Source organism: Bordetella pseudohinzii, from assembly GCF_000657795.2.
Classification (GTDB): domain Bacteria; phylum Pseudomonadota; class Gammaproteobacteria; order Burkholderiales; family Burkholderiaceae_B; genus Bordetella; species Bordetella pseudohinzii.
The window spans coordinates 55,661-110,509 of record NZ_JHEP02000015.1 but is presented as its reverse complement, the minus strand read 5'-3'; the positions used below and the strand labels follow the sequence as shown (position 1 = coordinate 110,509).

The following is a 54,849-nucleotide window of genomic DNA, read 5'->3' as shown; positions in this document are numbered from 1 at the left end:
GAACCACTTGCGCCATTCGGCGGTCTTCTCGGCGCGCAGCTTGTCGTCGATGACGATGGCCTGGGTGTCCCATTGCTGCTTGGTGGTGAACACGCCGGGCAAGGCGGCATCCTCGGGCGAGACCTGGGCGTTATCGACCACCGGGCTGGCCTTCTTGGCCGCCACGATCTTGGCCTGCACCTGGGGCGAGAGCGCGATGTCGATGAACTTATAGGCCAGGTCGGCCTTGGCGCTGCCCTTCATGATGGCCATGGTGTCCACGCCCAGCACCGCGCCCTCCTTGGGCATCGCCACCTTGATGGGCACGCCCTGCCCGATCATGTAATAGGCGTTCATGGACAGCAAGACCTGGGCGGGCGTCTCGCCGGCGGCGATCAGCTGCTGGCTATTGGCGTCATTGGTGTAGAAGGCCTTGAAATTGGGCTTGAGCGCCTTGAGCTTTTCTTCGCCCTTCTGCCAGGTGGCCGCGTCGCCGCCGGACAGCATGGCCGACACCGCGATGATATGGCTGGGATCGAAGTCCGGCGCCGACAGTTTGCCCTTGAGCGCGGGATTCCACAAATCGTTCCAGCTATCGAACTTGATGCCGGCCGGCACGAGGTCGGGGCGATAGCCGATGGTGTAGACATAAGCCCAGCTGCCGATATGGTAGGGGCTGATCTTGGCGCGGTCGACCAGGTGCGAATAGTTCGGGATCTTGCTCAGGTCCAGCTTCTCGTAGAGACCGGCGTTGACGTAGAGCCAGCCGATGTGCGAGGTGGTGAAGGTGATGTCGCTTTCCGGCTTGCCGGCAAGCTTGGCCTTGTTCAGGCGGTCGATGGTGCCGCCGGTGATGTATTTCACCGGCACCCCGGTCTGGCGCGTGAACTCCTTGCCGATGTTTTCGTCGATGAGATCCCGGAAGCTTCCGCCCCAGGTGCTCACGACCAGGGCGTCCTGGGCCTGCGCCGCGCCCGCCACGACCGCGCCGGCCAGCAGACCGGCCGAAATCAGTTCTTTAATCATCACAACCCCTTGTCAATTTGTTTGCGATCGAAGTACTACTGTGAAATGCCGGGATCGGCATGCAAAGGCTTCATCCGACCCGACGGCCGGCGCCCGCCCTACAACACCTGGTCGAGAAAACTCCTCAAGCGTTCGCTCCTGGGAGCATCGAAAAACTGCTGGGCATGGCCGGTTTCGAGAATCTCGCCGCGCTCCATGAAGACACAGCGATCGGCCACCTTGCGGGCGAAACCCATTTCATGGGTGACGCAGATCATGGTGATGCCAGTCTGGGCCAGGTCTTCCATGATGCGCAGCACCGAACCGACCGACTCCGGGTCCAGCGCCGAGGTCGGCTCGTCGAACAGCATGATGCGCGGACGCAGGCACAGCGCCCGCGCAATGGCGACCCGCTGCTGCTGCCCTCCCGAAAGCTGTATCGGGTACTTGTCGGCCTGCTCGATGACGTTGACCTTGCGCAAGTACTCGCGCGCGGTCTGTTCGGCCTCCCCGGCCGGCACATGCATCGCCAGCTTGAGCGCGAACGTGCAGTTGGCCAGCACCGTCATGTGCGGAAACAGATTGAAGCCCTGGAACACCATGCCCAGCTGGCGCCGGACTTTCTCCACGTCCTCGGGGCGCCGGGTCAAGGGCAGGCCGTTGACATGAATATGGCCGGAATCATGCTGTTCCAGATGATTGATGCAGCGTATGAGCGAGGACTTTCCGGAACCGGAAGGTCCGCAAAGCACGACGATCTCGCCGTTGGACACGTCGAGATGGATGTCGCGCAGCGCGTGGAACTTGCCGTAGTACTTGTTCAGCCCCGCGATGGATACCGCGGGCGTCGTGTCCGAGGCGGCGGAGGCGGGCGGTTGTGTGACGCGGGTGAGAATGGCAGTCATGGTGTTGGACGCTCTGCGCTCAGGTCTTGACGAGATAGCGGTTCAGCTTTCGATCCGCCGCCGAAAAACCGAGCCTTATGCTGTTGGTGATGCACCAGTAGATGGCCGCCGCCGTGATCAAGGGGGTGAAGGGATCGTAGGTGTAGTCAAAGACGGTGTTGGCCGCGGCGGTCAGGTCCACCAGCGTGATGGCGCTGACGGCGGCCGTGCTTTTGACCATGATGAGCAGTTCGTTCTGGTACGCCCGGATGATGTATCTGGCCACCAGGGGCAGGCGCAGGCGGAACAGGATCTGCCTGGGCTTGAGTCCCAGCGTTTCGGCCGCCTCCAGCGTGCCCTTGGGGACGGCGGCCAGGCCGCCGCGGATGATCTCCGCCAAATAGCCCGAGTGCGTCAAGGCCAGGCCCAGCCAGGCGCAAACATAGGCATTGGAGAAGACCTTCCACAGAAAGGTCTCGCGCACGATGGGAAACTGCGGCAAGCCGCTATAGATAAGGTAGAGCAGCACCAGGCTGGGCACGCCGCGAAAGAAGCCGATATAGGCGCCGGCGAAGACCGAACGGGCGCCCGGCCTGAAGCAGGCCAGCGCCACGGGGATGGCCAGCAAAAGCCCGATTACCAGCACGGGCAGCAGGACGGCGAACGTCGTGGCCGTTCCGGCCAGCAGCTTGGGCAGGCTCTCCCAGGCCACCTGGAAGTCAAAGTGCATGGGTGGCCCTCCGTCCTTCAACCGCGGGATGGAAACCCCGGCCGGCCCAGACCTCGATATGGCGCGCCACGTAATAGGTCAGCCAGGTCATCGCCAGGAAGAAGGCCGCCGCCAGCATGTAGTAGACAAAGGGCTCCTTGGTCACGCCCGAGGCCAGCTTGGCATAAGCCATGATTTCCTTCAGGCCGATGAGCGAGATGAGCGCGGTGTCCTTCAGGACGACGATCCACATATTGGTCATGCCTGGCAGGGCCAGGCGCAGCATCTGGGGCAATATCACGCGCAGCCAGATGGTATGCCGCGGGATCAGCAATACCCGGGCCGCCTCGAACTGTCCCTGCGGCACGTTCTGAATGGCGCTGCGTATGAGATCGGCCAGGTAGGCGCCATAGACCATGCCCAGCGCGGCCACCGCCGCCATGAAGGGCGTGATTTCCACGCGCTTGTCCAGGCCGAAGGGCGCCAGCAGGCCGGCGACGATTTCCGATCCGCCGTAATAGAACAGAAAACCGACCAACAGCGAGGGCACGCCGGTGAAGATCGAGGCATAGGGCAGCCAGACCAGCTTGGCCGGCAAGGTCGGCTTGAGCGTGATCAGGGCAAAAAAACATCCGATGGCCAGCGCCAGCAGATAGGCGCAGACGGCGACCTGTATGGTCGTCATGCCGCCGATCGCCAGTTGCTGCACGAAACCCATAGAAGGCATGTCGTCATCCTTGCTAGCGCGTGGAAAATACAGCCCGCGCCGCCGGCGCGGGCCCTGGCTTGCCTTACCTGCAGGCCGACTCTTCCGGCAGGAGTTCGACATCCATATACGGCTTGCGCAGCTTGGTGAAGGTGCAATCCTTGATGATGGTGTCCAGCGCGGCGTTCATGCGATTGAGCAGTTCGCCGCTGTCCTTTCTGGCCAGCCAGCTTGATCCGGCCTCCCCGCCTCCCGTCCACAGATCGCCGCCGGCGAACTTCCAGCCCTTGCCCTGGGGCTTGGACAGGAACTCATTGGTCCAGCTGATCTTGGGTCCCAGGCTCATGTCCAGCCGCCCGTTGGCCAGGTCCAGGCGGATCTGGTCCGGGTTGTCATAGAAGACTATCTGGACGGCGTTGCCATACTTCTCGCCCACGTACTTGGCCTGGGCCGATCCCCGCTGCAGGCCGATGCGCACGCCCTTCAGGCCCTCGGGCGTGAAGGTATAGTTCTTGGACTCGGGCACCACATAGGAATCCGGGTTGAACAGCACGGGGCGGCCGAAGAGCACTTTTTCCTTGCGCTCGGGCAGGGGCTTGGTCTGGCTGGCCACGGCATCGAGTTTTTTCTGCAGCAAGGCTGGGATCAGCGCCTTGAAGTCCATCACCACGAATTCGCACTCGGCATTCATGCGTTTGCACATCTCGCGGGCAAGGTCTGGCTCGAAGCCGGTCAGGCGGCCGGAAGGATCGACCATGCTGAAGGGCGGGTAACTGCCCTCGTTGCCCAGCACCAGTTTTTCGGCCTGGGCGGGCGCATGGCCCAGAAGCGCCGCGCCAGCGATGGCGAGCGTCGTGATGCTGTGTCGAAAGTGCATTTGTTATTCCCCTTGTATCGACTGTTCGGGCCGTTTGTGAGGTCCGGGCCCGGCGGACTTGCGCTGTGTTCAGTCCCGGGCGACGTTCCCCGCGAAGAGTTGGCCGTAGCCGGGCTTGGCGCCCGCCGCCCCCGTCAGTTCCAGGCAATGCCAGAACGAAGCCTGGATGGCCGAGATGACGGGTTTGCCGAGTTTGTTTTCCAGGGCCTCGATGGCGCCGACCGTGCGAAAGTTGGTGCAGGAAACAAAAACCGCGGTCGCATCGGGATGATCGACCGAGAGCACATGGTCATAGACTTTTTCGAGGGGTACCTCGGCCAGCGCATGATCATCGGAAATGCCCAGGCAGGCACTCTTGACGACCTCATGCCCGTTTTCTTCCAGAAAGCGGATGGCGCGCTCGTGGATCTCCGGCAGATATGGCGTGGCCAGGGCCACCTTGCCGGCCTTGACCTTCTTCAGCGCGGCCAGCGTGGCGGTCGAGGCGGTCGTGATCCGGGGGCCCGGCACCCATTGCTGGAGCTTCTTGATGAGGGCATGGTCATAGGCCGTGCCGTGCAGGAAGGAGGCGCTGGTGCCGCCAAAGAGCAGCACATCGATGGGAGCCGCGCCCGCCAGGCGCGCGGCCTGTTCGAGTTCCGGCGCATTCATCATCTCTTCGATGCCCTGGACAGTTACTTTCGGCAACTTGATGCGGGCAGTATGCGTGGAGACTCCCGGCGCTGACATCGCCCACATTTCCTCTTCCATCACCACACTGGAGGCGATGTAGATCAGGCCGATGCGGGCGAGATCGCCCGAGCCGTCATAGCGGAAAGCGGGATAGGCATTTGCAGCCTGTTTTGAAGCGGTGTTCAACGCGGAACCTCCATGTGGCGGGCCCTCGCTCCAGGCATCACGGCGTGCGCCATCGAATGGCGCCGGTCAACCAGCCATGCATTTCCCCGAAGCATCTGGTACCCCTGTCTGTGATAGTGCGCGCCGGTGGCGCCATCGCCGAAGGCCGGTTCGCGCCGGGGACATCGCCCTTCGCCCGACCGGCCGCCCCAGCGAAAGCCAATGATGAGAGAGAGCCCCCAAAGGCTCCAAGTCGCCTTTTCCTTAGACCGGGATAGGTTTTCCTGATGGCTCGCCGCGGCCGCGGCGGGCGCGTCAGGATTTCCGAGACAGGACACCAGAAAAAACAAATAGGCGCGGCCTAACGTTGGACCGACCATCGGTGTGCGGCACAAGCCGGTCGACGCGCCACGCAGGCGCCGCTTCCCCGGATAAACCCTAATACTCCGAGAGCCATGAAACACAAGCGCATACGCACCTTCAACACCAAAGTCACCTATCCCGAGCAGAACCTGGACAACGACCTGTGCCAGGCCGTGGTCGCGCGCGGCAGCACTGTGTTCCTGCGTGGGCAGATCGGCCAGAACCTGGACACCTCGGAGAGCGTCTGCATCGGCGACGTGGCCGGACAGACGGAGCAGGCCATGAAGAACATCGCCATGCTGCTCAAAGAGGCCGGCGGCGAGCTCGAGCACATCTGCAAGATCACCATCTACATCATCGACCCGCGCTATCGCGAGCCGGTCTACCGCGTCGTCGGCAAATGGCTCAAGGGTGTTTTCCCGGTCTCTACCGGCATCGTGGTCTCGGCCCTGGCGCGCCCCGAATGGCTGGTGGAGGTCGACGCGACTGCCGTTATTCCCGATTGACTGAGCAAAGGCCAAGGTCATGACTTTCTCGATCATCGCGCGCTGCCCGGCCTCGGGCCAATTCGGCGCGGCTGTTTCCTCCTCGTCGCCGGCGGTCGCTGCCCGCTGCATCCGCGCCCGCGCGGGCGTGGGCGCCGCCGTCAGCCAGAACATCACCGATCCCGCCCTGGGTCCGCTCATGCTCGAGGCCATGGCCGCCGGGCAGACGCCGGAACAGGCGCTGCGGTCGCTGCAGGACCGCCCCTTCATCTCCTACCGGCAGTTGATGGCCATCGATGCGCGGCATGCGCCGGTTGTCTTCACGGGGGACAATGCCTTGGGCCGCCTGGCCAGCGCGCAAGGCGAGCACGCGGCCTGCGCCGGCAACATGCTCGCGACACTGGATGTGCCGGCCGCCATGCTCGCCGCCTTCGAGCAGACCCAGGGCAGCCTGGCCGAACGCCTCATGCAGGCCATGCTCGCCGGCCAGGCCGCCGGCGGCGAGGAAGGGCCGGTGCATTCGGCCGGCCTGCTGGTCTATGGCGGACTCGATTGGCCCATGGTCGATCTGCGCATGGATTGGGTGGACGACGGCCCGGTGCAGGCGCTTTATGCCGCCTGGAAAGTGTATGAACCGCAGATCCAGGATTACATCACCCGCGCCAGAGATCCCCGAGCCGCGCCCAGTTTCGGCGTGCCTGGCAATCTGTAGGCGCCGCCCTGGCGTGCGAGAAAACCCGAGGAGCGCCGTGCCCCGCAATGCGGGCATAGTGGCTAAACTTTTGCACCGTGGCGCCGGCCGAGGCCGGCGCCCGGCTTCGGTGGATGCTCCCGCAAGGGATCGCCATCCGCCCTCCGGCGCCCCGCCTGCCCTTGTTTTCTCTCCCCGGACCATGCTCAATCGCATTTCTCTGCGCCAGATGGAGTACTTCGTCGCCACGGCCAAGCATGGCAGCATCGCTGCCGCCTCCGCCCAGATCCATATATCGGCGCCCTCGATTTCCGCCGCCATCGCGCACGTCGAGACCGAGCTGGACGTACAGCTGTTCGTGCGTCATCCCTCCAAGGGGCTGGCCCTGACCGTGCTGGGGCAGCAAGTGATGCGCGAATGCGAAGAACTGCTGGAGCGCGCCTCGCGGCTTTACGAAATCGCCTCGCTGTCGAGCAACGCCATCCAGGGCACCCTGCGGGTGGGTTGCTTCCAGTCCCTGGCCGCCATGATCGCGCCCGAGGTGATCTTCGGCTTTTCGCGCGCCTTCGAGAAGGTCGACCTGCATATGATCGAGGGCGACCAGCAGCTGCTGATCGACAAGCTGCATACGCTGGATATCGACGTGGCGCTCACCTATGACCTGCGCCTGGGCGACGAGATCCACTTCGAGACGCTGGCGCGCCTGCCGCCCCATGTCATCGTCAGCGAGCTCCATCCCCTGTCGGAGCAGATCGCCGTCACGCTGGAAGACCTCGCCAAGCTGCCGATGGTATTGCTGGACCTGCCCCTGAGCCGCGACTACTTCATGTCGCTGTTCGCCAAGTTCGGCCTGGAACCGAATATCGTCGCCCGCTCCCGCTCGGAAGACGTGGTCCGGTCCATGGTGGCCAACGGCATCGGCTATGCCCTCTTTAACGTGCGCCCCAAATCCACGCAGTCGCTCGACGGCAAGCGCCTGGTGAGACTGCGGCTGGCGGGCGAGCACCGCCCCATGCTGCTCGGCCTGAGCACCTACAAACCCATGAAACCCTCGCGGCTGACGGACGTCTTCATGCAGCGCTGCCGCGCCTATATTTCGGATCAATACATACCGGGCATGAGCGAAGGCAGCTTCTTCGACCCTTATGTCCCGGATCTTCCCGAGTCCAAATCGCCATGACCCTGCCCGCTCCCCGCAACAGCATCGAACTCCTGCGCGAACTGCTGGCCTTTCCGTCCGTCACGCTGACGCCCAACGCCGGCCTCATCACCCGCGTGAAGGACTTGCTGGCCGAAGCGGGGATAGCCTGCATGGTGGTCGCCGACCCGCGGGACGGCAGCCGCTGCAATCTGTTTGCCTCGGTCGGTCCCCGCGATGTGCCCGGCATCCTGCTTTCGGGCCATACCGATGTCGTGCCCGTGGCGGGACAGCCCTGGACCGTGGAGCCTTTCGCGGCCACCGAGCGCGACGGCCTGATCTACGGCCGGGGCAGCTCGGACATGAAAGGCTTTGTCGCCTGTGCCGTCATGGCCATGCTGGCCGCCGCCGGCCGCCCCCTGCGGCGGCCGCTGCATCTGGCCCTGTCCTTCGATGAAGAGATCGGCTGCGTGGGCGTGCGCCACCTCATCCGGGCGCTGGAGCATTTCGAACCCGCGCCCATGCTCTGCGTGGTGGGCGAGCCCACGCTGATGAAGATAGGCACCGGGCACAAGGGCAAGGCCGCCTACCGCGCGCTGTGCTGCGGCCAGGCCGGCCACTCGGGACTGGCGCCGCGCTTTGTCAATGCGATCCACACGGCGGCCGACCTGATCGGCGCGCTGCGCGACGTGCAGCGCGACCTCGCCGAGCACGGCGCGCGCGAAGATGGCTACGCCGTCCCCTACACCACCGTGCACGCCGGCACCATCAAGGGCGGCGCGGCGCTGAACATCGTGCCGGCCGAATGCGAGGTCAATTTCGAGATCCGCAATGTCTCGCAAGACGACCCCAACGAGATTCTCCAGCGGGTGCTGGAACTGACCCAGGCGCGCATGCGCCAGGCACATACACTGCCCGAGGCCGAGCCGCCCAAGGTGGAGCTGGTCAACACCTATCCGGGCCTGGCCACCGCAGCCGACTCGCGCGCCGTCGCGCTGCTCTCCTCCTGGCTGCCGGCCGGCACGCCCTTGACCAAGGTCGCTTTCGGCACCGAAGGCGGCCTGTTCCAGCAATGCTGGAAAGAGACGGCCGTCCTGGTCTGCGGACCCGGCAGCATCGAGGTGGCCCACAAGGCCGACGAATATGTCGCCGTCTCGCAGATCGAGGCTTGCGACGCCATGCTGGCCAAGCTGACCGCCTTTCTTGAGCTGCGCTGAGGCGCCGCCAAAAGAGGTAACGAAACTTTCTGGGAATCTTTGGCGGAATTCCGATATAAATAAGGCGTCTTCCCCCGTCTGTGGCAGGCCACCGCCTGTCCCGCGCGCCCCTCCAAGGATTCCGCTATGACCCAACTTCACATCAACGGCCAGGCGAAGGATGTCGACGTGCCCGGCGAAACGCCCTTGCTCTGGACCCTGAGGGACGAGCTCGGCATGACCGGCACCAAGTTCGGATGCGGCATGGCATTGTGCGGCGCCTGTACGGTGCACATGGATGGGACGCCCATCCGCGCCTGTGTCACGCCCATCTCTGCCGTGGCCGGCCGCGCGGTCACCACGATAGAGGGCATAGCGGCGGACCCTGTCGGCCAGGCGGTGCAGCAGGCCTGGATAGACCAGAATGTTGCGCAGTGCGGCTATTGCCAGGCTGGCCAGATCATGACGGCGGTCGGCCTGCTCAAAACCACCGCCCAGCCGACGGATCAAGACATCGAGGACGCCATGAGCGGCAATCTCTGCCGCTGCGGCACCTATCCCCGCATCCGCGCCGCCATTCACCAGGCCGCCAAGCGCCTGGCCCAGGGAGGAAAGCAATGATGGACACCGCGAATTTTTCCCGGCGCAGCTTTCTCCAGGGCGGCCTGGGCGCGCTTACCCTGGCCGTCACCGCCAAGGGCTTGATCACCACCGTCTGGGCCGCGGAGACCGCCCCCCGGAAGTACGGCGCCGACAGCATGCCCGGCGGCACCGTCGATGATCCGCTGGTTTTTATCAGCATCGCCGCCGACGGCACGGTCACCATCGTCGCGCACCGCGCGGAAATGGGCACCGGCGTGCGCACCAGCCTGCCCATGGTCGTGGCCGACGAGATGGAAGCGCGCTGGGATCGCGTCAAGGTGGAGCAGGCGCCCGCCGACGAGGCGCGCTATGGCAATCAGAACGTGGATGGCTCGCGCAGCGTCCGCCACTTCCTGATGCCCATGCGGCGCGCCGGCGCGGCGGCCCGCCAGATGCTGGAAGCCGCGGCGGCGGCGCGATGGGCCGTTCCTGTCGCGGAGGTCAAGGCCGTGCAGCATGAGGTCGTGCATCAGCCATCGGGACGCCGCCTGGCCTATGGCGAGCTGGCGGCCGAAGCGGCCAAGCAGCCGGTGCCCAAGGGCGAGGCGCTCAAGCTCAAGGAGCGGGCCGAGTTCCGTTATATCGGCAAGGACCAGGTCCGCCTCGTGGATCTGGAGGCGATCGGCAAGGGGCAGGCGACCTACGGCATGGACGTGCGCCTGCCTGGCATGGTGTATGCCGTGGTGGCGCGCCCCCCCGTCGTCGGCGGCAAGCTGCGTCGCCTGGACAGCAGCAAGGCCCTGGCGCTACCGGGTGTGCTGAAGGTCGTGGAAATCCCGCCCATGCAAGGCGCGCCGGCCTTCCAGCCCCTGGGCGGCGTCGCCATCGTCGCGCGCAACACCTGGGCGGCCCGCCAGGGCCGCGATGCGCTGGAGATCGAATGGGACGATGGCCCTAACGCCGGCTACGACTCCACCGCCTACCGCCAGACGCTGGAGGCGGCGGCGCGCAAACCCGGCAAGACCATACGCAAGCAAGGCGATACGGCGCAAACCTGGGGCAAAGCGCCCGAGGCCGAGCGCCTGGCCTCGGAGTACTACGTCCCTCATCTGGCCCATGCGTCGATGGAGCCGCCCGTGGCCACCGTCCAGATCAAGGCAGGCAAGGCCGAAGTCTGGACCTCTGTGCAGAACCCCGCCGCGGCGCGGGATGCCGTGGCGGCCCGGCTGAAGCTCGAACCCGCCAACGTCACGGTCAATGTCTTGCTGCTGGGCGGCGGCTTCGGCCGCAAGTCCAAGCCCGACTTTGTGGACGAGGCCGCGATCGTCGCCCGCGCCATGCCCGAGGGCACGCCGGTCAAGCTGGTCTGGACGCGCGAGGACGACATCCATCACGACTACCTGCATACCGTGTCGGTCGAGCGCCTGGAGGCGGTCATCGACAAGAGCGGGCAGGTTCAGTCCTGGCTGCACCGCAGCGCCGCGCCCACCATCGCCTCGCTCTTCTCCGAAGGCGCCAAAGGCCAGCAGATGTTTGAATCGGCCATGTCCGCCATCAACATGCCCTACCAGATTCCCAACGTCCAGGTGGAAACCGCCGAAGTGGAAGCCCATGCCCGCATCGGGTGGTTCCGCTCGGTCGCCAACATCCCCCATGCCTTCGCGGCCCAGTGCTTCATCGACGAACTGGCCCATAAGGCTGGCAAGGACTCCAGGGATTTCGCGCTCGACCTTATTGGTCCGGCGCGCCGCATCGACCCGGGCTCGCTGGCCGACACCTGGAACTATTCGGAATCCCCCGAGCGCTACCCTTACGATACGGGCCGCCTGCGCGGCGTGATCGAGGCCGCCTGCAAAGGCGCCCAATGGGGCAGGAAGCTGCCCAAGGGCCATGGCCTCGGCCTGGCCTTCTGCTACAGCTTCGTGAGCTACACCGCCACCGTGATCGAAGTGGCCGTGGACGAGAAGGGCGAGCTGCAGATCATTGCCGTGGACATGGCGATGGATTGCGGCCCGCAGATCAACCCCGAGCGCATCCGCGCGCAAATGGAGGGCGGCGCCATCATGGGCCTGAGCCTGGCGCTCACCAGCGAGATCAGTTTTGAGAAGGGGCGTGTCAAGCAAAGCAACTTCCATGATTATGAAGTGCTGCGCCACAATGCGTCGCCGCGGGTGATCCGTACGCATCTGGTCAATGATGACCATGCCCTGCCGCCCGGCGGCGTGGGAGAACCGCCCGTTCCGCCCGTGGCGCCCGCCCTATGCAACGCGATATTCGCCGCGACCGGCAAACGGATACGCAAGCTGCCCGTGCGCCGGATCGCCTGAGGCCAGGGCCATGCAGGCGCCTACCGTCATCGTCTTGGCCGCCGGCCGGGGGGAGCGCTTCAAGCGGTCTGGCGGCGCGATGCACAAACTCGATGCCATGCTGGCGGGGTTGCCCGTGCTGGAGCGCGTGCTTGGCGCCGTCGCCGCCTCCGGCCTGCCCTGGCACGTGGTCCGGCGAGAAGGCGCCTGCCCGGAGGGCGGCATGGGCGACTCCATTGCCAGAGGCGTCGGTGCGACCCAGGACGCCGCCGGCTGGCTGATCCTGCCCGGCGATCTGCCGCTTATCGACCCGGGCAGCCTGCGCAGGGTGGCGCAAGCCCTGGCTTCCAAACCCGTGGTGGTCCCGTCCTGGAAGGGACAGCAGGGACATCCTGTTGGCTTCCGCGCCGAATGCGCCCAGGCGCTGATGGCGCTGGGCGGGGACAGGGGCGCGGCCGCCATCGTGCGGGCCTATCGGGATAGAGACGCGGTGCACGCGCTGGATCTGGACGATCCGGGGATCGCCATGGACATCGACACGCAGGACGATCTGGCGCAGGCCGAAGCCATGTTAGCGCTGGCCCGGCTTCGGGACTGGAAAATGCGCGACGGACAGGAATCGAACCTGTGACCCACAGCTTAGAAGGCTGTTGCTCTATCCAACTGAGCTACCGTCGCATCGCGATGAAACACTGCCAGCCACGCAATTCTATCAATCGTAATATCAGCGCGTGACCACTGGCCCGGAAGACAGGGCGCTATCCCGCCGGGCCAAGGGCAGCGCGCGGCATTGTAACCCGTTGCGCGCGACGGTTCGGCGAGCAGTCGCGGCCCCGCGAACACGGCGGGCGGGTGACAGGTCCATTACATGCGGTTGCGCGCGGCACGCAGCGGTTGAACATTGCGCCGGGACAAAATGCTAAATTGCCCCGTCTTTATTGCCATCTCTAAGCCATGTCCCACGCGACTGCCTCGGGTGCCCTGCGCGCCCTAGCACTGGCCGGCCTGCTGGCCGCCGGCCTGCCCGCCGCCGCAGGCGTTTCCTATCGACTGGACCGCCCCTCCGCGGCCCCCGGCGACACCGTACGCATCGAGGCCGTCTACTTCAATGACGGCAACGACCTGGCGCGCTGGGAGCCGCCCGCGCGGCTGGTCCTGCAGTGGCGCGATCCCCAAGGCCAGGTGGTGCGCACCTTTGCGCGGCTGGAGGGAGATCCCTCGGCCCTGAGCGTGCCGGTCAATAATTTTGCGCGGCTGTCCTGGGCGGCCGTGGTGCCCGTCTCGGCCCGCGGCCTGCAGGCCGTCAGCATCGAAGGCGAGCCGGCCCTCATGGCCCTGGATGCCACCGGACGCGAAGCTGGCACGCTGGCCAGCCAATCGGCCGATGTCCCCGTGACGGATGCGCGCAGCGGCCAGCCGGTTCCCGAAGCGGCCGTGGTGGCCGCCGGAGCCTCGCCGCAAGGCGGCCCCGCGCCCGACAGCGTGGCGCGCGAACAGGCCGTCACGCAGAACTCGGGCTTTGACCGCTTCCGCAGCGCCATATCGGCTTATGAACCCATGTATTTCGACATCGGCTGGCGAGGGCGCACGACCGCGCGCTTCCAGCTGAGCGCCAAATACCGGCTCTTCAGCCCGGCCGACGGCCGCGATCCGCGCTGGTTCGAGAACTTTTATCTGGGATACACCCAGACCTCGCTGTGGGATCTGCAAGGCGATTCGATGCCCTTCATCGACACCACCTTCAATCCCAGCTTGTTCTGGAAATCCGATCGCCTGTGGTCCTCCGCGGATGCGACATGGCGCGCGGGCGTCAATACCGGGGTCGAGCACCGCTCCAACGGCAAGGACGGCGAGGACTCGCGGTCGCTCAACGACGCCTATGTGGAACCGGCGCTCTATTACCGCCTGAGCGGCGGCAGCACCCTGTCCTTCGCGCCGCGCGTGCGCGCCTATTTCGGCGTGGCCGACGAAAACCGCGACTATGCGGACTACGCCGGACATGTGGACTGGAAGCTGCGCTGGGAGCAGGACGGCGGCGCGGTCGTGTCGGCCATGTACCGCCAGGGCGACAGCCGGCGGCGCACCACCCAGCTGGATTTCAGCTGGCCGCTCAAGCGCACTTTCCTGGATATGAACGGCTATCTGCACCTGCAGTACTTCAACGGCTACGGCGAAACCCTGCTGGGCTATAACCAGCGCAACGAATCGCAGTTCCGTATCGGCCTGTCCATCGTGCCTTAAGATCCGTCCCCGAGACAGATCTTGTCACGGCCCGGAAGCGCCGCGCCGTGTAGCATGTTGGCCTGCCCGACGATTCGGAGACCGCCATGTACCGCCGTCTGTTCACCAGCCTGGCCTTGATGCTGTGCGCGCTGGGCGTCCAGGCCCAGGAGGCCGCGCCCGCGCCGCCGCAGGCGGTCAGCCTGCTGCAAGGCAAGCTCAAGTTCAACCTGCCCGCCGGTTTCACCGCCAGCGATCTGCCGCCCGGCCGCGCCGAAGATGGCACCGCCGGCGCCAGCGGGCGGCTCTTTGTCAACGCCGATGCGCGGCAAGTCGTCGTGGTGAGCGAAGCGCCCACGCCCGGCGGAGTGGCCGCCGCCGACGATGACAAGGTGTTCCTGAGCGGCGCGGCCCAGGGTTTCGTCAGCCAGCAGAAGCAGGCCTCGGCGGACTACCGGCCCTTGGGCGAAGACGCGCTGCGCGCCGGCGTCCTGGGCCTGCGCCGCATCGATGCCAAAGGCAGTTTCGCAGGCACTCCCACGCTGAACACCAGCCTGCTGGCAGGCTCCGGCCCGCGTCTGGTGGTGGTGCAGATCGTCTCGCGCGAGGATGATCCCCAGGGCCATGCCGGCCTGGTGCAGCGCGTGCTCGATTCCATGCCGGCCAAGGTCGCCGCCCTCGCCCCGCGCTGACCGCGCTCAGGAGCGGGATGCGTCGCCATGATGGCCATGCAGCCGCGGACGGCGTATGCCCTTCTTCCAGGCCTGGTCGATCTCGCGCATCACCCAGTCGTAGACCTCCTTGGAGATCGAATGCTCGGCCATCATGCGCTCCATCTGCTCCCGGCCGTCGCGCAGCGCATACAGCACCAGTAGCCGCCGCTCCAGCACGGCCGTGTATTGGCCGTAATGGGTGCGCAATTCGGTCAGCGCCTCGTTGGCCGAATCGATGCGCGTCTGCAGCACGTTCTGCAGCACATCGCCCATGCGCGAGCCCAACAGCGGCACCATGCTCTGGCGCACATAGTCGCGCAGCTGTTCGAGCACCGCGCGCCGGCACACCAGCAGCTCGAAGCGGTTGCTCAGCCGGTAGATGAGCGGGTAGTCGATATGCAGTTTCTCGTGCAGCCAATGCACCAGGCGGTCGACCCAGGTGGTGGCCAGGATGCGGCGCGCGGCGCGGTTGTAGCCCAGGCGGCCTTCACTGCGCGCCGCATCGCGCATCAGGCCGGCATTGCGCATCATGGCGTCCAGGTTGGCGACGGTCAGCACGCCCTCGCCATACTGCGGGATCAGGTCGTGCTCCTTGGCGGCCAGGGCGACCAGGCCAATGGACAGGCGGTCGCGCTCCGAGATGGCGCTGTCCAGGTCCAGCGCCGCGGCGCTCAAGTCCATGTCGCGCCGGTACTCGGCGCTGACCTCGTCGGCCACTTTGGCGTCGATGCGAAACGCCGCCGCGGCGGCCTGCACGGCGCGGCCCACCTCTTCGGCCGACAGGCGCAAAGCCTGCTGCTGCAAGGCCTCGTCCTGCGGCGACAGGCGGCTCAGCCCCAGCATCTGGATCACTTTGCTGAGCGTCGATCCATTGACGAAGAGGCTGAACAGCACGAAGCCGGTCGCCAGGATGGCAATGAAATGCCGCGTCTCGGTGGGCAGTTGCGACGACTCGGCGATGCCCAACGCCAGCACCAGGGTGACGGCGCCGCGCAGCCCGCCCCAGGTGATCGCCAGCTTGTAGGCCGAGCTGATGGGTTCGGCCAGCTTATAGCGGCTAAGCAGCGGAAACAGACCGAAGAGCACCATCATGCGCGCGCCCAGGGCGGCCAGCACCACGATGGGCAGGACGAGCAGGTCGCGCAGCGTGGCTCCCTCCAGCAGATAGGGGATGCGCAGCGCGGCCAGCAGATACACCGCCGCGCCGGCGATGGCGGCCACCTGGTCCCACACGATGCGCATATGGCCCCAGAGCACGGGCGGCAGCCGCGTGGGCGCCATGCCGCTGACCACCAGGCCGGCCGCCACCACGGCCACCACGCCGGACAGGCCCAGGTAGTGGTCGGCCACGAGATAAATGGGGTAAGGCAGGGCCAGGCTCAGGGCGATTTCGGCCTTGCCGCGCGCGCCCATGAAAGGAAAGCAGGCCACGCCCAGCCGGCCCGCCAGGCCGCCGAAGACCAGGCCGCCAAGAAAGGTCCATGCCAGCTGCTTCAGACCGGCGGCCGGCGTGGCCGTGGCCGCGTCGCCCGTCAGATAAGCCGCCAGCACGGTGGAGATGGCGATGGCCGCCGCGTCGTTGAGCAGGCTTTCGCCTTCGACCAGGCGGGTAAGCCTGGCCGGCGCGCCCACGCGCTCGAAGATGGCGATCACGGCGGAAGGATCGGTGGTGGCGATGACCGCGCCCAGCAGCAGGCCGGCGGCCAGCCCGCCCGCGCCCAGCCAGGCCACGGCCAGGCCGACCACGGCGGTGGAGACAAACACCGCCACCACGGCCAGCAGCAGCACGGGCGCGACATCGACCAGCAGTTCGCGCACATCCACGGCCAGCGCCGCCTGGAACAACAGCGGCGGCAGGAAAATCCACAGATAGGCTTGCGCCGGCAGCGTGGGCGCGATGATGGGATCGAAGAACAGGCGCTGCTCGTGAGGCGCAGAGGAGGTGAGCCAGGCATAGAGCGCCGCCATGCCGATGCCGACCAGGCAGAGCATGCTGGCCTCGGGCAGCACCAGCCTCGCCGCCACGGCCTGCACCAGCGAAATGATGGCCAGCAGGCAGGCCAGGAGCAACAGCATATTGATCAGCATGGCATCTCGCAGTGACCCCGTTGCGTCACTATAAGCCATGCCGCCCGACCAAAAAAAGTGCCCTGGAGGCAAGCCTCCAGGGCCAACTCGAGGTTCCTATTGCGAATTGTCGCGACCGGTTCGGGGAAGCCGCGACAAACCCATGGTAGTCAGGAAGGGCCCGGCGGACCTTGATAAAGGTCAAGCCCGGCCGAGACCGGGCTTGGGGACGAACGCCCGCCAGGCAGGCATCAGCGGATGGCGGCCTCCCAGGCCAGGGGCTTGCCCTCCCAGGCGGAAAACCCGCTGACGCGCTTGTTCACGGCCCAGGCGTCGGCGCCATTGAAGAAAATGATCAGCGGCACCTGCTCCAGCATCAGGCCATGCAGCTGGTCGAACAGCGCCTGTCGCTTGGCGGGATCGGACTCCAGAAAGCTGGCGTCGATCAGCCCCAGCGCCTTGGGATCCTCCCAGACCTTGCGCGGCTGCTTGTCCTTGTCGCCGGCGAACTGTTCATAGCTCAGGGCCGGATCCAGGCGCGAGGAATAACTAAACGAACTGATCTGGTACTTGCCGGAGTTGTAGCGGTCCAGCTGCGTGGCCCATTCGATCACCTCGATCTGCGCATTGACGCCGGCGGCCTGCAGCATGGCCTGGGACATGACGGCGATCTGATAGCTGGGCACATGGGCGCGCTTGTTGGCGTAGATGACGATGGGCTCGCCCTTGTAACCCGCTTCCTTGAGCAGCTGCTGCGTGCGCGCGGGATCGTAGGCGTAGCTGCGCTTCTGCGCCTGGCTGTAGTAGGCCGATCCGGCCGGCACGGCCGAGCTGTTCAGCGTGCCCAGGCCTTCGGAGGCGGCTTGCACGATCTGCGGCACATCCAGCGCCGAGGCAATGGCCTGACGCAGCTTCACATTCTTGAGCAGCGGATCGCGCGTCTGCAGCAGCAGCACATGCTTGGTGGCGTCGTGCGGCACGAAAACATGCAGCGTGGGATTGGCGCGCAGCTGCCCGGCGTCGCTATTGGTGATCTGGCTGGCGTCCACGGCGCCGGAGAGCAAGCCGGCCTTGGCCGTCGAGGGATCCGGCACCACAAGGAACTTCACCTCGTCGACCAGCGGGCGCTTGCGGCCCACATAGCCGTCGGGCTTGTCGCCGGCCGGCGACTGGTATTCCTTGAAGGCGTCAAGCAGGGTGTATTCGCCGCGTTTCCATTCGCGGAACTTGAAGGGCCCGGTGCCGATGGGCTTGTCCCAGCCGCCATCGGCCTTGACCGAATCCTTGTGCACGATGGCGGTCATGCCGCAATCGGTGCGGGCCAGCGAGTCCAGGAAGACGGCCGACTTATGGCTGATCTTCATGACCACCGTATGCGCGTCCGGGGCGCTGACCTCGGTCACCTTGAGGTCGTTGCGGCCGTCAAAATCGCTGCGGCAGCGCCAATCCGTCTTGGGGTCCATATAGCGCTGCCAATTCCACAGCACGTCGGCCGAGGTCAGGGTCGCGCCATTATGGAACTTGACGCCCTCGCGCAGCTTGAAGGTATAGACCAGGCCGTCTCCGGATACGTCCACCGACTTGGCCAGCAACGGCCCCACGGAGCCGTCCTCGCGATAACCCACCAGGCCTTCGACCATGTTGAGCACCACGCCGTCGGTGGTGTTGTCGCGGTTGACGCCGGGATTGGTCGAGCGGATGTCGGCCGGTTCGGCGATGGTCAAGGTGGCGGCCTGCGCGGCGCCGGCAAGCGCCAGGGCGGCGCCCAGCGCGCCCAGCGCGCCCAAGGGGCGAGAGATCAAGATCATGAAAGCTCCATGCAGGCACCATTGGTACATAAATTGGCGCCAATAACAGTGGCTATTATGCGGCGGCGGGGCAAGGGCACCATCCGGACTATCCCTGCCCCGGCCAGGCCGGTTCAGGAAATGTCCTGGCGGATGTGCACGGTGATGATTTTCTGCAGGCGCTTGAGGTCGCCGGCCTCGACGGCGTCGACGATTTCGAAGTGTTCGCGGGCGGATTGCTCGACGCGCGAGCGCGTGACCCACTCGGCGCTCGGCGCCGAGGGCGAGCGGCCGCGCATCTCATGGATGAGGGCCACCAGCTCGCGGTTGGCGCACATATCGTAGAGCGCCGCGTGGAAAGCCAGGTTGACCTCGTATTGCTCCATCAGCGTGCCGTCGTCGAGCATGTCGGCAAAACGCTCGGCCAGCGTGCGCAAGGCGCGCAGCTTGGCCGTGGTGACATGGGGGATGAGGTCGACCGCGGCGCCGGTTTCGAGAATGACGCGGATATCGCGGATCTGGTCGCGCAGCTCGGGATCCGGGACATACACGTGGTAGCCCCGGTTGGGGATGTGCGAAATCACCCGCTTGCCAGCCAGATGGTCGAGCGCGCGCCGCACATCCAGGCGCTTGGCGCCGTAGCGCTCCTGCAAATCGATCTGCTTGAGCCAGGCCCCGGGCCCATACACCCCGGACTGAATGTCCCGGGCGATCCGGTCGGCCAGGGTTGGCTGCGTGGCTGCCACCTTGGGCATTGAATCGCTCCCGCGTGTCGAAACCAGTCATTTTATGCAAAAGCCCGTCCGGCCAACATCGGTCCGGACCGGCCCTGCATCCTCTTTCAGGCCTGCGCGGCCCGAGGCATTTCACCGTCCAGCCGCCAGCGCAGCCGCACCCCGCCGGTGTCCACCGGCTCCAGCGCCGGAATCGCGCGCAGCAGCGTGCGCGTGTACTCCTCGCGCGGATGGTCGAACACCTCGTCGCGCCGGCCCTGTTCCACGATGGCGCCGTCGCGCATCACGATCACGCGGTCGGCCACCTGCTCGACCACGCCCAGGTCATGGCTGATGAACAGGCAGGAAAAGCCATGCTTCTCCTGCAGGTCGGCGAACAAGTCCAGCACCTGGGCCCGCACCGTGACATCCAGCGCCGACACCGGTTCATCGGCGATGACAAAGGCCGGACGCCGCACCACCGCTCGCGCGATCGCCACGCGCTGGCGCTGTCCGCCCGACAGCTCGTGCGGATAGCGCGCGGCATACTCCGAACCCAGGCCGACTTCGGCCAGCACCTCATCGACCCGCCGCTGTTTGTCGCGCTCGCTCATGCCTTGCAGCAAGCGCAGACCTTCGCCCACCAGCTGGCCTATGGTCATGCGCGGATTGAGCGAAGAATACGGGTCCTGGAACACCATCTGGCAATTCAGGCGGTAATCGGCCCAGCCGGCCGAACGCCGGCTGACCGGCTGCCCCCGAAACAGGATCTCGCCCGAAGTCGGCGCCAGCAGACCGGCAATGGCGCGGCCCAGCGTGGTCTTGCCCGAGCCCGAGCCGCCCACGACCGCCACCACTTCGCGCGGACGCACCTGCAGGTCGATACCCGACAGGGCCCGCTTGCCCGCCGTGCGCGAAAACAGGCGCTGATGGCCGCGATAGTCGATCACCAGATTCCTGACCTCGACGATGGGCGGCGAGACAATAGGCGGGCGCGCGGCCTGGCGGCGAGGCATGGCATCGAGCAGCTTGCGCGTGTAGTCCTCGCGCGGACGCGCCAGGATGGCGTCGGTGCGGCCGGTCTCGACCACCTTGCCATGGCGCATCACCACCATGCGCTCGGTGTAGCGCGCCACCATGGGCAGGTCGTGGCTGATCATCAGCACGGCGGTATTGTGCTCGCGCGTCAGGTCCACCATGAGTTCCAGCACATCGCGCTGCACGACCGCATCCAGCGCCGTGGTCGGCTCGTCGGCCAGCAGGAGCGCCGGCTCCAGCAGCATCACCGAGGCCAGCATCATGCGCTGGCGCATGCCGCCGGAGAACTCATGCGGCCAGGCCGTCATCGCGGCCTTGGGATCGCGGATGCCGACGCGGCGCAGCATCTCCAGGATGCGTTCGCGCCGCGCCTCGGGCTTGAGATCCTTGCGGTGCAGGGCCAGGCCCTCGTCCAGCTGGCGGCCGATGGGCATGGACGGGTTCAGCGAGGTCATGGGCTCCTGGAACACCATGCCGATGCGCGCGCCGCGCAGCTTGCGCAGTTCCGCCTGGCTGGCCTTGACGATGTCCTGGCCCTCGAACAGGATCTGGCCGCCGCTGACCACAAGCGGCTGCGGCGTCAGGCCCAGGATGGCGCGGGCGGCCTGCGTCTTGCCGCTGCCCGACTCGCCGACAATGCCGACCATCTCGCCGGGCGCGACCTCGAAGGAAACATCGCTGACGATCTCGCGCCCGCCGCGGCCGACCGTGAGGCAAAGATGGGAAACCGATACCAGGGCGCTCATCGCGATCCCCTCATGCGCGGATCCAGGCGGTCGCGGATGGCGTCGCCCAGCAGGTTGATGCCCAGCAGCGCCAGGGCAATGCACACCCCCGGGAAAATGGACAGATACGTGGCTTGCGCCATGAAGGGACGCGCGGAGGCCAGCATATTGCCCCAGGTGGGCGCCGGCGGCGGCACGCCCAGGCCCAGGAAGGACAGCGCGCTCTCGGCCAGGATGACCCAGCCGAACATCGAGGTCGCCAGCACCGTCAAGGGCGCCACGCAATTGGGCAGGACATGGCGGAACATGGTGTACAGCTCGGAATTGCCCAGCACGCGCGAGGACTCGATGAATTCTTTCTCGCGCAGCGACAGCACCGTGCCGCGCACGATGCGGGTCACCGAAGGCGTATAGGCCATGCCCAGCGCCAGGATGATGCCGTACTTGTTGGCGCCGACCACGGCCAGCAGGCCCAGCGCCAGCAACAGGCCCGGAAAGGCCAGCAGCGCATTGTTGAACGCCATGATGATGCGGTCGGTCCAGCCGCGCACATAGCCGGTGACGATGCCGATCGCCGTCCCGGCGACGATGGCGAAACCCACGGTCAGCACGCTGATCCAGACGCTGCTGGCCGCGCCGGCCAGCAGGCGCGACAGCACATCGCGGCCGAACTCGTCGGTGCCCAGCAGGAATTCGGCGCCAGGCGGCTTCAAGCGGGCAAGAAAGTTGATCTTGAGCGGGTCATAGGGCGTCCAGACGGCGCCCATGATGGCGGCCGCCACCATGACGGCCACGATGACTCCGCCCACCCAGGCATTGGCGGCTAGGGATTTCTTCATTCTGCGGTCACTCTGGGGTCAAAGAGCGGATAGCACAGATCCACCACGAGGTTGACGATCACATAGGTCACGGCCACGAAGAGCAGGCAGCCTTGGATCACGGGATAGTCGCGGGCGAAGATGGCGTCCACCAGCAGCCGGCCCAGGCCGGGGATGGTGAACACGGTTTCCACCACCGCGATGCCGCCCAGCAGATTGCCCAGCACCAGGCCGATCAGCGTCCACGTGGGTCCGAAGGAGTTGCGGAAGGCGTGATGGATCAGGACTGCCGACTCGGACAGCCCCTTGGCGCGCGCGTGGGTGATGTAGTCCAGGCGCAGCACTTCCAGCGTGCTGGCGCGGGCCATGCGCATGAGCACGCCGATCTCGTGCAGGAACAGCGTCAGCACCGGCATGACCAGGTACAGCAGGCCGGCCTTCCAATCGGTGCTGATCGAGACATAGCCGACCACGGGCAGCCACTGCAGCTTCAGGCCGAAGAAGAGCAGCAGCAGCAGGCCCAGCCAGAAGGTCGGGATGGACACCAGCAGGGTCGCCGCGCTGACCAGGAACAGGTCGGGCGTCTTGTTCTGCTTCCAGGCGGCGATCATGCCGGCCGGCACCGCGACCAGGGTGGCGAACAGGACCGCGGCGACGACCACGCGCGCGCTGACGAGAAAGCGTTCCCACACCAGGCCCAGGACCGGCTGGCCCGTGTTGATGGATTGGCCCAGATCGCCGTGCAGCATATTGTTGAACCATATGCCGAACTGCACCGGCCAGCTCTGGTCCAGACCCAGGCGGGCCCGCAGGTCGGCCAGCGAGGCCGGCGTGGCCAGGTCGCCCAGGAGCAACTGGGCCGGGTCGCCCGGTATCAGCCGTATGAGAACGAACACGGCCACCGCCACGATGAGCAGCGTGGGAATGGCCATGACGATACGTGAAAGCGCAAAGCGCAGCATCGCGACCTCCGGATCAGGATTTGTCGCCGCGCTTGTCGCGCAGGACACGAGCGAAGAAGTCCTGGACCTCGCCGACGCACTTCAGGCCGTCGTGCGGCACGTTGTCCACCATGTCCAGGGTGACGTTGACGCCGGCCTGCTCGAAGGAGCGCTTGAGCGACTGCAGGCGCTCGGGGCGGTTGCGGCCGGCGTCGTTGGCGCCGGGCATATAAAACTTGCCGCCCTCCTTGTGGGTGATTTCCCAGGTTTCCAGGTCGGCCTTGCCCACCACCATATGCACGGCCACCCGGCGCAACGCCTCGATGTCCAGATCGCGGCCAAAGCGCGCCTTCATGTCGCGCACCCCCACCCACCAATCCCGCTCGGTGTCCAGCAGCGTGACCGAACCCGGCGCGCCGATCGACACGCCCCACAGGCGCTGCGGGTGCAGCAGCGTAAAGCGGTTGACAAACTGGCCGCCGCCCGAAAAGCCGAACAGCCCGAAACGCGACACGTCCAGACCGAACTTCTCGCCCACTTCGCCGACGATGTCCAGCAGGACCTGGTCATAGCGGATATCGCCTTCGACCAGGTGCTTGAAGCCGTCGCGGTTGCCATCGCCGCGCACGCCTACCGGAAAGAGCGGGCAAAGCACGATGCAATCGTTCCAGCGCGCGAACTCGGAGAAGGAATCGCGGTACTCGACAAAAGCGCGGCCCGTGCCATGCACGATCACCACGAGTTCCATGGGCCGGCGAGCCTGATCCAGATGCGGCGGCACGTACATGCAGTACGAAAAGCGCGGATCGGTGCGCGCCGCGAAAATCGTGCTGTGACCCAGGTCGTAGATGGCGCGAGCCCGGTCATTCACGGCCGCGGCGGCCTCGGTGGCATTGACTTCAGACATGGATTCCTCGGGAACAGAATCGCCCGCGCCAACACGGCGCGGGCGTGGAGCAGAGCAAAATAATTGCGCAAATTGGCGCCAATTTTAGGAGCAGCTCGTCCGGGGCAACAAGCGGGGTTTCCCCCTAGGCTGGGCAATGGGAGAAGCTGGCGCCGAAAGGAGCAAACGGATGTGTTGGGGCGGGCGCGCCGGGCATGCCCGCCCCACGCCATGGGATAGCCATCCCGGCGTCCTGTCTCAGCGCCGCGGCGCGGCCGTCATTTGGGCTGCGGGCCCTGCAATTGGCGCGCCATATCCAGATGCGCTTGCAGGACGGGCAAGGCCTTGGCGATAAAAGCCTTGACCTCGGCATCCTTGCCTTGCGCCTCGGTCTGCTGGAAGAGCTTGATCGCGTCCTCGTGCGCGGCCACGGCCACCTGGTCGATGTAGGCTTTGTCAAAATCAGCGCCGCTTTCCGAGCCGATGACGGCCAGCTTGCCCTTCTGGGCAAAAGACAGGTCATCGGGCGGCTGCAGGCCTTTTTTGCGGGCCAGCGCAAGCAGCTCGTCCGTCAGGCGCGTATGGTCGGCGATCATGCGCTGGCCGAACTGCTTGACGCCCTCGCTGGGCGAAGCCGCCACCGCCAGCTTGCCGCCGGCGACCTCGGCATGGCCGCCCTGGATGGCGCGTTCGAGGAATTGCTTGTCGGCCTCGCCGAGCGTGTCTTGCGCAAACAGCGGCCCCGTCATGAGCAAGGCCGCCACCGCCAGCCCTCGCCGGGCCATGGACTGTATCTTCATCGCGACTCCATGAGCAAAGGCGCCTGGGCCGGCGCCAGCTCCAAGCTTACCCGTAAACCGGCTGGCGATCCCGCCCGGATGAGCCGCCCGATCCGTCTTTTGGCCACGGCGCCCGGCCAGCCTATGCCCGCCGGTCATCGCCGTGCATCGGCCGCGCTGACGCTTCGCGCCGCAGCTGTGCCACAATCAAAGCCAGCGCCACCCCTTCGCCGCCCCATGACTCCGAACCTGCGCGCGCCCTATTACTTCATCCTCAGCAGCCAGTGCGCCTGCGCCGCCTGCGGCCAGGACACGGCCGTGCATGCCTTGGCCGTGCCGCCCTCGCATGAGACGCTGGCCCCGGACGACGGCGCCGACGAGCCGCCGGAGCCTTCCACCGACGGTCCGCGCGACGATGGCTGGCGCCGGGATCCCAGCGCCGCGGTGCTGTCTGGCGTCAGCCTGCTGGCCCAGGAGGTGGGCGAGATCCTGGCCCGGCAGGCGCCGGGTTTTGCGCCAGACCCGAAGCGCAAAGACGTCTGGACCAATCATTGCGGCCACTGCGCCGTGCCCATTCTCTATGGCCAGCTGATGGCCTTGCCGGGCCGGGCCTTCACGCCGACGGACGCCGAACAGGCACGCGCCATCGGCGTGCAACGCATCGAGGCCCCCCTGGAAGCCTATGTGGAGCTGCGCTGGACGGACGGCGATCCCGACTTGCGGCCGCTCCTGCAGCGCCTGGATGTCGCGGCAGCTCCGCTGCCCTGAACAACGCCGGCCTCAGCGCGGCAGCCGAAGCACGAAGTCAAACAAGGGATAGCCGAAGGTCTGCAGGCGCATCACGGCATCGAGCCAGGCGGTGGCGGCGCCGCCATCGGCCGCCCAGGATGCGTAGGCCGGCTGCGCCGCCAGCGTCATCGGCAAAAACCTGGCCAGTTGGCAAATCGCCCAGATACCGGCCAGCAGCGCCACCAGCTCGACGCCGGCATGACGAAAGCGCCAGCCGCTGGCGTACTGCATCAGCAGCAGCCCGCCTCGGCATACGTGCAACAGAATGCCGAACATGGACAAGGCCAGGCCCAGCATGGGCGCGACCATCAATTCAAAAGCCCGCCGCCCTTGCGCCGCCCGCTCGGCGCCATTGCCATAGGCCGCGGGCTGGTGCCCGTAGTCGCGCGGCGGCAACTGCTGGCGCGCATCGCTCACGGGGCGGTAATAGCGCGCGGCGAAGGTCTCGCGCCCGATCGGCGCGAGCGACAGCCGCGGACTGCTGTCGGGATAGGCCAGGAACGCCCGCCAGGCCGCCTGCATGCGCGGATGGGCGGCGAACTCGCCCAGGCTCAAGCCGGGCGGCAGGCCGTCGAGGCCGGCGCGTTGCCGCAAAGCGGATTCCGTGCGCGCGATGAAGGCCGCGCGGTCTTCGTTGGCCGGCTCGCGCGCCGGGCGCGCGGGCCGCCGCGACTCCCACTGCTTGATGGCCTGCCGCCTGAAGGTGTCGGGATCGCGATAGGCCTGGAATCGCTTCTGCATCGTCAGCTGGCTGCGCACGAAACGCGCATAGGCTTCATCCACATCGATGGCGCCCACGGCGCCATCGAGATAGGGCGCGGCCAGAAACGCCGCCAGGGCCGCGAAGGATTTGCCCGGGACCGATCCTCCCAGGTCTTCATGCCACAGCCCCTCGAACTCCGTCGCATCCACCGCATCCACGGCCAAACCCTGGCGCAGCAGCATGCCGGTCACAGCCGCCGCGCGGGCCTGGGCGCTGGAGCCCCGCACCAGCTCGGCCAGCACGGCACGCTCGATTGCATGGGCCGCCCACGCCAGGCTGCCCGAGATCAGGAGAAAAAACAGCAGCGCCCGGCCACGACCGCCGCGGTCGCGCAGCATGGGCCAGACGACCAGGGCAATCGCGCAGCCGGTCAACAAGCAGCCATAGACGCGGGCACCCCACAGCGTGGCGGCATCCGCATTGACGGCCGTGGCTTCCACGATCCAGGCGCTGAAAGCAAACTCGGCCAGAAGATAGACCAGACTGACGGCCAGCAACCCGGCCAGGCGGGCGCGGGCCGGATCTTTTGTAAATAACAGCTCGCGGCAACGTTGCTGCCAGCGCGCCTTCTTGCGTTGTTCATAGCGGCGCAGCAGCATCGCGCCCGATAGTCTGCTCATCTGCACCGTTGTTGTCACCACTATCGCCGGGGCAGCTTACTGTAGGCCGAGCGCGCCGCCAAGCGTCTTGCCGCGGCCGATGCGCCCGCCTCGCTTGAATTTCAATATATTTCACAGGTCAGAATTAATTTGAAATTCCCGTTTTAGCGTCTAAAGTCCAGCAAAGAACCGCCGTACTCCACCATGTGGAGCAAACGAGCTTGGCACTGAAGACGCCTGGGCCTGGCGAGGCACCCGGGAACCCGGCGCCTCACGAGATTCCCGCAGCAAACGTTCGGGCGCGAGCCCATGATCAACGGTGCGTTGCACCGCCAGCAATTTGCGAGAAGGTGGGCCATGTTCAAGCAAAGCGAGCCGGTCGACCGGCCCATGGCGCAGTTGGAGGCTCTCAATCGCCTGATGGCCTTGGCTGAGTACAGCCCCGATGGTGTGCTGCGGCGCGCCAACGATATATATCTCGCCATCCTGGGCTATCGCCGCGAGGAAGCCCTGGGCCGCCATCGCGACAGCTTCCATCCCGGCGCCGATCGCGCGGAAGACTTCTGGCCCAGGCTGCTGGCAGGCGAGTCGCATTCAGTCAGGGAAGAGCAGATCGGACAGGATGGCCAAAGCAGCTGGCTGCAAGCCAGCTACACGCCGGTGCGCGGCGCCGACGGCGCCATCCTCCACATCCTCAAGGCGGCCACGGACATCAGCGCGCAGGTGCGGCGCGAACAAGCGCAAAAAGCCAGCCTGCAGCAGCTGACATTGGCCGCCGATGCCACCGACACCGCCGTCATCATGGCCGACAGCGAAGCCCGCTTCGTCTATGCCAACGCCGGCTTTACGCGCATGTTCGGCTGGACCGCCCAGGAAGTCATGGGCAAGAACACCATCGATCTGCTCACGCCCCAACTGGGTCCGGGCTATGTGCATGTGCGCCGCAAGCGGCTGATCAGGGGCATCGCCTCGCAGCGTGAGGAGATCGTCGTCGGCAAGCAGGGCCAGCGCTATTGGGCCAAGATCATCACCAATCCGATGTTCGACGGCCAGGGCCGGCTCACGCATATCGTGACCATGTTCACGGACATCACGCGCGCCAAGATGCACGAAGCCTTGCAGCACCAGGTGCTGGAGGCCATGGTTCGCGAGCAGCCCCTGACCGAAGTCCTGGAACTGATCTGCCAGGAGGTCGAGCGCATTGCCCCCGAAATCGCCGCCTCCATCCTGGAGGTCAATAGCCAGGGGCATCTGCGCCCCCTGGCCGCGCCCAGCTTGCCGCCGCACTTCTGCCAGGTGCTAGAGGGCCAATCGATCGGGCCGGCGGCCGGCTCCTGCGGCACGGCGGCCTGGCGCAATGAAAGCGTCTGCGTGGACGATATCGCCACCGATCCGCTGTGGGCGGACTATCGCGACATCGTGCTGCCCCTGGGCTTTACCGGCTGCTGGTCCACGCCCATCCGCAACAGCCAGAACGCGGTGATCGGCTGCTTCGCCTTCTATTACCGGCAACCGCGCAGCGCCGCCTCGCAGGCTTTCCATCAAAGCCTGGTGGACGCTTGCACGCACTTGTGCGCCCTGGCGCTGGAGCGTGAACATGCGCGCCAGCGCATCCGCCAGCTGGCCTTCTATGACGGCCTGACCGGCATCGCCAATCGCAGTCTGCTGCTGGCCAAGGCCGACCAGGCCATCGCCTCGGCCTCGCGCAACAAGGACCCGCTGGCGGTGCTCTTCATCGACCTGGACCGCTTCAAGCAGGTCAACGATTCGCTGGGCCACGTGGCGGGAGACGAGCTGCTGCGCGCCGCCGCCGACCGCATCCGCGCCAAACTGCGTCCCACTGATCTCCTGGGACGCCTGTCCGGCGACGAATTCGTCGTGGTGCTGCCGCAAGCCGACGCCGACCGGGCCGCCGACGCCGTCGAACGTCTGCAAGCCGAACTCGCCCTGCCGCTGCAACTGGCCGACACGGATCTGTCCATCTCGGCCTGTGTGGGGGTGGCGATGTTCCCGGCCGACGGCAGCGACATGGAAACCCTGCTGCAGCGCGCCGATCTGGCCATGTACCAGGCCAAGAGCGGCGGGCGGGGCCGCTTCAGCTTCTTTAGCGGCGAGATGAACCGGCTGGCCCAGGAACGGCTGGCCCTGGAGACCGATCTGCGCCACGCCTTGAAGAAAGGCATGTTGCGCCTGAACTACCAGCCGCAGATAGAACTGGGCACGGGCCGGCTGTACGGGGTCGAGGCGCTGGCGCGCTGGACCCATCCCACCCTGGGCGATATCCCGCCGTCACGCTTCATCCCGCTGGCCGAAGAGTGCGGTCTGATCGCCGACCTGGGCCTGTGGGCCGTGCGGGCGGCCTGCCGCCAGCTCTCCGCCTGGCGCGCCAAGGGCCTGACCGTGCCGGCCGTCTCGGTCAACCTCTCGCCCACGAGTTTCCACAACCTCGACCTGCCGCGGACGATCGCCGACATTCTGCGCAAGAACGCCCTGGCGCCGGCCGACCTGACCCTGGAGCTGACCGAAAGCATTCTGCTGGACACCAACCCCAGCACCATGCAGACCATCGCCCAAGTCCATGCCCAGGGCGTGCGCCTGTCCATGGACGATTTCGGCACCGGCTACTCCAGCCTGAGCTATCTGCGGCGCCTGCCGGTATCGGAACTCAAACTGGACCGCAGCTTCGTGGCGGACCTGGGTCACGATGCCGCCGCGCGCGCCCTGAGCGCGGCGATCCTGGGCATAGGCAAGAGCCTGGACCTGACCGTGGTGGCCGAAGGCGTGGAAACCAGCGCGCAGAACCTCATGCTGCATGAGCAAGGCTATCCGGTCGCGCAGGGCTATCTTTTCTCGCGCCCGCTGCCGCCCGCCGAGCTCGAAGCCTGGTTCCTGCACGAGCACGGACCGGCGCTGGCCGCGCACGGCGAAAAGGGCTGAGGCCAGGCAGGCGTAAAATCCGGGCCGTTCCACCTTGAACTGCCCCGGGATCGCCATGCGCGACGACTGCCTCGACTACCAAGACCTGTTTCTCACCGATGTGCCGCTGCTGGACACGCGCGCGCCCGTCGAATTCGCCAAGGGCGCGTTCCCGGGCGCGGTCAACCTGCCGCTCATGGACGACGGCGAGCGCGAGCAGGTCGGCATCTGCTACAAGCAGCAAGGGCCGGAAGCGGCCATCGCGCTGGGGCATCGCCTGGTCAGCGGCCCGCTCAAGCAGGCCCGCATCCAGGCCTGGGCCGACTTCGCGCGCGCCCACCCCGATGGCTATCTGTATTGCTTTCGCGGCGGCATGCGTTCGCAGATCGTGCAATCCTGGCTCAAGACCGAGGCCGGCATCGCCTACCCGCGCGTGGCCGGCGGCTACAAAGCCATGCGGAACTTTCTGCTCGGCACCCTGGAGCAAGCCTTCGGCCAATGCCGCTTCGTCGTCCTGGGCGGCATGACCGGCACGGGCAAGACCGATGTGCTGGGCGAACTCCCCAACGCCCTGGACCTGGAACACCACGCCCGGCACCGCGGATCGAGCTTCGGCAAACAGGTCCTGCCGCAGCCCGTGCAAATCGATTTCGACAACGCGCTGGCCATCGACGTGCTGCGCAAGCGCCATGCGGGCCAATCCGGTTTCGTGGTGGAGGACGAAGGGCAGGCCATAGGCAGCTGCAGCCTGCCGGTCGAACTCTATCGCCTCATGCAGGACTGCCCCGTGGTCTGGCTGGAAGACAGCCTGCAAAACCGCATCCAGCGCATCCTGCGCGACTATGTCGTGGACCTGCGCGCCAGTTTCGTCCAGCACTACGGCCCCGGCCCGGGCGATGAAGCCTTCGCCCAACGCCTGCGGCAAAGCCTTGCCGGCATACGCAAGCGCCTGGGCGGCCTGCGCTACCAGCAGCTCTCGGCCATGATGGACGCGGCGCTGGCCGAACAGGCCGCCAGCGGCGCGGTGGACGGACACCGCGAATGGATCGCCGCCCTGCTGTCCCAGTACTACGACCCCATGTACGCCTATCAGCGCAAGCTCAAGCAGGATCGCATTGTGTTCGCGGGCGACCAGCAGGCCGTGCTGGCCTACCTGCGCCAGCACGCCGCCAGCGCCGCCAGCGAGCACCGGCCGCGGCGCACTTGAAGGCGAACAGCCCCTTGCGCCAGGTAGTACGACGGCGAGACGCGAACACTATAGATAACAAGTCCAATCCTACCCGGTTTTCTTATGCCGTCTCGTGCTCTCTCAGCCACTCGCGCAGAGCGTCATCCATCCGAGTCTGCCAGCCACTGCCCTGAGCCCGGAACGCCTCCACCACTTCAGGCGACAGCCGGATGGTGATGCGCTCTTTGGTGACAGCAGCCTTCGGCCGGCCCAGGCGCTTCATCTGCTTCAGGTCAGCGGCAGTCAGCTCGTAGGTATCGGGGTCGGCAGCGATCCCGCGATTGATGGCCTCGTCTTCTTCCGGGGTCGGGACGATAGTCCCAGGCTTAAGCTTCGGCATAGTGTTTCACCTCTCTTGAATTTGCCTTGCGCAGGCTGATGATCCGGCGCTCCTCGCCGCGATCAACGTATATCGCGCAATACAGGCGCACGCCGATGTAGCCCAGCGCGACCATGCGGCGCTCGCCGTATTCACGGCGCGTGTCTTCCCGCACCACGGCGTCATCCCACTCGAACGCTCCCGCGTCGGCCAGCGACACGCCGTGCTTGCGCTGGTTGCTGCTGTCTTTAGCCGGGTCGAATGTAATGACCACACACTTATTGTACATACAATAATTTCCCCGCAAAGTACTAGCGAGGATTGTCTTCCGGGCGGCGCACCGATCTGTCCCAGCGAAGGGATCACGCTACTGGGTTGGTGACCCATACCATTTCAGTGGTCTCGTCGTACTGACAAAACCCAGCTTCCGAGGCCCTTTGAAGCCCCTTCAAAGCCCCTTCCATACCCAATCCGGTCTCATGCGCGATGTACATGACGGGCAGGTAGTACAGGCCAATCATGTTGGAATGCGAGCAAGTCATGAGATACAAAGCAACCACCTGAGCTTCGGTCCCGGCCTTACGCAAACGCTTGCCTGTTTCCCCGATCCAGAATTGCGGGGACACCTTCCCGTAGTCGCGCATTGCTACACGCTCCCGCTCTTTTGAAGCGCATTCGAGGCGCCACGAATCCACTCGCAGACAAGCTCTGCTTGCTCAGTGGAAATCAGGATCCCGCCCTGGTCATGCTGGCGGTGCAGCTCTGGCGATAGCGGAAAGCACAGGCTGTCGCAGGCCTTCAGGGCCGTTCCCTTCGTGATGTTTGCGTGACAAGCCTGTGCCGGGCCGCCAGTCACCAAGCAACCCAGCGCCACGACATTGCGGCGGTGCTGCTCGCTGCGAAGCAGCGTGGGAAGCTTGTGCCCTGGAGGCCGGTAGAAGCCCATGACAACTTCCAGCTTGTGACCAAGACCCTTTTCGCGCTTCGGCTTGGACCGGCGCATGGGGATCTTGCGCTGGAGCGTGGAGGTGCGCATTAGGCGTCCCGTCCCATGCTCGTCCTGGACCATTCCACGCTCCGCTCATTGCCGAAGGCGTAGGCCAGGTCGATCAGGTCCTTCATCTCGCGCACGGTCATCTTGCTGGTTCGATGTCCGAGCAAGACCATGCCGCCGTCGATACCCATAGCCATACGAGTTTCGCGGCGCAGGCCCGCCGTCAGGATGTCCTTGACCTCCTCAGGCTTGAGCTTTGCCAGAGCGCCGTTCACAACGAACTCAACCTGGCGGCTGATGTCGGTCAGGATCGACCAGAGCATGTCGTTTTGCGCCAACGTGCGAGTCCGCGGCTTAATCTCCACGCGATAGCCTTCAGGCGCGTTCGCGCAAGCATGCGCAGCGTTGCGCCGGGCCAACGGATGGGAGAGGACAAAGACCTGCTTGTCCATTAGCTCTTCCTCTTCCACGTCTCTTGCCGTGCCTGCAAGTACTTGAAAGCCAGGCTTTCAATGGCCTGCTGTTCGCGCTGGTCGACCACGACCGCATCGCTGGGCGCCAGTTGGAAGTCGATGGCCGCCAGAAGCTGACAGACCTTCTCCAGATCCTCTTTCACCCGACTAACGGTGCTCGCCGAAGTGCCCATGAAATCGGCTGCACGTTCCTGCGTGACGTCTGCAAGGCGCTGCAAAATCTCGCTGTGAATTCGTGTAGCGATCTTGCGTGTGCTTTCAACCTCATCGGTGGAAACTGTCTGGGTGCTCATCGAGTACTTCCTTATGGACAAAGAGCGAGGGGTGTTTCGTGACCGAAACTGATAAGTTGTTGAAGGAGGCCGCCGAAGTTGCGAAACGCACCTTGTTGACCCTTCGGAAGCGGCCGTGCTGGATATCTTTAGAGAGCTGTGCGCGGAGCGGGAGCGCATGACATGCGAGGCGGATGCCCACATTGCGGAGACTCTGCATTGATGGCGTCATGCGCCCTCCCCGCCGTGGTTCCCACGCAACGTAGAATCGGGGGTTCCTACGCCGCCCTTTTCTACGTTGGGGGAACCCTTATGGACTGGCACCAAATCCTCACCTGGGCCGCAGTGGCCGGTGCTGTCGTGGCCGCTATCAAGAACGCCGCCACGATTGGCAAATGGCTCTACGCCCCAGTTCGTTGGCTTCGCACCATACTTGGCCTGAAGCGAACGAATGAGCTCCTGACGGCGGAGAATGAGCGACTCGCTAATGAGAACGCGGCGCTGGGCGCAGAGAATTTGGCCCTTAAGACACGGAATGCCGAGCTCATACAACGCTTTGATGATTGGGAAAGTTGGATACCGCACACCACGCAAGGCGGCGGCGTTGTGCTTCGTCACAAGGAAGCAGAGGAGCCGACCTCGAATCCGATTTACCGCTGCATAAATTGCTTCCAGGAAGGAAAAACTACGTCTCTCCAACCGAAGTCGGCAAAGCGATTTCTGCATTGCCCCGCGCATGGCAGCATCAATTTCATGTCCGACGGGTCCATAAAGATCAGTGCCGCAGCTGTTGAAAGTGCTGGGCCCGGCCTCGGGACGAATGGATGGATGGCTCGATGACATCACACAGCCTCCTCTCGCCGGACAGCGTCCGACTGGTGGGCAAGCTCGGGCCAGATGCGCTGCCAGTCGTCGCGCAGGTGCTGACGCAAAACCGCGCCTTGAGAGGCGAGTTCAAGACCTACGCAGTACTCAGGGGTCGGAACGCGCCCTTTGTAGCGAGTGCGCCACTGTCGAATTTGCGCGTCATTCTTGACGTCGTAGCCGAGCTCCACCATTCGCATGCGCAACTGCGACACAGAGGGAGCTCCCAGAGAAGACAGGTATGAGTTCAGATCTATACTCGCATTCTAGTAGCGTTTGCTACTCATTTAAAGTAGCAAATGCGCCCGTAGCGCATGCTACTTTCCGGCGCATGAATGAAGTTGAGCTAAACGAGTTCAGGATGAGCCGCTTGTTGGCCGCCGTGGAACACGTATCGAAAGGGAATAAAACCGACTTTGGCCGGCGACTCGGCTACAAGGACGGCGCATTCGTTCGCCAGATGCTTTCAGGCATTCGGCCCGTAACTGAAAAGACAGTCTGGGCGATTGAAGCAATGCCTGGGATGAAAGGCTGGTTTGAGGTCGAGGCTGGATCCATGCCGGCCGTTGTTAGCTCACCCGCACCTTCTTGGCCTTTTCCGGAAATATCGGAAGAACAGGTGCGAGCTCTCCCCCCGGCCAAGCTCAACGCTCTCCAGGGCGCGATGGCTCTTGCTATCGCTCAAATGAACCTAGGGATCACGATTGCCCCGCCACCAAAGAGTGTGCCTACGGCTCGCGGGTCCTTGGTGGATATAAACCAAGCCACGGACGAGTTCCCCATGCGGATACCCGGCCTCCCTGGCCCATGGGAAGGCGGCAAGACGACCAAGCAGATGGAGCGGGAGGGGTCGCTTAAGCTCAGCCTCGCCGACTCGGTCATTGCCAATGTTGCAGCAGGCGACCCGCCAGCAGCCAATGACCGCTTTGAAAAGGTGCCAGAACTGGCCGATGTGCGGCTATCTGCCGGCGATGGGATCGAGGCCGACGGTGAAGAGCAGACTGGAATGATCCAGTTCCGCCGCTCTTTCCTGCGTTCAGTAGGAGCAGACGGTGGCCGCGGACGAGTGGTGTATGCAAAAGGCGACAGTATGGAGCCCATCATTCGGGACGGAGCTGCCCTTCTCGTGGTCCCGAATGAGAGCCTGACTCTACGCGACCTGGCCGCAGGCGGCGTCTACGCAATCAACTACGACGGCAAGATGATCGTAAAGACGGTGGTCAAGGACCGGATCTCCGGGCGCTGGGTGGCTCGGTCGTTCAACCCTGCCTACGCGGACGTTCCTCTTGAGAATGGGCATCCCATACGGGTGCTTGGCCAGGTCGTGTGGGCTGGCGCCAGGCTGCGGGATGATGAGGCGGGCCAGTGGGTGCGGTCGTAATGGCGCAATGAAAAGAAATTAAGTTGCATGGCATTCACAACAAAAAGCGCGGTACGAACCAATAGCGCATTTTCACAGGAGAGGCAATAATGGCAACAAAACCCGGTAATGGCGGAAAGTCTAAGACGCCAACTCCAAGCCGCGACAGCGGCTTCGGCCATGACAGACAACCGCACTACATCCCTGGCCGAGTGCAGGAACGCAGTGAACGAAGCGATGGCAATACAGTCTCGCGAGTTCAGCCTCGGCGCGACGGCGGAGGAAGCGGTAGCGGCTCAGGCGGAAACGGAAAATAAGTGATGAACGACACAATCGACGACATCCAGTACGACGCAAAATTGAGTATCAGCTATCACCGTAAGCGTGAGGGCTTTTACCGCGTGCTGGACGCCTCATCCAAGGCGATGTCGTTGATTGCCCTTGCATCGATCGGATTCGATGCAAGTGCATTTACGCTGGCTGCGGCTATCATCAGTGGCGTGTTTACCATCGCGACAATTGTCATTGACTGCCCGGGAATGGCTGCTCGACACGGGAGCCTGGCCAATCGCTTCAATGCCATACTGTCCAAAGCAGTGCTAGCCGAGGATTCTCCAGAGGCACTCAAACAACTTCGGCATGAGTACCACGAGTTGGAAGCGGATGAACCGCCACAACTGCGCGGCCTGGTCCAACTTTGCCAAGACGAGCAAGACGCTGCCGAGGGGAAAGCCGTCCAGCCTGAATGCCTGTCAATGAGGCGACGGATTCTCGCGCAGTTGGGCTTCGGCCAACGACCCATAGACTTCTGCCCCCCAGGCGGGGCTGCGTGACACCAACCTCAAAGCCACCTCCGGGTGGCTTTTTCATTTGAGGGACTTCCAGCTTGGGTCTGCTCCCAGCGCTCGCCCCTTTTCTGCGGAGAAACCTCTTCGGCGTACTTGCGCAGGGCCTGCTGCAACGTGTGCTGCTCGCCCAGTGGCATCGTTGCTTGATCGCGGATCTCGGATTCGCGCCGCGCTGCCCACTCAACGGCCTCTCGCCTGGTGGCGAACACCTGGCTATCGCGCGTGCCTTGGATTTTGATCTGGGCTCTATAGCCCTTCGCAGTCTTCTGGATGCTCGCCATGTGGGCCTTTCGTGGGGCCGAGAGCGGGGCCAGAATGGGGCCGAAGACTGCGAATTTTTGTGAATCGGCAGTCAACGGATTCCACTGACTGCCGCTACACCGTTGATTTAGATAGTTTTTGATTCTATACGATCAACGGATTTCTATTTCTTGGTGCCGACGGCGAGACTCGAACTCGCACAGCTTTCGCCACTACCCCCTCAAGATAGCGTGTCTACCAATTTCACCACGTCGGCTTGGGCCTTGCTGCCCCGGGGCCTAAAAAGACTGGCATCCAGGGAAGTCGGGCATTCTAGCACGATTATTTCCGCAGCGCCAAGGCCGGGCCTCGCCTGGCCTACTGGATCAGCCGCCCGCCGTCGACCACGAGGTCGGCGCCGGTGATCATCCTCGCGTCGTCCGATCCCAGGAAAGCCACGCTGGCGGCCACGTCTTCCGGCGTCACGATGGTCTGCATGGGATTCATGGCGCGCACGGCCGCCTGAGCCGCCTCCACGCCGCCAAACTGGGCGGCCAGCTTATCGGCGATGAGGGCGGTCCAGACATAGCCGGGATGCACGGCGTTGACGCGGATGCGATAGCCGGCACGCGCCGCGCTCAGGGCCGCTTGCTGGGTAAGATTGCGCAACGTGCTTTTGCTCGCGCCGTAGGCGCCGCCGGTGGCCGATCCCACAAAGCCGGCAATGGAGCCCATGTTGACGATGGCCCCGCCATCGGCCTGGCGTTTCATCACGCGCATGGCCGCCTGCACGCCATGAAAGACGCCGTCCACGTTGATGGCGAACAGACGCCGCCATTCGCCGGCGTCGATCTCATCGAAATTGACCGATTGCGTGGATACCACGCCCGCGTTGTTGACCAGCACATCGAGACGCCCGTGACGCTCGACAATGGCCTGCATGGCCTCGTCCCAACTCCGCGGCTGTGTGACATCCAGCGGCAGCACCCAGGGCGCCGGGCCGTCGCGCCGCGCCGGGTCTGGCCGCGCGATATCGCCCAGCACTACGGTCGCGCCCTCGTCGGCCAGCCGTTGCGCGATAGCCTGGCCCATATCGCCCAGGCCGCCCGAAATAAAGACCACCCGGTCCGTATAGCGTTGCATGATGTTTTCCTTTATTGGGCCGACATACCCGCGTCTTTCATCACCGCCGTCCAGCGCGTGATTTCACTGTCGATATAGGCCGCGAAGGCGTCCGGCGTGGAAGTTTTGATCAGGACGCCCTGACCGGTGAATTTGCCCGCGACTTCGGGGTCGGTGATCGCCGCGACAATGGCGTCGTGCAGCTTGGACACCACTGGCTCCGGGGTACCGGCCTTGACCGCCACGCCCCACCAGAACGTGGGCACGATGGAGGCATAGCCCAGTTCGTTCAAGGTAGGCACGTCGGGCAAGAGCGGCGATCGCGCCTGCGAACCGATGGCCAGGGCCCGCAGCTTGCCCGCCTTGGCGTAGACCCCGGAAGTAGGAATGGCGTCATACATGAAATCCACCTGCCCGCTCATCACGTCGGCCAGGCCCGGAGTGGACCCCCGATACGCCACATGCGTCATGGGCGCGCCGATCTTGGCCGACAGCAAGGTGCCGAACAACTGACCGCCCGTGCCCACCCCCTGCGAAGCGTAGGCCAGCGTTTGCCGGCGCGCGGCCTCCACCAGAGACGGGAAGTCGCGGTAGGGGCGATCATTGGGGACCACGACCAGGGCGGGCGATTCGATCAGCTGGGTCACGGGCCGCAGATCCCGCCGCGGGTCGTAGCTCAGCTTGGGGAACAAGCCCAAGTTGGTGGCCAGCGACGGCACATCGCCGAAGAACAGCAGATAGCCGTCGGCCGGCGCCTGTTTGAGGTAGTTCATGGCAATCTGCGCTGCCCCGCCTGGCCGGTTTTCCACGACGACAGGCTGGCCCAGGCTTTTGGCCATGCGGGCGCCAACCTCCCGCGCAAGCTGATCGGTCAGGCCGCCCGCGGCGTAGGGTACGACCGCCGTGATGGGCTTGGACGGGAAATCGCCGGCCTGGCAAGCGCCGGCCAAGGCCAGCGCCAGCACACCGGCCAGCCACATTTTTTTCTGCTGCATTGTCTTCTCCCTGTTATTGTCGTGGCCGGGACGGACTACTCAGCCCGCACGGTATTGCGCAAAATGCCGATGCGGTCGACTTCGACCTCCACCACATCCCCCTCACGCATGAAAACCGGCGGCTGTCGCTTGGCGCCCACGCCGCCCGGGGTGCCGGTCACGATCACGTCGCCCACGGCCAGCGGCGTGAAGGTCGACAGATGCGCGATCTGGCGCGCAAACGAATGGATCAGCAGATCGGTGGTGGTGCGCTGCATCTCCTGGCCGTTCAGGCGCGTAACCAGGCTCATGCGGGTGCCAAAGGGAATGTCGTCAGCCGTCACCATCCAGGGGCCGAAACCGCCTGTGCGCCAGAAGTTCTTGCCCGCGGTCCATTGCGACGTGGCGGTCTGCCAATCGCGGATGCTGCCATCGTTGTAGCAGGCGTAACCGGCGATGTAATCGGCGGCGTCGGCCTCGGCAATTCGCCGGCCGGCCTTGCCGATGATGATGGCGATCTCGCCCTCGTAATCCAGGCGCCCGGATTCCGGAGGCAGCACAATGGCTTCACCGTGGGCGACCTGGGACTCGGCCACGCGCATGAAGATGGTGGGATGTTCGGTGGATTGCCGGCCGGTTTCCTGGACGTGGTCGGCGTAATTCAGGCCCACGCAGAAAATCTGCCCCGGATTGGGGATGACAGGCAGCAGACGCAGGCCGGCGAACTCGCGGCGCGGAGCGGCCTCATCGACAGGCAGGCCCGATGCCAGGAAGGTCTTGAGATCGGGCGCGCGCGCCCCGAAGCAGGCGCCCAGATCAAGGACCTGCTGGTCCCTCAGCACGCCATAGGATGCCTGGTTTTCATGGAGAAAACTGATGAGTTTCATAATGCAAGGATCTCGAGTCGGAAGAAAAATCAGTGCGCGCGCCGATCGGCGCGCATGCGCAGCCGCATGGCTTGCAGCCATTCGTCGCGCGGTTTGAAACCGGGCCGCCCACGCGCGATGCGCTCGGCCAGCGCCAGGATGGCGGAGTCATCCAAGGCCAGATCCAGGGGCTGGCGCAGGGGCTGCTCGCAATACCAGGGGGTGTCCATGAAGATCTCCAGCCGGTTGCCCTCCGGGTCGCGGCAGTAAAAGGACACCGAATTGCCATGGGTGACGGCCTGCATGTCCGTGGCCCCTGCCGCCAGCAGGCGCGCATGAAAGTGCCGCAGGGCCGGCAGGTCCGGCACGCGGAAAGACACCTGGTTGATCACATTGAAAACCAGTGCTTGCGGCTTGCCCGACACCAGCACGATTTGATGATGCTCCGCCGGATCGCGGCTCAGGAACACCAATTGCGCGGCCCCCATCGTGCCCTCATCGGTCACCGTGAAACAGAGGGCCTGCTGGTAGAAGCGCGCCATGCCGGCCAGATCATGGACATAAAAACCCATATGGCTAAAGGCCAGCTCGGGGCCTTCTTCCAGGCTTGATGTTTTCATTATTTTATCGCTATTTGATAAATCATCGATTTATATTAGCGACACTGCAAAAATCAGTCAATTATCTTATAGTGATAATTCGACAATTTTTTACGCCTAGCGCCCCATGGCCGAAACCAGCCTCGCCCGCATGATCGCCATCCTGGATTTGTTCAAGAGCCCCCGGGCGGCCTGGACGGCCGACGCCATCGCCAGCGCCATGGATTACAGCGTTCCCACGGTCTATCGCTACGTCCGCGAACTGGTGGCCTGCGGCCTGCTGCGCCGCGACGTGGGCGGCACCTTTGTGCTTGGCCCCGCGGCCACCGAGCTGGACTACCACATCCGGACCGGAGACCCGCTCATCATCGGCGCGGCAGCGCCCATGGCGGCGCTGGCGGCCGAAACCGGCATGGACGCCGTGTTGGCCACCATCTGCGGCGCGCGCATCATCACCGTGCACCACGAACTGGGCGCCGAACCGGCTCGCATGAGCTTCGGACGCGGGCGGCGCATGCCGATGTTCCGCGGGGCCATGTCCTTGTGCATATTGGCCGCCCTGCCCCGCGCGCAGCTGCGCAAGCTGCATGAGGAGTCCGGCGCCGAGGCCGCCGATATTTCCTGGGAGGCGCTGCTGGCCCAGGTCAAGCAATTGCGTCGCCAAGGCTATGCCTACACCGAGGGCGCGCTGGATCCGGGCCTGGCCGGCCTGGCCCTGCCCTTTACCGAACCCGAGCGCCATATCGTGGCCTCGCTAGGCTTGGTGTCCCGGCAATCCACGCTGGCCGCGCGCGACCGGACCCAGTTGCTGGATGCCCTGCAAGACTGCGCGCGGGGCATCCACGCCGCGCTGGCCGAGTGCCTTGGCGCCTGAAGCGCTCCTGATGCCCGCGCTGGCATCAAGCTGTCATATGCGCCGGCCATACTGACGGCGCAAGGCGCGCCAGCCCCTGGGGAAAGCCCGGATATCCATATAGAAGGGAAATCGTTGGCGCGCATCCGAGGGCGGCTTACGATGCCAGCCATAGATGCCGGGCGTAGCGCCCGCAGGAAGATCCAGACATGCAACGCTTGATATCCCCGATCCTCACCCGCCGGCCGGTGCTGCTCGCCGGCCCGCTCAGCTCCCGCCGCTACGACGCCGTCGTATCGCTCCAGGCCTACCGCGAGGCGCGCCTGCTGCGCGAGTCCGTCCAGCGGATTCTCGCCGTGTCCGCGCGCTACATGCTGCCGGGCGCCTGAGCGCCGCCCGCGGCCTCCCGGCGCGGCCTGTTCAGCTGTCCTCGACGCGCAACACCAGCGGACGCAGGCGAGAACGGTCCTCCAGCAAGGCATGCGCCTTGGCGGCATCGCGCAAGGCCAGCGACTGGCTTTCCGGGATGTCCAGGGCGCCGTCCTGCCAGGCCGCGAAGTAATGCCTGGCCGCGTCGCGCAACAGCTGGGGCGTACGGACATGCTGGAAGACGCTGGGACGCGAAAGCGAGTTTGATTTGGGAAAGAGCATCGAGACCTCGAAGGCCGGCACGGCGCCCGACGCCTGGCCGTAGTTGGCCAGATGCCCGAAGGGCGCCAGGCATTCCATCGACCCCAAAAACGTGTCTTTGCCCACCCCATCGTAGACAACCTGAACGCCAGCGCCTCCGGTAATCTCGCGCACCCGCGCCACGAAGTCCTCCTCGCGGTAACGCAGCACCGAGTGGCAACCCGCCGCGAAGGCCAGCGGCACTTTTTCCGGGGAACCGACCGTGCCGATCACCTGGGCTCCCAGATGCCGGGCCCACTGGCACAGCAGCGTGCCCACACCGCCCGCGGCCGCGTGCACCAGGACCCAATCGCCCTCGCTCACGGCATACACGCGCTGCACCAGCATTTGCGCGGTCAATCCCTTGAGCAGCGACGAGGCGGCCACGAGCTCGGACATGGTATCGGGCAGCGGCACGAGCAGCTCCGCGGCGATGACCCGCCGTTGCGCATAGGCCCCGTATTGGCGGGTGACATAGGCCACGCGATCCCCTGGCTTGAAATCCCGCACATCGCCGCCGACCGCCTCGACAACGCCGGCCGCTTCTATCCCGGGTATGCCCGGCAAGGCGAGCGTCTTGTACAAGCCCGAGCGCACATAGGTGTCGTGATAATTCACGCCGATGGCCGTGTGGCGCAGAAGCACCTCGTGCGCCCGCATCTCGGCAAGCTCGACGGCTTCCCACTGGAGAACATCGGGTCCCCCGGTGGCATGCATGACGATGGCTGAAGTCATGAAATCTCCTCTTGCTCCGCGAACCGCTTACAGGGTGCCGGGATAGGCCCCGCCGTCGATCAGCAGGTTTTGCGCCGTGATGTAGGCCGCCTGCTGGCTGCACAGGAAGGCGCAGGCGGCCCCGAATTCCTCCGCCCGGCCGAAACGCCTCGCGGGAATGCCGTCCAGGCGCTTGGCGGTGTAGGCATCCAGCGCCATCGCCGCCTGGCCGGCGCCCGCGGCGAGATTGGATCTGAGCCGGTCCGTGTCGAAGGTGCCGGGCAATAAATTGTTGATGGTGACGCCGCTGCCCGCCACTTGGCGCGCCAGCCCCGCCACAAAGCCCGTCAGGCCGCTGCGGGCCCCGTTGGAAAGACCCAGATAAGGGCTGGGCGCCTTGACCGTCGTGCTGGTGATATTGCAGATCCGCCCCCAGCCGCGCGACATCATTCCGTCCAGCGTCGCGCGCATCAAGGCGATCGGGGTAAGCATATTGGCCTGCAGCGCCGCCTGCCAGACGCCCTCGTCCCAATCACGGAAGTCTCCCGCCGGCGGTCCGCCCGCGTTGGTGACAAGGATGTCGAATTCTGCCCGCGCGCCGCCAGGCAGGCGGGCCGCCGCCTCCAAGGCGCTGGCGCGCCCCTGCTCGGCCGTGATGTCCGCGGCGACCGCCTCCACGACGATCCGCCCCGACACCCTGAGCCGCTCGGCCGCGGCGGCCAAAGGCGCTTCGTTGCGCGCGACGATCACCAGATGCACGCCCGCCTGCGCCAATGCCTGGGCGCAGGCATAGCCCAGGCCCTTGCTCGCGGCGCATACCAAGGCCCGCTTTCCAGAAATACCCAGGTCCATCGTCTTCCTCCCTCTATGCGCCGGGACGCGCCCAGGCCGCCTCGACGGCATTTATCAAAATTAATTTTGCTTCTTGTGAAATTTTACTTTCATTATTATGATTCAGACCAGAATATTCGGCCCTCCCCGGAACGCGAGCAGGGGCATGACCTCTTTCGTCCGGGCGGGATCGTCCCCTCCATTCCTTCACGCTATCTCCCGAGAAACCATGAGCGCAACGCCTTCAGCTCCCGCCCCGATGTCCCGCACCGGCGGGCAGATTCTGGTCGACCAACTCCGCATACATGGGATCGATCATGTCTTTTGTGTTCCGGGGGAAAGCTATCTTGCGGTGCTGGACGCATTGCACGACGCCGACATCAAGGTGACGGTATGCCGCCAGGAGGGCGGCGCCATGATGATGGCCGAGGCGCATGGCAAGCTGACCGGCCGGCCCGCGGCCTGTTTTGTCACGCGCGGGCCGGGGGCCACGAACGCCACGCCGGGCATCCATATCGCATCGCATGACTCCACTCCGGTGCTGGTCTTTGTCGGCCAGATCGAGCGTGGGGTGCGCGAGCGCGGCGCGCTGCAAGAGCTGGACTACCGCGCGGCCTTCGGCCACTTCGCGAAGTGGGTCACGGAAATCGATGATGCCCGCCGCATACCGGAGATCGTGTCGCGGGCGGTCCACACGGCCATGTCCGGCCGGCCGGGGCCGGTTTTGATCGCGCTGCCGGAAGACATGCTGGTGGACCGCGTCGCATGCGCCGACGCGCAGCCGGCCCAGGAGGTGCAGGCCAACCCTGGTGCCGGCCAGATCGCCGACGCGCTGGCGCTTCTGGCGGCGGCCAAACATCCCCTGGTGGTGCTGGGCGGCACGCGCTGGAATGCCGAGGCGGTGAGTCGCTTCGCCCAATGGGCCCGCGATTCCCATCTGCCCGTCACGGTGTCCTTGCGCCGCCAGATGCTCTTTCCCACGAGCAATGCATCATTCGTCGGCGATCTGGGCTTCGGCCCCAACCCGGCCCTGGTCGAGCAAGTCAAGCAGGCCGATCTCATCCTGCTGATCGGCAGCCGTATGTCCGAAACGCCCAGCCAGGGCTATACCTTGCTCGACATCCCGGTCCCCCGGCAGAAACTCATCCACGTTTTCCCGGAGGCGGCCGAACTCGGCCGCGTCTACGCGCCCACGCTGGGCATCTGCGCGACGCCCTCGGCCTTTGTCCAGGCGCTGTGCGCCGCCCCGCTGCCCGCCTCGCCATCCCGCGCCGCCTATGCGGCCCGTCTGCGCAGCATCTATGAAACCTGGCGCAACACCGAATCGGTGCATACCCCTGGCGCCTTGCAGATGGCGCGGGTGATGGAGCATCTGAACAGCGTGCTGCCGCGCGACGCCATCGTCTGCAACGGCGCCGGCAACTACGCCACCTGGATCCATCGCTTCTATCGCTTCGAGGCCTTCGGCACCCAGTTGGCGCCGACCTCGGGCTCGATGGGCTACGGCGTGCCGGCCGCCGTGGGCGCAAAGCGCGTCTTTCCGGACAGGACCGTGGTCGCCTTCGCCGGCGACGGTTGTTTCCTGATGAATGGGCAAGAGTTCGCCACGGCCGTGCAATACCGCCTGCCCATCATCGTCATCGTGGTGGACAACGGCATGTACGGCACGATACGCATGCACCAGGAGCGCGAATATCCCGGCCGCGTCAGCGCCACCGAATTGCGCAATCCCGACTTCGCCGCCTACGCCCGCGCATTCGGCGGACACGGCGAGCGCATCGAGAAAACAGAGGACTTCGCCCCCGCCCTGGAACGCGCGCTGGCGTCCGGCCAGCCGGCCATTCTGCATTGCCTGATCGACCCGGAGGCCATCAGCCCCGCCTTCACGCTTACGCAGGTGCGCGACTCCGCGCTGGCCGCCGGGCGCGGGCGGCCCTGACGCGAGGCACGCCACCCGGGATACGGCGTACACCTCGGCCTGATTCGGCCTGCCGCGGCATCGCGCGGCCCCGCAGCACCCATGCAAAAGAGGAGACATAAAGATGAAGAAACTGATCAGCAGCTTTTTTCTGTTCTCGGCGGCCGTATTGGCGACCGCGGCGCATGCGGCAGGCTATCCGCAACGCGCCATCCGCATCATCGTGCCGTTTGCCGCGGGCGGTATCACCGATGTCATGGGGCGCACGATAGCCAGTCATCTCAGCACAGAGCTTGGCCAGCCCGTCATCGTCGAAAACCGGCCGGGCGCCAGCGGCATGATCGGTTGCGAAGCCGCCGCCAAGGCCGAACCCGATGGCTATACCCTGTTGATGGCCGGCATTGCTCCGCTGGGCACGAATCCCGTGATGTACCGCCAGATCCGGTATGACCCGGTCCAGAGCTATGAGCATATCGGGCTGGTGGCCAAGCAGCCGCTGGTCGTGGTGGTGAGCCGTGCCGTGCCAGCCAACAACATCCGGGAACTTGGCGACTATCTTAAGAAACGCCCCTCAGGGGATATGTTCTATGGCACCTCCGGCAGTTCCTACCAGCTGATCACGGAGGCCTTCAATGCGCAGCTGGGCGTGAAGATGACGCATGTCCCCTTCAAGGGCACGACGCCCGCCATTGAAGCGATGCTGGGCGGGCAGATCGGCTTCATGATCGACCCCTATTCCACCATGGGCTCCCTGATCAAGGCCGGAAAGGTGAAGGCGTTGGCGCTGACGGCCGAGCAGCGCTCCGACGCCGCGCCGGAATTGCCGACGGTGATAGAAGAAGGGATGCCGGGGTTCGAGGCCTCGTCATGGCAGGGTCTGCTCGCTCCGGCCGGCACCCCTCGAGACATCGTCCTGAAACTGAACGCCGCCTTGGTGAAAATCCTCGCCTCGGAAGAGATCAAGCGGAATTTCGCGGCCGCGGGCGTGCAACCCTCGCCCTCTTCGCCCGAGGCGTTCCGCCGCTTCATCGTCGCGGAGAACCAGCGCTGGAAACATGTGGCAAGCGCGTCGGGCATCCAGCCGCAGGACTGAGCGCCTGGCCGCGCGGTCCGGCCTGCGTCAGCGGCCGGATAGCTGCGCGATCTGCTGCAATGCGGGCACTTGAAGCGGCATCAGCCGGGTGCAGGCCAGCAGCTCCTTGGCGACAAGCGCGATCGTCTCGTCGTCAAAGCTCTCGGAATACGCCGTGATCGCCAGGCAACCCAGCGCGGTCTTGTCCCAGGAATAGAAATTGGCCGCGATGGCGCTCAGCCCATCGTAGAATTCATCGCGCACCAGCACATAGCCGTTCGCCGCGGCGCGTTCAAGATCCGCCTCCAGCGCCGCCTTTGTGGTCAGGGTCTTGCTGGTCCGTGCGACATAGGGCGGCTTGCCCAGCAGCGACTCGCGCCTGGCGGGGTCGGACGCGAGCAACAGCGCCTTGCCCGGCCCCGAAGCATGCAGCGGGCCATGCAGCCAGGTCGTGTAATACGGATTGAGGGAAGTTCCCGCCTGCATCACGTCGACGACAACCCGTTCGCCGCCGATATAGGCCACCAGCACGACCGATTGGCCCACCTTGTTGGCCAGGCCGCGCACCAGCGGATCGGCCTGGCGGCGCAACTCTTCCAGCGGGTGCTTCAAGGCCAAAGGCCGCAGGGTGGAGGGCGCCGCCAGATAGTGCTTGCCATCGCCGATCCGGATGACCCGCTTGGCGTCTTCCAGCGTTCTCAGCAAGCGCAAGGTGGTGCTCAGATCCAGCTTGACGTCGGCGGCCAGCTCGGCCAGCGTCATGGGATGGCTCGCGGCAATCAAGGTATCCAGCAAGGCGAGGCCGCGCAGCAAGGTGCCGGCCAGCGGCCCGTTCCCCTTGGCGCTCTCGGTCATTTCGGCCGTCTCGGCGACGGCGGAAGCTGCGGGATTTTTACGTGGTCTCGGCATAGTCTGGTCTACAAAGCGGCGCGCCGGCGTCCAACCGCTGACGCGCCCCGGCCAAGCTGCGGATCAGAGTTTAGCGTACTTGCGCAAGGCTTCCGTAAACGAAAGACCCGCGCGGATTTCCTCGCTGGCCTTTCTGTCCTGCAGCTCCAGCTCGCTGGCGCGCCGCGCCACTTCGGCCGCGCGATCACGCGGCACGACCACGAGCCCGCTGGCGTCTCCGATGATGATGTCGCCGGGATGCACGGGCATGCCGTCGATCTTGACGGTGGTATTGATTTCGATGACCTTCACCCGCGTCTTGCCCGACAGCGGAACGACATGGCGCGAAAACACAGGGAAGCCTTGCTCGATGATCTCGTCGGCATCGCGCACGCCGCCGTCCACAACCAGCCCGGCGACGCCATTCCGGACGGCGGCCACCGAGGCAACGCCGCCCCAGGTGGACACTTGCTGGCCGCCGTTGTCGATCACGACCACATCCAGAGGCTGGCACAGGTCGATGACGGCGCCCAAGCCAAACTCGGAGGGCTTATAGGCGTTCTTCGCCCCCGTGACTTCCTTGACGGTAAGCGCGGCGCCGACGAAGCGCATCCCCGGCGCGACGGGCCTGAGGTTCAGGCCGATGCTGCCAATGCCCAGATCGTCGAGCACATTGCCGATGGTGCTGGTGGCAAGCCCCTGGAAGGCCTGGATGAGCTCGGGGGACGTGTCCGGACGGCTTCCTTGATGGATAGGCACTTGCGTTCTTCTCCGAATTGAATGATGATGCAGTCCAAAATTACAATAAAGAAATAAAACTTTCAATAGATGAATATTTAATTTCGTCTAATGAACGGCCTTTGTTTGTAGTCGAGTAGCAGGGCTAGACGACGACAGCTCTGCCTATCTGGACTGCCAAGGTCCGAATACAAGGAGACTGGATACATGCGTGACGCTCGACGTACCTTGCTCAGACAACTATCGGCCGGAGCCCTGATCGGGGCCATCGGCCCGCGGGCCCTGGCCTCCAGCGATTGGCCGCGCAGGCCGATCAAAGTCATCGTGCCCTTTACGCCCGGAGGCTCGACCGATATCGCCGCCCGGCTGGCGGCCGAGGGCATGGCGCGCACGCTGGGCCAGACCTTCATCGTGGAAAACCGTCCCGGCGCGGGTGGCAATCTGGGTCTGGAGGCGCTGGCCCGATCGGACAACGACGGCTACACCATCGGCATTCTCACAACCGCGCATCCGATCAACAGCTGGCTGTACAAAAAGCCGGGCTACGACCTCGAAAGCAGCTTCTCGGCAATCGGCTTTCTGCAGGAAGGGCCCATCATGCTGGTTGCGCACCCCAGCCTGCCGATCAACTCCCTGCCCGAGCTCATCGCCTACGCGAAAGCGCACCCCGGCAAACTGAACTTCGCCACCTCCGGCACCGGCAACTCCACCCATATGGCCGGCGAACTCTTCTGCCACCGGGCGCACGTGCAGATGACCCATGTGCCCTACAAAGGCAGCGCCCCGGCGATCACGGACACCATCGCGGGCGTGTGCGAGTTGAGCTTCGACACGATGATCTCGGCGCTGCCCCATGTGAAGGCCGGCAAGCTCAAGGCCATTGCCGTCACGACCGCCAAGCGCTCGCCCATGACGCCCGATGTACCCTCCATCTCCGAGACCCTTGCCGGTTTCGACGTCTCGGCATGGAACGGCATGGTGGCGCCGGCCGGCACGCCCAAGGAGGTCATAAGCAAGCTTCACCAGGCGATGGTCCAGGCGCTGGCCGCACCCGCCGTGCTCCAGCGCTTCGCCGACATGGGCGTGACGCCCCGCGCCATGCAGCCAGAAGAGTTTCAGCGCTTCATCCTTCAGGAAAGGGAGATGTGGGGCAAGACGGTCCAGGCCGCGAACATCGCCCTGGACGGACAATAGGCGCCCCGCGGCCGCCGGACAAGACGGCAGGACCGCGAAACCAAGAACAACCCAAGGAGACAAAAAAATGAAAGCGAATCGACGATCCATCATCAAGACCGGACTGGCTCTGGCCATGACGGCCCTCGGCATGGCTGGCGCCCCCGCGCATGCCAAGGACGAGGCCGCCTATCCCGCCAAGCAGGTCACCTTTCTGGTGCCTTATGCCGCCGGAGGCCCCACCGACCTGATCGCGCGCCAGCTCGCCTTTGGCCTGAGCAAGCGCTGGGGCCAAGCCGTCGTGGTCGAGAACCGCACCGGGGCGAGCGGCATCGTCGCGTTGACCGCCCTGGCGCGCGCGCCCGCGGATGGCTACACGCTGGGCATCATGGTGTCTCCCGTGACCGCCATCGCGCCGCTTACGCAGCCCAGCTTCCGCTACGACGTGACCCAGGACTTCACGGCGGTGGCCGATCTGGTGGACTATGCCTTGGTCCTGCTTGCCGGCCCGCAAACCAAGGCGACGAATCTCAAGGAACTGGTCGAATTCGCCAAGCAGAACCCGACGGCCGTCACCTATGGGTCCTCGGGCCTGGGCGGGACCAACCACCTCGCGGGGGAACTCTTCTCCCGCTCGGCCAACGCGCCCATGTTGCACGTGCCCTACAAGGGGAATGCGCCCGCCCTCAACGACGTCATGGCCGGGCAGGTCAGCTTCGTCTTTGCCCAGACCGATGCCGCCATCGGCCTGGCCAAGAGCGACAAGGTGCGCGCGCTGGGCATCACCGCCAAGGAACGCAATCCCATGCTGCCCACGGTGCCCACCATGGAAGAAAGCGGCTTCAAGGGCGTGGACGTCGGGGGCTGGACAGGCGTGATGGGCCCGGCGAAACTGCCGCCCGCCGTGCTGAAGCAACTGGAAGCCGACATTGCCGAAGTCAAGAAGACCCCGGAATTCAAGCAAAAGATGGAGTCGCTGGGCTTCGTGATCACCGGCACCTCTTCCGCCGATTTCACGCAGCGCGTGCGCGCCGAGCGCGATTTCTGGAAGGCGAAAATCACCGAAACCCATATCCAACTGCAATGAATCCAAAGAAACTCTTGTCGGTGGCGGACTTCGAGCGCGCAGCGCAAGCGATCCTGCCGCGCGCGGTTTTCGGCTACGTCAACGGCGGCACGGAAGACTGCCTTACGCTAGCAGCCAACCGGAGCGCCTTCCGCTCGGTTCAGTTCCGCCCTCGCGGCCTGGTCGGCGTCGCCGACCGGACGCAGGAGGTCGAACTCTGGGGACGCCGATACCGCCATCCTTTCGGGATCGCGCCCATGGGCGTGACGGCCATGTGCCGCCATCGCTGCGAGTGGGATCTGGCCAAGGCCGCCTCGGAAGCGGGCATCCCGTTCGTCCTGAGCGGCCTGTCCACGCTTGCCATGGAAACCGTGCGCGAGGCGGACGCCGATTTCTGGTATCAGGGCTACCTCCCCGGCGACAAGGAAGTCATTGCACCGTTGTTGGAGCGCCTGCGGGCCAATGGCGTCAAAGTGCTGGTCGTGACCATCGACACGCCCCTGGGCGCCAATCGCGAGAACAACCAGCGCAACGGCTTCACCATTCCGTTCCGGTTCAGCGGCGGTCTGCTCTGGGACGGCATCCGCCATCCGCGCTGGTCCGCCAACGTGTTCGCCCGCACCCTGCTCTCCGACCGCGAAATACCGCGTTTCTGCAACGTGGCCGCCGACGCGCGCGGCTACCGCATCACGGAAGAACCCAAGGGCGGCCTGCGCGGCGGCCGCGACCGGCTGGACTGGTCGCACCTGGCATGGATGCGCGAGATCTGGCCGGGCCGCATTGTGCTCAAGGGCGTGGCGCATCCCGACGATGCGCGGAGGGCCGAACACATGGGGCTGGACGGCGTCATCGTTTCGAATCATGGCGGGCGTCAACTCGACGGCGCCCAGGGGGCCCTGGACGCCCTGCCCGAGGTGGTGGCGGCCGTGGCTTCCACCTTCCCCGTGATGATCGACGGCGGCTTTCGCCGCGGCACCGACATTCTCAAGGCCATCGCGCTTGGCGCGCGCATGGTCTTCCTGGGGCGCCCCTTTCTCTATGGCGCGTCCGTGGCCGGCCAAGCCGGCGTGGCGCGCGTCATCGACATCCTGGGAAGCGAAATCGACCGCAACCTGGGCCTGCTGGGCTGCCGCGACGTGTCCGGACTGGACATGGACTTCATCGCGCCTCGCCCTCAAAGGCCCGAGACTTCCATATCGCCTGGATAATCGATCGAAAACTTCAAGGCCGTCTCGCGCGACTGCCCGGGCGCCAGCGTCCAGTTCCAGCTGAGCTTGCCCTCCTCGCCTTTCTCGACATCGGCGGGCGAGAGCAATTTCACGACGATCTTCTCGTTGCGCGAGACAGGCAGCCGGTCGGAAAAACCGAGCTGGACCGGGGCGGCCTTGTTGTTCTTGGCGCTGATCTTGTACTCATAGGTCACGCGCCGGCCGCTGCCCGAAAAACCCGTGTTCTCGGTCAGGCGATTGACCAGCGCGCGCTTGACCGCGATCCCCTCGTCGGCGCCCATGGCCAGCTCCAGTTTTTCGCCAGGCATCACCGTCTTGATGGTGCTGGCGGCAATAAAAGCGTCGTCCAGAAAGCTGTTCAAGGGACCGGCCAGCAAAGGATAGGCCGTGTCGTTACTCGCCTTGGCCATGAGAAATGCGGTTTCGCGCAGCGCCGGCACCGCCTGGTATTGCAGGACGGCGGGCAGGCGCGCCACCGTGATCGCCACGCGCTGGGCCGTATTGTCCGCGGGCAGGGTGGCGAGACTGTCGATCAGAAAGGAGGCGCTGGTCGCCTGGTTCTGCACGGCGGCCACCGGCGCCTCGACGACAGCGGCCGCCGCATCATCGGCCGCGCCCCCGCCCGTGGCGCGCTCCATGGCCACGCCGGGCGCCGGCCTGGCCTCATAACGCAGGGCGGGCGCCGGCGCGGCAGGCGGCGCGGCCGCATCCAGGATCCAGGGGCTTTGCCCGGGCGCGGCGCCGCCCAGGGCGGGGCGGGCCGTGGACAAGGTGAGCTTGACGTTCTTCCAGTCCTCGCCAGTGTTCTGCCGCACGACGCCAAAGTACGCCAGGTCCACCAGCCCCTCGGCCGGCCGCAAGCGCGCGTCATAGGCCGGTGTCCAGCGCGCGCCGGTCACCGCATAGGAAAGCGCCACATCGACCTTGCCGGCGCGGGCGAGCTTGACGCGCAGCGTGACAGTCTTGCTGCGCCGGCTCATTTCGCCGCGCAGTTGCTGCCGGCTGGCCTGCAAGGCCTCCAGTTCGCGTTGCGCCTGCTCGCGCTCGGCGGCGATGCGCCGCAGGCCGGCCAGGGCCCGGGACAGGGTCTCGGCGCTGGCGGCCTGGATGGCATTGAGCTGCTCCAGCGTCAGTCGCGAACCTTCGCGCGCGGGCTCGGCCGCGCCGCGCTGCATGAGGCCGACCCATTCGCGCTGGTTTTCCAGCACGGCGGCCTCGTCGTCCAGCCCGCCCAGCCGCGCCTCCAGCTGGCGGATCTGCGCCTCGATGGCCTTGACGCGCTCATTGCTGCTCTCGACCTGGAAGGCCGTGCCCGTCTTGACGTCGAGCAGCGCGGCCTGGCCGGTGCTCCTGGCCGACACCTGCAGAGAGTTGTCCTGCAGCGTGGCGGGCAGCCGCTCGAACACCAGCTCATGTTCGCCCGCGGCGAGTTCGGCGCTGGCCTGGCGCGTCACGACGGCGCGGTCCTGGTAGACCGTGACCGCGCCGATGGCGGAAGGCAGCGTGGCGGCAAGGCCCGGGCCGGGCGATGCCAAGCAGGTCAGAACCAGGAGCATGCGTCGCACGAGAGCACCTATGAAAAGAGGAGACGGCGCAATGTAGCCTGCCTGCCGTCCGGCAGGTCTACAGAACATGACAATCACGACAGGCCGATACGGCCGGCCCGGCGCATGCCAACGATAATAGACGCGGGCGGCCCCAGACGATCACGAGCGAAAATGTTTCGGGTGATTTCAGGATTCTCACCTTCCCCAGGGAAGGGCGTTTTGCAGCCGTGGAAAACTGTTTTCCACCGCCAATTCGGGCCCGAATAAAAAGTATGGTTAGGGCTTGCTTCACTTCCCGGCCGATGTTCGCGCGGCCCGCCTCCTGCCCCGATGTCCGTTCCCGCCCCGTCCTTGCGCATTCTCCACGCCGAAGCCGCCACCGGCCTGGGCGGCCAGGAGCGCCGTATCCTCAAGGAAATGACTGCCATGCGTGAGCGCGGGCACCATGTCGAATTGCTTTGCCAGCCCCAGGCCCGGATGGCGGCCCGGGCGGCCGAACTCGGCTTCACCGTGCATCAGCTGCGCATGGGAGGCATGGCCAACCTGATCCGAGGCTTGCCGCGAATCCGGCGCCTCCTGAAGGAAGGCCGGTTCGACGTCCTGAACACCCACAGCCGCATCGATACCCTGCTCGCGGGCCTGGGCGCCCGGCTTGCGCGCACGCCGCTGGTGGTGCGCACCCGGCACCTGAGCAACCGGGTCAATTCCATGTTGGCCTATACCTGGGTCCCGCATCGCATCAGCACGGTCAGCAATCATGTGCGCGACTACCTGATCGAGCGCGGCGTGCCGCCCGCGCGCGTGGAGACGATTTATTCGCCGATAAAGCTGCCGCCAGCCGATCTGCAATCCGGCCTGCGCGCCGAGCTGGGCCTGTCCGACGAGGACATCGTGATCTGCAGCGTCGCCGTCCTGCGCGCAAGCAAGGGGCACCGCGAACTGATCGAAGCCCTGCGCCCGCTGATGCGAGCCGATGCGCGCCTGCATCTGGTCATCGTCGGCAGCGGCTCGCCAATGTTCGAGACCCTGCAAACCCTCATCGGCGAACTCGGCCTGCAGGCGCGCATCCATATGCTGGGCTTTCGTGACGACGTGCCCAACATCATGGCGGGCAGCGACATCTTCGCCCTGCCCACCCGCAAGGAAGCCTCGGGCACCGTCTTCGTCGAGGCGGCTGCCTGTGGCCTGCCGGTCGTCGGCCTGGATGTCGGCGGCGTGAGCGAAATGCTGCGCGACGGCGAGACCGGCATGCTGGTGCCGCCCGATGACATCAAGGCCTTGCGCGCCGCGCTGCGGCGCCTGATCGACGAGCCCCAATTGCGCCGCAGCATGGGCCGCGCCGGCGAATGCCTGGTGCGCCGCGAAGACAGGTTCTCGCTGCGCCGCCTGGCCGAACACACCGAAGCCGTCTACCGGCGCTGGCTGCGCGAAGTGGCGCCGGCGCGTTTCCGCTGATTGCCGAACCCAATAAAAACGGCGCCTCATCAAGGCGCCGTTTGGGTCCAGCCTGCCGCTTACTTGTTTTCGGCGGGCTTGCTTTCCGGAGCGGCCGGCGCCTGGGGCACCTCGGCCGGCGTGCCGGGCACGGTCGAGGGCGCGGACGGCACCTGCGGCACCGAGGCGGCGCCGCCGGTGGCCGGCGTGCCCGGCGCCTGAGGCACCGAGCGGTCCTGGAAGTTCTGCATCACGCCGCTCTCGATGGCCGGGCCGCTATTGCCCTTGTGCGAGACATAGGCCAGGCCGGCCGTCGTGACGAAGAAGACCACGGCCGCCCACTTGGTGCTGCGCGACAGGAAGTTCGCGGCGCCCGAGGCGCCAAACAGGCTGCCCGCGGAACCGGAACCGAAAGAGGACCCCATATCGGCGCCCTTACCCTGCTGCAACAGCACCAGGATGATGATAGCCAGCGCCGAGATCACCTGGACGGCCAGCAGGATGGTAAGCATCAAAGACATTACAGACTCCGGACGGAAACTTTAATTTGCGGCGATGCGCAAGAATTCTTCGGCCACCAGCGAAGCGCCGCCGACCAGCGCGCCGTCGATATCGGCCATGGCAAAAAGACTGGCGGCATTGGCGGCCTTGACGCTGCCGCCATACAGCACCTGGACCTGGCCGGCGCCCAGCTTGACCAGGGCCGCGCGGATGGCCGCGTGGACTTCCTGGGCCTGCTCGGGCGTGGCCGACAGGCCGGTCCCGATGGCCCAGACCGGCTCATAAGCCAGCACCATGCCTGCGACGGCCTCGCGGCCCAGCGCCAGCACCGGCGCCAGCTGGCGCTCGATGATGGCCAGCGTCTGGCCCGCTTCGCGCTCGGCCAGCGACTCGCCCACGCACACCACCGGCACCAGGCCGGCGGCCAGGGCGGCGCGCGCCTTGTCCGCCACCTGCTGGTCGGTTTCGCCATGCAGGCTGCGGCGCTCCGAATGGCCGGCCAGCGCCCAGCGGCAGCCGAACTCCTTCAGCATGGCGGCCGAGAC

Annotated in this window: 57 protein-coding genes and 2 tRNA genes (2 of these 59 only partly in view); 23 read left to right on the top strand and 36 right to left on the bottom strand. The window is 65.5% G+C overall.

Annotation, left to right across the window (positions count from 1 at the left end):
• The 6 genes from L540_RS17860 to L540_RS17835 form a co-directional block, all read right to left on the bottom strand.
• Positions 1-1,005: the 5' portion of an ABC transporter substrate-binding protein gene (locus L540_RS17860; RefSeq protein ID WP_043213703.1), read on the bottom strand. The gene continues 21 nt to the left of window position 1, outside the view; only the first 1,005 of its 1,026 coding nucleotides appear in the window; the start codon lies at positions 1,003-1,005; the stop codon falls past the left edge of the window.
• 98 nt (positions 1,006-1,103) lie between these two features.
• Positions 1,104-1,889: an amino acid ABC transporter ATP-binding protein gene (locus tag L540_RS17855; RefSeq protein ID WP_043213700.1), complete on the bottom strand. Its 786-nt coding sequence runs from the start codon at positions 1,887-1,889 to the stop codon at positions 1,104-1,106.
• A gap of 19 nt (positions 1,890-1,908) precedes the next feature.
• Complete coding sequence (locus tag L540_RS17850; RefSeq protein WP_043213698.1) at positions 1,909-2,598, bottom strand: ABC transporter permease; 690 nt, start codon at positions 2,596-2,598, stop codon at positions 1,909-1,911.
• Complete coding sequence (locus L540_RS17845; protein WP_043213694.1) at positions 2,588-3,304, bottom strand: ABC transporter permease; 717 nt, start codon at positions 3,302-3,304, stop codon at positions 2,588-2,590. The genes L540_RS17850 and L540_RS17845 overlap by 11 nt, the downstream gene beginning before the upstream one ends.
• Positions 3,305-3,368: 64 nt before the next feature.
• Positions 3,369-4,160 carry a transporter substrate-binding domain-containing protein gene (locus L540_RS17840; protein WP_043213692.1) on the bottom strand — a complete coding sequence of 264 codons (792 nt, stop codon included), beginning with the start codon at positions 4,158-4,160 and terminating at the stop codon, positions 3,369-3,371.
• Positions 4,161-4,229: 69 nt separating this feature from the next.
• Positions 4,230-5,018: a maleate cis-trans isomerase family protein gene (locus tag L540_RS17835; RefSeq protein WP_043213690.1), complete on the bottom strand. Its 789-nt coding sequence runs from the start codon at positions 5,016-5,018 to the stop codon at positions 4,230-4,232.
• Between the two features lie 434 nt (positions 5,019-5,452).
• Between L540_RS17835 and L540_RS17830 the strand changes: the two genes are divergently transcribed.
• The 7 genes from L540_RS17830 (at position 5,453) to L540_RS17800 (ending at position 12,389) form a co-directional block, all read left to right on the top strand.
• Entirely contained in the window at positions 5,453-5,866 is a 414-nt protein-coding gene (locus tag L540_RS17830; RefSeq protein WP_043213687.1) for a RidA family protein, read from the top strand.
• Positions 5,867-5,885: 19 nt separating this feature from the next.
• Positions 5,886-6,557, top strand: a complete 672-nt coding sequence (locus L540_RS17825) for a DUF1028 domain-containing protein (RefSeq protein WP_043213684.1) — start codon at positions 5,886-5,888, stop codon at positions 6,555-6,557.
• A 181-nt stretch (positions 6,558-6,738) separates the two neighbouring features.
• Complete coding sequence (locus L540_RS17820; protein ID WP_043213682.1) at positions 6,739-7,716, top strand: LysR substrate-binding domain-containing protein; 978 nt, start codon at positions 6,739-6,741, stop codon at positions 7,714-7,716.
• Positions 7,713-8,891 (top strand): acetylornithine deacetylase, encoded by a 1,179-nt coding sequence (argE, locus tag L540_RS17815; protein ID WP_043213680.1) that lies wholly within the window; start codon positions 7,713-7,715, stop codon positions 8,889-8,891. The genes L540_RS17820 and argE overlap by 4 nt, the downstream gene beginning before the upstream one ends.
• A 126-nt stretch (positions 8,892-9,017) precedes the next feature.
• Positions 9,018-9,491 carry a (2Fe-2S)-binding protein gene (locus tag L540_RS17810; RefSeq protein WP_043213677.1) on the top strand — a complete coding sequence of 158 codons (474 nt, stop codon included), beginning with the start codon at positions 9,018-9,020 and terminating at the stop codon, positions 9,489-9,491.
• Positions 9,488-11,779, top strand: a complete 2,292-nt coding sequence (locus L540_RS17805) for a xanthine dehydrogenase family protein molybdopterin-binding subunit (protein ID WP_043213675.1) — start codon at positions 9,488-9,490, stop codon at positions 11,777-11,779. The genes L540_RS17810 and L540_RS17805 overlap by 4 nt, the downstream gene beginning before the upstream one ends.
• 10 nt (positions 11,780-11,789) lie before the next feature.
• Complete coding sequence (locus L540_RS17800) at positions 11,790-12,389, top strand: nucleotidyltransferase family protein (RefSeq protein WP_048026599.1); 600 nt, start codon at positions 11,790-11,792, stop codon at positions 12,387-12,389.
• Here the strand turns inward: L540_RS17800 and L540_RS17795 are convergent.
• Positions 12,363-12,436, bottom strand: a tRNA-Arg gene (locus tag L540_RS17795). The genes L540_RS17800 and L540_RS17795 overlap by 27 nt on opposite strands.
• 276 nt (positions 12,437-12,712) lie before the next feature.
• On the opposite strand from L540_RS17795, the gene L540_RS17790 reads away from it, so the two are divergent.
• Positions 12,713-13,999: a phospholipase A gene (locus L540_RS17790; protein ID WP_043213674.1), complete on the top strand. Its 1,287-nt coding sequence runs from the start codon at positions 12,713-12,715 to the stop codon at positions 13,997-13,999.
• 86 nt (positions 14,000-14,085) lie between these two features.
• Complete coding sequence (locus L540_RS17785; RefSeq protein WP_043213672.1) at positions 14,086-14,670, top strand: DcrB/PsbP domain-containing protein; 585 nt, start codon at positions 14,086-14,088, stop codon at positions 14,668-14,670.
• A 6-nt stretch (positions 14,671-14,676) separates the two neighbouring features.
• Here the strand turns inward: L540_RS17785 and L540_RS17780 are convergent, their stop codons facing one another.
• From L540_RS17780 to L540_RS17745, 8 genes are all read right to left on the bottom strand, one after another.
• The gene (locus L540_RS17780; protein WP_043213670.1) at positions 14,677-16,779 is read right to left on the bottom strand and encodes a cation:proton antiporter; all 2,103 of its coding nucleotides are present in this window, start codon (positions 16,777-16,779) and stop codon (positions 14,677-14,679) included.
• A gap of 230 nt (positions 16,780-17,009) precedes the next feature.
• Positions 17,010-18,566 (bottom strand): ABC transporter substrate-binding protein, encoded by a 1,557-nt coding sequence (locus L540_RS17775; RefSeq protein WP_043213666.1) that lies wholly within the window; start codon positions 18,564-18,566, stop codon positions 17,010-17,012.
• A gap of 113 nt (positions 18,567-18,679) precedes the next feature.
• Positions 18,680-19,300 carry a GntR family transcriptional regulator gene (locus tag L540_RS17770; protein WP_043213664.1) on the bottom strand — a complete coding sequence of 207 codons (621 nt, stop codon included), beginning with the start codon at positions 19,298-19,300 and terminating at the stop codon, positions 18,680-18,682.
• A gap of 86 nt (positions 19,301-19,386) precedes the next feature.
• Complete coding sequence (locus L540_RS17765; RefSeq protein WP_043213662.1) at positions 19,387-21,042, bottom strand: ABC transporter ATP-binding protein; 1,656 nt, start codon at positions 21,040-21,042, stop codon at positions 19,387-19,389.
• Complete coding sequence (locus L540_RS17760; protein WP_043213661.1) at positions 21,039-21,860, bottom strand: ABC transporter permease; 822 nt, start codon at positions 21,858-21,860, stop codon at positions 21,039-21,041. Before L540_RS17760 ends, L540_RS17765 begins: the two co-directional genes overlap by 4 nt.
• The gene (locus tag L540_RS17755) at positions 21,857-22,801 is read right to left on the bottom strand and encodes an ABC transporter permease (protein WP_043213660.1); all 945 of its coding nucleotides are present in this window, start codon (positions 22,799-22,801) and stop codon (positions 21,857-21,859) included. The genes L540_RS17760 and L540_RS17755 overlap by 4 nt, the downstream gene beginning before the upstream one ends.
• Positions 22,802-22,814: 13 nt before the next feature.
• A complete protein-coding gene (locus tag L540_RS17750; protein WP_043213659.1) occupies positions 22,815-23,687 on the bottom strand; it encodes a hypothetical protein in 873 nt (290 codons plus the stop codon).
• A 257-nt stretch (positions 23,688-23,944) separates the two neighbouring features.
• Positions 23,945-24,466 carry a DUF4142 domain-containing protein gene (locus L540_RS17745; protein WP_043213657.1) on the bottom strand — a complete coding sequence of 174 codons (522 nt, stop codon included), beginning with the start codon at positions 24,464-24,466 and terminating at the stop codon, positions 23,945-23,947.
• 216 nt (positions 24,467-24,682) lie between these two features.
• Here L540_RS17745 and L540_RS17740 point away from each other — a divergent pair, with 216 nt between their 5' ends.
• Positions 24,683-25,213: a hypothetical protein gene (locus tag L540_RS17740; RefSeq protein WP_043213656.1), complete on the top strand. Its 531-nt coding sequence runs from the start codon at positions 24,683-24,685 to the stop codon at positions 25,211-25,213.
• 12 nt (positions 25,214-25,225) lie between these two features.
• On the opposite strand, the gene L540_RS17735 is transcribed toward L540_RS17740, so the two are convergent.
• Positions 25,226-26,617: a hypothetical protein gene (locus tag L540_RS17735; RefSeq protein ID WP_231584869.1), complete on the bottom strand. Its 1,392-nt coding sequence runs from the start codon at positions 26,615-26,617 to the stop codon at positions 25,226-25,228.
• A gap of 336 nt (positions 26,618-26,953) precedes the next feature.
• Here L540_RS17735 and L540_RS17730 point away from each other — a divergent pair, with 336 nt between their 5' ends.
• Together L540_RS17730 and mnmH are read left to right on the top strand one after the other, a co-directional pair.
• Positions 26,954-29,533 (top strand): bifunctional diguanylate cyclase/phosphodiesterase, encoded by a 2,580-nt coding sequence (locus L540_RS17730; protein ID WP_043213651.1) that lies wholly within the window; start codon positions 26,954-26,956, stop codon positions 29,531-29,533.
• Positions 29,534-29,588: 55 nt separating this feature from the next.
• Complete coding sequence (gene mnmH, locus L540_RS17725) at positions 29,589-30,719, top strand: tRNA 2-selenouridine(34) synthase MnmH (RefSeq protein WP_043213797.1); 1,131 nt, start codon at positions 29,589-29,591, stop codon at positions 30,717-30,719.
• Between the two features lie 82 nt (positions 30,720-30,801).
• On the opposite strand, the gene L540_RS17720 is transcribed toward mnmH, so the two are convergent.
• The 6 genes from L540_RS17720 to L540_RS17695 all read right to left on the bottom strand — a co-directional run bounded on the left by L540_RS17720 (position 30,802) and on the right by L540_RS17695 (position 32,819).
• Positions 30,802-31,080, bottom strand: coding sequence for a BrnA antitoxin family protein (locus L540_RS17720; protein WP_043213649.1), 279 nt, complete (start codon positions 31,078-31,080; stop codon positions 30,802-30,804).
• Positions 31,067-31,348 carry a BrnT family toxin gene (locus L540_RS17715; protein ID WP_043213647.1) on the bottom strand — a complete coding sequence of 94 codons (282 nt, stop codon included), beginning with the start codon at positions 31,346-31,348 and terminating at the stop codon, positions 31,067-31,069. Before L540_RS17715 ends, L540_RS17720 begins: the two co-directional genes overlap by 14 nt.
• Positions 31,349-31,421: 73 nt before the next feature.
• Positions 31,422-31,703 (bottom strand): hypothetical protein, encoded by a 282-nt coding sequence (locus L540_RS17710; RefSeq protein ID WP_043213645.1) that lies wholly within the window; start codon positions 31,701-31,703, stop codon positions 31,422-31,424.
• A gap of 2 nt (positions 31,704-31,705) precedes the next feature.
• Complete coding sequence (locus L540_RS17705) at positions 31,706-32,095, bottom strand: hypothetical protein (RefSeq protein WP_231584861.1); 390 nt, start codon at positions 32,093-32,095, stop codon at positions 31,706-31,708.
• A complete protein-coding gene (locus L540_RS17700) occupies positions 32,095-32,505 on the bottom strand; it encodes a recombination protein NinB (RefSeq protein ID WP_043213644.1) in 411 nt (136 codons plus the stop codon). The genes L540_RS17705 and L540_RS17700 overlap by 1 nt, the downstream gene beginning before the upstream one ends.
• Entirely contained in the window at positions 32,505-32,819 is a 315-nt protein-coding gene (locus tag L540_RS17695; protein WP_043213642.1) for a CII family transcriptional regulator, read from the bottom strand. The genes L540_RS17700 and L540_RS17695 overlap by 1 nt, the downstream gene beginning before the upstream one ends.
• A gap of 291 nt (positions 32,820-33,110) precedes the next feature.
• Between L540_RS17695 and L540_RS21815 the strand changes: the two genes are divergently transcribed.
• Positions 33,111-33,638 carry a cell division protein ZapB gene (locus tag L540_RS21815; protein WP_131726030.1) on the top strand — a complete coding sequence of 176 codons (528 nt, stop codon included), beginning with the start codon at positions 33,111-33,113 and terminating at the stop codon, positions 33,636-33,638.
• Between the two features lie 2 nt (positions 33,639-33,640).
• Here the strand turns inward: L540_RS21815 and L540_RS17690 are convergent, their stop codons facing one another.
• A complete protein-coding gene (locus L540_RS17690; RefSeq protein WP_231584859.1) occupies positions 33,641-33,877 on the bottom strand; it encodes a helix-turn-helix domain-containing protein in 237 nt (78 codons plus the stop codon).
• Positions 33,878-34,023: 146 nt separating this feature from the next.
• On the opposite strand from L540_RS17690, the gene L540_RS17685 reads away from it, so the two are divergent.
• Positions 34,024-35,043 (top strand): phage repressor protein, encoded by a 1,020-nt coding sequence (locus tag L540_RS17685; RefSeq protein WP_043213792.1) that lies wholly within the window; start codon positions 34,024-34,026, stop codon positions 35,041-35,043.
• A 299-nt stretch (positions 35,044-35,342) separates the two neighbouring features.
• Positions 35,343-35,855, top strand: a complete 513-nt coding sequence (locus L540_RS17675) for a hypothetical protein (RefSeq protein WP_043213634.1) — start codon at positions 35,343-35,345, stop codon at positions 35,853-35,855.
• Between the two features lie 8 nt (positions 35,856-35,863).
• On the opposite strand, the gene L540_RS17670 is transcribed toward L540_RS17675, so the two are convergent.
• From L540_RS17670 to L540_RS17645, 6 genes are all read right to left on the bottom strand, one after another.
• Positions 35,864-36,151: a hypothetical protein gene (locus tag L540_RS17670; RefSeq protein WP_043213631.1), complete on the bottom strand. Its 288-nt coding sequence runs from the start codon at positions 36,149-36,151 to the stop codon at positions 35,864-35,866.
• Positions 36,152-36,302: 151 nt separating this feature from the next.
• Positions 36,303-36,387 (bottom strand) — tRNA-Leu (locus tag L540_RS17665).
• A gap of 101 nt (positions 36,388-36,488) precedes the next feature.
• On the bottom strand, positions 36,489-37,253 hold the full coding sequence (locus L540_RS17660) for an SDR family NAD(P)-dependent oxidoreductase (protein WP_043213629.1): 765 nt from the start codon (positions 37,251-37,253) through the stop codon (positions 36,489-36,491).
• An 11-nt stretch (positions 37,254-37,264) separates the two neighbouring features.
• Positions 37,265-38,227 carry a Bug family tripartite tricarboxylate transporter substrate binding protein gene (locus L540_RS17655; protein WP_231584857.1) on the bottom strand — a complete coding sequence of 321 codons (963 nt, stop codon included), beginning with the start codon at positions 38,225-38,227 and terminating at the stop codon, positions 37,265-37,267.
• A 35-nt stretch (positions 38,228-38,262) separates the two neighbouring features.
• Positions 38,263-39,093 (bottom strand): fumarylacetoacetate hydrolase family protein, encoded by an 831-nt coding sequence (locus L540_RS17650; protein ID WP_043213627.1) that lies wholly within the window; start codon positions 39,091-39,093, stop codon positions 38,263-38,265.
• 29 nt (positions 39,094-39,122) lie between these two features.
• Positions 39,123-39,692, bottom strand: a complete 570-nt coding sequence (locus L540_RS17645; RefSeq protein WP_043213624.1) for a VOC family protein — start codon at positions 39,690-39,692, stop codon at positions 39,123-39,125.
• Between the two features lie 106 nt (positions 39,693-39,798).
• On the opposite strand from L540_RS17645, the gene L540_RS17640 reads away from it, so the two are divergent.
• Both L540_RS17640 and L540_RS17635 read left to right on the top strand, forming a co-directional pair.
• Positions 39,799-40,545: an IclR family transcriptional regulator gene (locus L540_RS17640; RefSeq protein ID WP_048026587.1), complete on the top strand. Its 747-nt coding sequence runs from the start codon at positions 39,799-39,801 to the stop codon at positions 40,543-40,545.
• A 188-nt stretch (positions 40,546-40,733) separates the two neighbouring features.
• Positions 40,734-40,913 carry a hypothetical protein gene (locus tag L540_RS17635; protein ID WP_043213622.1) on the top strand — a complete coding sequence of 60 codons (180 nt, stop codon included), beginning with the start codon at positions 40,734-40,736 and terminating at the stop codon, positions 40,911-40,913.
• Between the two features lie 31 nt (positions 40,914-40,944).
• On the opposite strand, the gene L540_RS17630 is transcribed toward L540_RS17635, so the two are convergent.
• Entirely contained in the window at positions 40,945-41,928 is a 984-nt protein-coding gene (locus L540_RS17630) for a quinone oxidoreductase family protein (RefSeq protein WP_043213621.1), read from the bottom strand.
• 27 nt (positions 41,929-41,955) lie between these two features.
• Positions 41,956-42,759, bottom strand: coding sequence for an SDR family oxidoreductase (locus L540_RS17625; protein WP_043213619.1), 804 nt, complete (start codon positions 42,757-42,759; stop codon positions 41,956-41,958).
• A 208-nt stretch (positions 42,760-42,967) separates the two neighbouring features.
• Here L540_RS17625 and L540_RS17620 point away from each other — a divergent pair, with 208 nt between their 5' ends.
• Together L540_RS17620 and L540_RS17615 are read left to right on the top strand one after the other, a co-directional pair.
• Positions 42,968-44,677: a thiamine pyrophosphate-binding protein gene (locus L540_RS17620; protein WP_082149680.1), complete on the top strand. Its 1,710-nt coding sequence runs from the start codon at positions 42,968-42,970 to the stop codon at positions 44,675-44,677.
• Between the two features lie 103 nt (positions 44,678-44,780).
• Positions 44,781-45,749 (top strand): Bug family tripartite tricarboxylate transporter substrate binding protein, encoded by a 969-nt coding sequence (locus tag L540_RS17615; RefSeq protein WP_043213617.1) that lies wholly within the window; start codon positions 44,781-44,783, stop codon positions 45,747-45,749.
• A gap of 27 nt (positions 45,750-45,776) precedes the next feature.
• Here L540_RS17615 and L540_RS17610 read toward each other — a convergent pair whose 3' ends face one another.
• Together L540_RS17610 and L540_RS17605 are read right to left on the bottom strand one after the other, a co-directional pair.
• Positions 45,777-46,583 (bottom strand): IclR family transcriptional regulator, encoded by an 807-nt coding sequence (locus tag L540_RS17610; protein ID WP_053073239.1) that lies wholly within the window; start codon positions 46,581-46,583, stop codon positions 45,777-45,779.
• Positions 46,584-46,700: 117 nt separating this feature from the next.
• Positions 46,701-47,375 carry an RraA family protein gene (locus L540_RS17605; RefSeq protein ID WP_053073238.1) on the bottom strand — a complete coding sequence of 225 codons (675 nt, stop codon included), beginning with the start codon at positions 47,373-47,375 and terminating at the stop codon, positions 46,701-46,703.
• Positions 47,376-47,561: 186 nt separating this feature from the next.
• Between L540_RS17605 and L540_RS17600 the strand changes: the two genes are divergently transcribed.
• The 3 genes from L540_RS17600 (at position 47,562) to L540_RS17590 (ending at position 50,801) form a co-directional block, all read left to right on the top strand.
• Positions 47,562-48,548: a Bug family tripartite tricarboxylate transporter substrate binding protein gene (locus L540_RS17600; protein WP_043213615.1), complete on the top strand. Its 987-nt coding sequence runs from the start codon at positions 47,562-47,564 to the stop codon at positions 48,546-48,548.
• A gap of 67 nt (positions 48,549-48,615) precedes the next feature.
• Complete coding sequence (locus L540_RS17595; RefSeq protein ID WP_048026585.1) at positions 48,616-49,614, top strand: Bug family tripartite tricarboxylate transporter substrate binding protein; 999 nt, start codon at positions 48,616-48,618, stop codon at positions 49,612-49,614.
• Positions 49,611-50,801, top strand: a complete 1,191-nt coding sequence (locus L540_RS17590; protein WP_043213614.1) for an alpha-hydroxy acid oxidase — start codon at positions 49,611-49,613, stop codon at positions 50,799-50,801. The genes L540_RS17595 and L540_RS17590 overlap by 4 nt, the downstream gene beginning before the upstream one ends.
• On the opposite strand, the gene L540_RS17585 is transcribed toward L540_RS17590, so the two are convergent.
• Positions 50,768-52,378 (bottom strand): mucoidy inhibitor MuiA family protein, encoded by a 1,611-nt coding sequence (locus tag L540_RS17585; protein WP_197085667.1) that lies wholly within the window; start codon positions 52,376-52,378, stop codon positions 50,768-50,770. The genes L540_RS17590 and L540_RS17585 overlap by 34 nt on opposite strands.
• Before the next feature lie 321 nt (positions 52,379-52,699).
• On the opposite strand from L540_RS17585, the gene L540_RS17580 reads away from it, so the two are divergent.
• A complete protein-coding gene (locus L540_RS17580) occupies positions 52,700-53,824 on the top strand; it encodes a glycosyltransferase family 4 protein (protein WP_043213611.1) in 1,125 nt (374 codons plus the stop codon).
• Positions 53,825-53,883: 59 nt separating this feature from the next.
• Here the strand turns inward: L540_RS17580 and secG are convergent, their stop codons facing one another.
• Together secG and tpiA are read right to left on the bottom strand one after the other, a co-directional pair.
• Positions 53,884-54,324 carry a preprotein translocase subunit SecG gene (gene secG / locus L540_RS17575; RefSeq protein WP_043213609.1) on the bottom strand — a complete coding sequence of 147 codons (441 nt, stop codon included), beginning with the start codon at positions 54,322-54,324 and terminating at the stop codon, positions 53,884-53,886.
• Positions 54,325-54,345: 21 nt separating this feature from the next.
• A protein-coding gene (gene tpiA, locus L540_RS17570) for a triose-phosphate isomerase (RefSeq protein ID WP_043213607.1) crosses the window boundary here: on the bottom strand, positions 54,346-54,849 show its 3' portion. Its footprint extends 249 nt past the window's final position; the window shows 504 of its 753 coding nt (coding positions 250-753); the start codon falls outside the window, past its right edge; it ends in the stop codon at positions 54,346-54,348.

Bases quoted from the DNA above. Each gene is read 5' to 3' on its own strand.
- L540_RS17855 (WP_043213700.1), bottom strand. From the start codon at position 1,889: ATGACTGCCATTCTCACCCGCGTCACACAACCGCCCGCCTCCGCCGCC.
- L540_RS17850 (WP_043213698.1), bottom strand. From the start codon at position 2,598: ATGCACTTTGACTTCCAGGTGGCCTGGGAGAGCCTGCCCAAGCTGCTG.
- L540_RS17845 (WP_043213694.1), bottom strand. From the start codon at position 3,304: ATGCCTTCTATGGGTTTCGTGCAGCAACTGGCGATCGGCGGCATGACG.
- L540_RS17840 (WP_043213692.1), bottom strand. From the start codon at position 4,160: ATGCACTTTCGACACAGCATCACGACGCTCGCCATCGCTGGCGCGGCG.
- L540_RS17830 (WP_043213687.1), top strand. From the start codon at position 5,453: ATGAAACACAAGCGCATACGCACCTTCAACACCAAAGTCACCTATCCC.
- L540_RS17825 (WP_043213684.1), top strand. From the start codon at position 5,886: ATGACTTTCTCGATCATCGCGCGCTGCCCGGCCTCGGGCCAATTCGGC.
- L540_RS17820 (WP_043213682.1), top strand. From the start codon at position 6,739: ATGCTCAATCGCATTTCTCTGCGCCAGATGGAGTACTTCGTCGCCACG.
- argE (WP_043213680.1), top strand. From the start codon at position 7,713: ATGACCCTGCCCGCTCCCCGCAACAGCATCGAACTCCTGCGCGAACTG.
- L540_RS17810 (WP_043213677.1), top strand. From the start codon at position 9,018: ATGACCCAACTTCACATCAACGGCCAGGCGAAGGATGTCGACGTGCCC.
- L540_RS17805 (WP_043213675.1), top strand. From the start codon at position 9,488: ATGATGGACACCGCGAATTTTTCCCGGCGCAGCTTTCTCCAGGGCGGC.
- L540_RS17800 (WP_048026599.1), top strand. From the start codon at position 11,790: ATGCAGGCGCCTACCGTCATCGTCTTGGCCGCCGGCCGGGGGGAGCGC.
- L540_RS17790 (WP_043213674.1), top strand. From the start codon at position 12,713: ATGTCCCACGCGACTGCCTCGGGTGCCCTGCGCGCCCTAGCACTGGCC.
- L540_RS17785 (WP_043213672.1), top strand. From the start codon at position 14,086: ATGTACCGCCGTCTGTTCACCAGCCTGGCCTTGATGCTGTGCGCGCTG.
- L540_RS17780 (WP_043213670.1), bottom strand. From the start codon at position 16,779: ATGCTGATCAATATGCTGTTGCTCCTGGCCTGCCTGCTGGCCATCATT.
- L540_RS17775 (WP_043213666.1), bottom strand. From the start codon at position 18,566: ATGATCTTGATCTCTCGCCCCTTGGGCGCGCTGGGCGCGCTGGGCGCC.
- L540_RS17770 (WP_043213664.1), bottom strand. From the start codon at position 19,300: ATGCCCAAGGTGGCAGCCACGCAGCCAACCCTGGCCGACCGGATCGCC.
- L540_RS17765 (WP_043213662.1), bottom strand. From the start codon at position 21,042: ATGAGCGCCCTGGTATCGGTTTCCCATCTTTGCCTCACGGTCGGCCGC.
- L540_RS17760 (WP_043213661.1), bottom strand. From the start codon at position 21,860: ATGAAGAAATCCCTAGCCGCCAATGCCTGGGTGGGCGGAGTCATCGTG.
- L540_RS17755 (WP_043213660.1), bottom strand. From the start codon at position 22,801: ATGCTGCGCTTTGCGCTTTCACGTATCGTCATGGCCATTCCCACGCTG.
- L540_RS17750 (WP_043213659.1), bottom strand. From the start codon at position 23,687: ATGTCTGAAGTCAATGCCACCGAGGCCGCCGCGGCCGTGAATGACCGG.
- L540_RS17745 (WP_043213657.1), bottom strand. From the start codon at position 24,466: ATGAAGATACAGTCCATGGCCCGGCGAGGGCTGGCGGTGGCGGCCTTG.
- L540_RS17740 (WP_043213656.1), top strand. From the start codon at position 24,683: ATGACTCCGAACCTGCGCGCGCCCTATTACTTCATCCTCAGCAGCCAG.
- L540_RS17735 (WP_231584869.1), bottom strand. From the start codon at position 26,617: ATGAGCAGACTATCGGGCGCGATGCTGCTGCGCCGCTATGAACAACGC.
- L540_RS17730 (WP_043213651.1), top strand. From the start codon at position 26,954: ATGTTCAAGCAAAGCGAGCCGGTCGACCGGCCCATGGCGCAGTTGGAG.
- mnmH (WP_043213797.1), top strand. From the start codon at position 29,589: ATGCGCGACGACTGCCTCGACTACCAAGACCTGTTTCTCACCGATGTG.
- L540_RS17720 (WP_043213649.1), bottom strand. From the start codon at position 31,080: ATGCCGAAGCTTAAGCCTGGGACTATCGTCCCGACCCCGGAAGAAGAC.
- L540_RS17715 (WP_043213647.1), bottom strand. From the start codon at position 31,348: ATGTACAATAAGTGTGTGGTCATTACATTCGACCCGGCTAAAGACAGC.
- L540_RS17710 (WP_043213645.1), bottom strand. From the start codon at position 31,703: ATGCGCGACTACGGGAAGGTGTCCCCGCAATTCTGGATCGGGGAAACA.
- L540_RS17705 (WP_231584861.1), bottom strand. From the start codon at position 32,095: ATGCGCACCTCCACGCTCCAGCGCAAGATCCCCATGCGCCGGTCCAAG.
- L540_RS17700 (WP_043213644.1), bottom strand. From the start codon at position 32,505: ATGGACAAGCAGGTCTTTGTCCTCTCCCATCCGTTGGCCCGGCGCAAC.
- L540_RS17695 (WP_043213642.1), bottom strand. From the start codon at position 32,819: ATGAGCACCCAGACAGTTTCCACCGATGAGGTTGAAAGCACACGCAAG.
- L540_RS21815 (WP_131726030.1), top strand. From the start codon at position 33,111: ATGGACTGGCACCAAATCCTCACCTGGGCCGCAGTGGCCGGTGCTGTC.
- L540_RS17685 (WP_043213792.1), top strand. From the start codon at position 34,024: ATGAGCCGCTTGTTGGCCGCCGTGGAACACGTATCGAAAGGGAATAAA.
- L540_RS17675 (WP_043213634.1), top strand. From the start codon at position 35,343: ATGAACGACACAATCGACGACATCCAGTACGACGCAAAATTGAGTATC.
- L540_RS17670 (WP_043213631.1), bottom strand. From the start codon at position 36,151: ATGGCGAGCATCCAGAAGACTGCGAAGGGCTATAGAGCCCAGATCAAA.
- L540_RS17660 (WP_043213629.1), bottom strand. From the start codon at position 37,253: ATGCAACGCTATACGGACCGGGTGGTCTTTATTTCGGGCGGCCTGGGC.
- L540_RS17655 (WP_231584857.1), bottom strand. From the start codon at position 38,227: ATGCAGCAGAAAAAAATGTGGCTGGCCGGTGTGCTGGCGCTGGCCTTG.
- L540_RS17650 (WP_043213627.1), bottom strand. From the start codon at position 39,093: ATGAAACTCATCAGTTTTCTCCATGAAAACCAGGCATCCTATGGCGTG.
- L540_RS17645 (WP_043213624.1), bottom strand. From the start codon at position 39,692: ATGAAAACATCAAGCCTGGAAGAAGGCCCCGAGCTGGCCTTTAGCCAT.
- L540_RS17640 (WP_048026587.1), top strand. From the start codon at position 39,799: ATGGCCGAAACCAGCCTCGCCCGCATGATCGCCATCCTGGATTTGTTC.
- L540_RS17635 (WP_043213622.1), top strand. From the start codon at position 40,734: ATGCAACGCTTGATATCCCCGATCCTCACCCGCCGGCCGGTGCTGCTC.
- L540_RS17630 (WP_043213621.1), bottom strand. From the start codon at position 41,928: ATGACTTCAGCCATCGTCATGCATGCCACCGGGGGACCCGATGTTCTC.
- L540_RS17625 (WP_043213619.1), bottom strand. From the start codon at position 42,759: ATGGACCTGGGTATTTCTGGAAAGCGGGCCTTGGTATGCGCCGCGAGC.
- L540_RS17620 (WP_082149680.1), top strand. From the start codon at position 42,968: ATGAGCGCAACGCCTTCAGCTCCCGCCCCGATGTCCCGCACCGGCGGG.
- L540_RS17615 (WP_043213617.1), top strand. From the start codon at position 44,781: ATGAAGAAACTGATCAGCAGCTTTTTTCTGTTCTCGGCGGCCGTATTG.
- L540_RS17610 (WP_053073239.1), bottom strand. From the start codon at position 46,583: ATGACCGAGAGCGCCAAGGGGAACGGGCCGCTGGCCGGCACCTTGCTG.
- L540_RS17600 (WP_043213615.1), top strand. From the start codon at position 47,562: ATGCGTGACGCTCGACGTACCTTGCTCAGACAACTATCGGCCGGAGCC.
- L540_RS17595 (WP_048026585.1), top strand. From the start codon at position 48,616: ATGAAAGCGAATCGACGATCCATCATCAAGACCGGACTGGCTCTGGCC.
- L540_RS17590 (WP_043213614.1), top strand. From the start codon at position 49,611: ATGAATCCAAAGAAACTCTTGTCGGTGGCGGACTTCGAGCGCGCAGCG.
- L540_RS17585 (WP_197085667.1), bottom strand. From the start codon at position 52,378: ATGCTCCTGGTTCTGACCTGCTTGGCATCGCCCGGCCCGGGCCTTGCC.
- L540_RS17580 (WP_043213611.1), top strand. From the start codon at position 52,700: ATGTCCGTTCCCGCCCCGTCCTTGCGCATTCTCCACGCCGAAGCCGCC.
- secG (WP_043213609.1), bottom strand. From the start codon at position 54,324: ATGTCTTTGATGCTTACCATCCTGCTGGCCGTCCAGGTGATCTCGGCG.